Source organism: Pseudomonas arcuscaelestis, from assembly GCF_016881005.1.
Classification (GTDB): Bacteria; Pseudomonadota; Gammaproteobacteria; order Pseudomonadales; family Pseudomonadaceae; genus Aquipseudomonas; species Aquipseudomonas arcuscaelestis.
Window position 1 is genome coordinate 56,356 of the sequence record NZ_JACOPV010000006.1, and the last position, 54,539, is coordinate 110,894.

Sequence of the window (54,539 nt, forward strand, 5' to 3'; positions counted from 1 at the left end):
GCTCCACCTGCCCGCAGCACGTGTTGTTGCGCTTTGGCTGGTTGCTCGACGAAAGTATCGACGGCGTGCTCGGGCGCTTTTTGACCCGCGCCGAACAGCCTCAGGAGTTGCAGTTGGCCGATGACCGTCGAGGCAATCCGACCCCGGTGGACGATGCCGCGCGGGTTATCCTCTCGGTGCTCAAGCAACTCGACTGTGCAGCGCCGTTGTGGGGGACGTACCACTACGCCGGCAACGAAGCGACAACACCATTGGTGCTGGGCCAAGCTATTCTCTCCGAGGCAGCGCAACTGCACAAACTGGCCGTCACCGCACCCACGGCGCAGGCCCATGCGGCGCGCCCCGATGCCAGCGATGAGCCGCAGTACGCGGTGCTGGCCTGCAAGAAAATCCTGCATACTTTCGGCATCAAGCCTCGCGCCTGGCGCTCGGGTTTGCCGCCTTTACTGGATCGATTCTATCGAAATGGCTGATTCTCCAATTCTGATCACCGGTGGCGCGGGTTTCATCGGTTCTCACCTCAGTGATGCATTGCTGGAGCAAGGCTACGCGGTGCGCATCCTCGACGATTTGTCGACAGGCAAACCTGGCAACCTGCAAATGGACAACCCCAGGCTTGAGCTGATCGAAGGTGATGTCGCCGACGGCGAGTTGGTCAAGCGAGCGGCAGCGGGATGTCGGGCTGTGGTTCACCTGGCGGCAGTTGCCTCGGTGCAGGCCTCGGTGGATGACCCGGTTAAAACCCATCAAAGCAATTTCATCGGCACGCTGAATGTATGCGAGGCCATGCGCCTCAATGGCATCAAACGGGTGCTGTTTGCCTCAAGCGCAGCTGTCTACGGTAACAACGGCGAAGGTCTGGCTATTGAAGAAGACGCGCCCAAGGCACCGCTTACGCCTTATGCGGTAGACAAGCTGGCCAGCGAGCAATACCTGGATTTCTATCGTCGCCAGCATGGTCTGGAGCCGGTAGTGTTCCGCTTCTTCAATATTTTCGGACCGCGCCAGGACCCTTCCTCGCCGTATTCGGGCGTGATCAGTATTTTCTGCGAGCGGGCGCTCAGCGGCCAGCCAATCACGCTGTTCGGGGACGGCGAGCAGACCCGGGATTTTCTCTACGTCGGCGATCTGGTCAACGTAATGGTCCAGGCCCTGGAGCAGGCGCAGGTTGAGGACGGGGCGGTGAATATCGGTTTGAACCAGGCCACCTCGCTAAACCAGTTGCTGGCAGCGCTTAAATCGGTGGTGGGTGATCTGCCAAGCATCACTTATGGGCCGGCACGTTCTGGCGATATTCGCCATTCGCGCGCGAACAATCAGCGATTGCTGGCGCGCTTCAACTTTCCTGAGCCGACATCGATTGCCGAAGGGCTGGCACGACTGTTGGGGCGCTGAAGCCAGAATGCATCGCGGGGCAAGTCCGCTTCCACACCGATCTCCTGATCCTGTGGAAGCGGACTTGCCCCGCGATTTGTATCAGACGCTAAATCAGAACTTGTAACCTACACCTACCATGTAGACCCATGGATCGACATCTACGTCGACCTTGGTCTTGCCGACGCCCAAGGCGCTCGGACCGTCGATGGTTGCCTTGGTGTCGATGTCCACGTACCAGACTGCGGCGTTGACCAGGAAGTGCTCGTTGATCATGTAGTCCATGCCCAGCTGACCTGCGAGGCCCACCGAGTCTTTCAGCTTCAGGTTGCTGAAGCCTTGAGCCTTGCGGTTGCTGCTCAGGTCTTCGTCAAAGAACATGGTGTAGTTCAGGCCGATACCCGCGTAAGGCTGGAACTTGGAAGAGGGTTCCATCGGGTAGTACTGCAGCGACAAGGTCGGTGGCAGTTGTTTGATGTCGCCCAGCTTGCCATCCAGGCCTGCGCCCAGACCTTTTACACCTACGGTGTGTTGAAACGGAGTGGCCGCCAACAGTTCCAGACCGATGTGGTCGGTCAGCATGTAGGCGAAGGCCAGGCCCAGTTGGGTGTCGCTGTCCAGCGTCGCTTTGGTGCCAGAGACCTTGGTGCCGTCGAGCTTGATGTCACCGCTGTTTTCGTTGGGAGCAGTAGTGATTGCGCCGGCACGCAGAATGAAGTCACCTGCCTGGTGGGCTTGGGCAACAGGGGCTGCGAGCGCCAGGGTAATGAGCGAGGCGCTGAGCAAGGTCTTGTTCATGGAAGCTCCCAAAGGACGTTTAGAATTAAGTACGACCAATGGTAAAGAGACGCCAGACTGGCAATTTGACCCAGCTCAATGAAAGCGTGGAAGCCGAAGTTGCTGGGTAATCATTGCAGTTCGTAGGCGTAGATTTTTTCTGCCTCCATTTGATACCCGGCATCGGCCAGCTCGCTGCTGGTGTTTTTCACCTGCATACGGCCTTCGATCCAGTAAGGCTGATAGAGGTCTTCGATCCTTACGCCCATTTCACTGACGATGTGCACGATCTGGTTTGAGGGTGGTGGTGGAACATGGATGCAGGCACCGTAGTAGGGCACCAATAGAAACTCGGTGGTACGACCTTCCTCGCTGACTTCCAACGGCACGATATAGCCTGGCAACTTCACGAACTGGCCATCGAGCGCCTTGACCACTGGGGCGTTGGGCGCTTGCTGAAGGGCGGCTGGCGCTGACTCGGCGGCCAGCGCATCACTCAACTGCGACAGGTCGTGAAGTGGCGCCATTTGCGGTTGGATGATCGGTGCACCCGCTGGAATCAGTTGCGGCCATTCCAGGGTGCGAGGCTCATCGGCCCACAGCGGAGTCGTCACCAGCAGCAGTATCAAAAGCAGAACGCGTGACATCAAGACTCTCACAGGTGAATGGACAGGCCATCGGCCAGGGACTGCCGATAGGCTCGCCAGGCTGGGACGCTGCCCATCAGTAAGGCGGCGCCGAGGATCAGCGCCAGCAGGTTCCATTCATGCGCACTTGGCCAGGCCAATGGCAGAAACAGGCCATAGTTGGCTTGAACATAGCCCTGGGCCAGCGCTATACCGAGATACAGCAAGCCTAGCCCCGCGGCAATACCAACCACTGCCAATGCCATTGCTTCAAGCACCAGCAGGCCCGCAATGTGCCAAGGGCGGGCACCAACCGAGCGCAGGATGGCCATCTCCCGGCGACGTTCGTTGAGGCTGGTAAGGATGGCGGTGAGCATGCCGATCAGCCCGGTCAGTACCACAAACAGAGACACCACGAACAAGGCCTGCTCGGCGGTGCCCATCAGGCTCCATAGCTCTTGCAGGGCCACACCCGGCAAAATCGCCAGCAGTGGCTCGGTGCGGTATTCATTGATTTCACGTTGCAGGCTGAAGGTGGAAATCTTGTTGTTCAGACCGAGCATGACTGCGGTTATCGCGGCGGGCGTCAGGTCCATGTTGCGCGCCTGGTCGGCGCTGATGCGGCCAGCGCCACGGGCGGGTACGCCGTTGTGCCAGTCGATGTGCATCGCCTCCATGCCGCCGAGGCTGATGTGCAGCGTGCGGTCTACCGGGGTGCCGGTACGTTTGAGTACGCCCACGACGGTGAAGGGTTTGTCGTCATGCTTGACCAGGCTGATGGCGGCTACACCGTGGGCCAGCACCAATTTGTCACCCAGCGAATAGTGCAGGGCCTGCGCCACCTCGGCTCCCAGGACCACTTCAAAGGGGTCGCTGGCGAAGGCGCGACCTTGAGCCAGTTGCAGGTTCTGCTTGCGGCCGTATTGATAATGTTCGAAGTAGCTGGCGGTGGTGCCCATCACACGGTAACCGCGGTGGGAGTCACCGAGCGAAATTGGAATCGCCCATTTCACGCGTTTATCGCTGGCGTAGTGCCCGTAGCTGTCCCAGCGAATATTGTTGGTGGCATTGCCGATGCGAAACACTGAATACAGCAGCAGATTCACCGACCCGGAACGAGCACCGACAATCAGGTCGGTGCCACTGATGGTGCTGGCGAAACTGGCACGGGCTTCGGTGCGCACCCGCTCCACCGCCAGCAGCAGGCACACCGACAAGGCGATCGCAAACGCGGTGAGAAAAGCGGTGAAGCGTCGATTGGCGAGGCTCGCCAGGGCAAGACGAAGCAGGTACATCAGACCTCCAGGTCGGTGGCTGGTTGAGCCGCGCGGTTGAGGTCGGCCAGTGATACCTGACGATCGAACAGGGCTGCCAGGCTCTGGTCATGGCTGACGAACAGCAAGCTGGAGCCTGCATCGCGGCATTCGGCAAACAGCAAGCGGATGAAGGCTTCGCGGGTATCAGCGTCGAGCGCCGAGGTCGGTTCGTCGGCGATTACCAGTTCCGGCTGGCCGATCAAGGCGCGGGCCGCCGCAACCCGTTGTTGCTGGCCGATGGACAGGCTGTCGGCGCGCCGTGCGAGCAAGCCCGGGTCTTTGAGACCCAGATGTGCAAGCAGGCTGGCAGCGGCCTGATTGACACTGCCATGACGCGATGCGGCGCGTTGAGCGCGGTTGCGTGAAAAGCGGCAAGGCAGTTCGACGTTTTCGCGCACCGAAAGAAATGGCAGCAAGTTGAACTGCTGGAAAATGTAGCCGGTGTGGTCGACTCGAAAGCGGTCGCGGGCGGCCATACTCAGCTCGCTCAAGTCCTGGCCGAGCAGACGAACGCTGCCACGATCAGGTTGCTGTACACCGCCAAGCAGACCGAGCAGGGTGGTTTTGCCACTGCCGCTGGGGCCTTTGAGAAACAAGGATTCACCCGCCTCAAGGCGCAAGGTGGGGATATCCAACAGTGGGGCTTGGCCCGGCCAGGCAAAGCCCAGGTCGGTCAGTTCAATCAATGCCTGGCTCATAGCAAAGGGGCTTTTACAAAGGAATTGAGGCGTTGGCTGCAGTGGCTTCGATGCCCTGCTGGCCATTGGGTCCGATCAGTTGTACCTGAATTTTCTGGGTGGCGGGGAACGCCTTGAACAGTGGGCTCAGGTCCAGCTTGCCGAGCTGCTCGGGTTTGGCGCAATCGAACCTGTAGTGAGCGTGGATCTCGCTGTGGTCATGGTCATCTTTCGCAGCCTCCGGCGCGTCACCAAACAATGGGCTTTGCAGATCCAGGGCCGATTCGCTGCAGTTGGCGGCTTTATCCACAGTGAACAACACAAGTGGTTTTTCCAGTTGTGCGCGTACGGCGGCAACCTTGGCTTTGTCGCTGTCGCTGCTGGCAGCATGCTCGAAGCCGACCAGATTCATGGCCGGGCTCTCCAGTTCCAGCTCCAGCGACTTGCCATCGAGTGCAATATTGAGACGGGCAACACCGTGCTCATGGGCACTCAGGCTGGCATGGGCGTGGTCATGATCATGGTCGTGATCCTCATGGGCTTGAGCAACGGCCAAAGGCAACAAGGCGAACGGCAACGCAAGGAACAGGCGACGCATGGGCAAGACTCCGCGAGGGCACAGGGGTTGATATGGTTATGTTATAACAACTTATTGCAGCGTTACCAGCCTGCTTGGCGATAGATCTTTGGCATGGGAGCATGGTGCCCATCACTGAGCAGAGGAGACGACCGTGCGAATTCGTGGACATATCGGCGACTGGCCGGTGGATTTGACCCTGGAGCTGGACCCTGCGGAGTGGGCGCAACTGGCTGGGCATCTCACGCCAGCAGCACCGCAAGCGGGGGCGGCGACAGCGTCTACGGCGCCAAGCAGCAGACCGGATGACGCCCTCTGGCAAGCTGCCCGGGAAGTGCTGCGTAATGCAGGGCAGCTCAATGGGCCGCAGTTGCTTGAGCGCCTGGAGGGTTTGGCGGGCAATACCGCAGCAGGCAAGCGCTTACTGGTGCGCCTGCGCCACAGCGCCGAGGTGAAAGTTGAAAGCGGGGTGGATGCGCCAATTTATCACTGGCTGGGATGACTCAAAAGACCGTGAACACAGCCAGCGGGAGCAGACGTCACACGACACCTGCCCCCGCCAGTCGCTGAGTGACTAGTACAACGCCGCGAACAACTTGCGACGGTAGGTACCCACCAGCGGATGATCATTGCCCAGTAGATCGAATACCTGCAGCAGCGTCTTGTGCGGGAGGCCGCCTTCATAGCCGCGGTTACGCATGAACAACTTGAGCATGCCATCCAGAGCGGCTTCGTACTGCTGGCGCGACAACTGCTGGATGCACAGTTGATAGGCCGCCTCGTCGTCTTCACCGTTTTGCGCCAGGCGCGCTTTGAGGTCGGCGACTTCGGGCAGGTTTGCAGCCTGGCGCAGGAAGGTCAGTTGCGCCTTGGCACCGGCCAACGCCGCTTTGTGCTCGTCGCTTTTGACTGCATCGAGCACAGTCTGGGCTTCATCCAATTCGCCGCGCTCTGCCAGGCAGCGGGCGTACAGAATCAACGCACCGGCATTGCTGTTATCTTCGCTCAGCAACGCCTTGAGGGTGGCTTCGGCCTCGCTGAAGCGACCTTCGCCAAACTGTACCTGAGCAAGTTCCAGAGGATCAGCCGCCGTCGGCGCTGGCATTTGCACATGAGGCTCAAGCAGGGCGCGTATTGCTGATTCTGGCTGGGCACCGGCAAAACCATCGACCGGCTGGCCATCTTTGAACAGCACCACGGTTGGCAGGCTGCGAATACCGAAGCGGGCGACGATGTCTTGCTCGATATCGCAATTGACCTTGGCCAGCAACAGTTCGCCTTGGTAGCTCTCGGTAATTTGCGCGAGCAGTGGCATCAGCGCTTTGCAGGGAGCGCACCACTCGGCCCAGAAATCGACCAGCACCGGTTTGTGATGGGAGTTGGCGATTACCAGCTGATCGAAATCGGCAGCGCTGGTGTCGAAAACATAAGGGGTGTCTTGGCTCATCGCGACTCTCGAAAATCCGTGAATGACATCACTATAAAGGCTGGCGGCTGGCGTGGTACAGGCTGACCCTACGGAATTCGTGGGGCTCGGCAAGGTCCGGCAAGGTCAGCGCCTCAAGCACGCCCAAAGGTTGGTACAGCGGGTGGCTGAAGTCTCGTACACGCGAGTCAGCAACCAGGGCTTGTTGGCCTCGACTGAGAAAACTGTCCAGCAACGGCAGGTTGGCCCGGTCATAGAGCACATCGGCGACCAGAATCAGATCAAAGCGATCCTTCTCCTGAAAGAAATCCCCCGAATAGTTCAGCTCCACGCCATTGAGTTTCGCGTTGGCCCGGCAGGCCTGCAGCGCCAGTGGGTCGAGGTCGCAAGCCACCACCTCGAGGGCGCCCGCCCGCGCGGCAGCGATGCCGGCAATGCCGGAACCTGCACCAAAATCCAGCACACGCTTGCCATGTACCCAGTGCCGGTACTCATCCAGATAGCGCGCCATGGCCAGGCCACTGGCCCAGCAGAAGCTCCAGTAGGGTGGCTCGTGGAGGATGCGCTGGGTTTCCTCGGAGCTGAACTCACGGTCCATGTTCTCGGCGTCAATCAGCCAGAGCTTGAGTGAGCACTCCGGCAGGTCACTTACCACCAGCCGAGCGTCCCCGAGTAGTTCACCCAGGGCCTGCTGCAGGGGCGCCGGGGCCATCATGGCGCCTTTTCGAAGCGCAGCGGGCCGGTTGCCTGGCTTTGCGCCTGGGCAATCCGCACGGGCGGCAGGTGCAGAATCAATTGGCCGGACTTGCTGGCGCGACCGCGTAGCTCAACGCGGGCACCTGCTGGAAAGGCCTGCGGGTTAAACCGCAGTTGATACGGCAGATCGAGACCGTTACCACTTAAGGTGCTGCTGGCCAGCAGGTTCTGGGGGCGACCGCGTTCATCAATAACCAACAGGGCGAGCTCGACTTCGGCCCCTGCGGGAATATTGAGCAGGGTTCCGCTCAATTCACGTTGGTAGGCTGGCAGCGGGCCGAGACCTTTCGGCGTTTTACTGGCGACCGGTGCCTTGGGCGCCGGTGCAGACGCGAGTTGATCACTGCTGCAGGCGGTTAACAAGGCGGCAAAACTGAGCACAACGAGCGCTCGAAATGGCATGGGGAATTCCTTCGCGGCATATTTCCTCAGTGGATGGTAACCCCTTTGGCTTGTCTTGCCAGTGGGATGCGCTACCATGGCCCTCCCTTTTTTTGTTGCCTGCCACCATGCACTGTCCCTTCTGCGGTGCCAACGACACCAAGGTCATCGACTCGCGACTTGTAGCCGAGGGCGAGCAAGTGCGCCGTCGACGCGAATGCGTTGCCTGCGGCGAACGTTTCACCACCTTCGAAACAGCCGAGCTGGTTCTGCCCCGCCTGATCAAGCAGGACGGCAGTCGCCAACCCTTCGACGAAGAAAAACTGCGTGCTGGCATGCAGCGCGCCCTGGAAAAACGACCGGTAAGCGTTGAGCGCCTGGAAGCGGCGTTGGCGCATATCAAGCACAAGCTGCGAGCGACCGGCGAGCGCGAGGTCAAATCCCTGGTAGTCGGTGAACTGGTGATGAACGAGCTGCAAAAGCTCGATGAAGTCGCCTACATCCGGTTCGCTTCGGTTTATCGGCGCTTCCAGGATCTCAACGAGTTTCGTGAAGAAATCGATCGCCTGGCACGTGAGCCGGCTAAAGAGTAGGCATGGCAAACGAACGCGCAGTACTCGACGCTCATTACATGGCCCGTGCCCTGGAACTGGCTCGCAAGGGCTTGTATTCAACCCATCCCAACCCGCGCGTCGGGTGTGTGATCGTGCGCGATGGCCAGATTGTCGGCGAAGGCTGGCATGTAAGAGCGGGTGAGCCTCACGCCGAAGTACACGCGTTGCGTGAAGCGGGCGAACTGGCGCGTGGCGGCTGCGCTTATGTCACCCTTGAACCGTGCAGCCACCACGGGCGGACACCGCCTTGTGCCGAGGCGCTAGTCAAGGCGGGCGTAGCGCGTGTGGTCGCGGCCATGCAGGACCCCAACCCACAAGTGGCGGGGCAGGGGCTCAAACGCTTGGCCGACGTTGGTATCGATGTTGCCAGCGGTGTGCTCGAAGCCGAGGCGCGTACACTCAACCCAGGTTTTCTCAAGCGCATGGAGTGCGGCCTGCCGTTTGTACGGGCAAAACTTGCCATGAGCCTGGATGGCCGCACGGCCATGGCCAACGGCGAGAGCCAGTGGATAACAGGCCCCGCCGCGCGCTCAGCGGTACAGCGTCTGCGTGCCCGCTCCAGCGTGGTACTGACCAGTGCCGAAAGTGTGCTGGCCGACAATGCGCGAATGACCGTGCGTGGTAACGAGCTGGGCCTTGATCCGCAAACCACAGCCCTTGCTCTTGAGCGCCCTCCCTTGCGTGTGCTGGTTGATGGCCGCTTGCGCTTACCCCTCGACGCGCCGTTTTTCAAGGCCGGGCCGGCATTGGTGGTTACCGCAGCGGCTGTTGATCCAGCCTATGCCGAAGCCGGCCATGAACTACTGCACCTGCCGGGTGCCAACGGTCAAGTGGATCTGTCTGCGCTGCTGCGCGAGTTGGCGGCGCGCGGAAGCAGTGAAGTGTTGCTCGAAGCTGGAGCCCGCCTGGTGGGCGCTTTTGCCCAGCTTGGTTTGATCGACGAATATCAGATATTCATTGCCGGCAAGTTCCTGGGCTCCAACGCCCGGCCTTTGCTGGATTTGCCGCTGAACCACATGCGTGAGGCGGTGCAGTTGAAAATTACTGAAATGCGCGCAGTAGGCGATGACTGGCGAGTCACTGCAGTCCCTGTGCCGACACCCGGCGTATAATTCCAGGCTAGCTACGCGCAGCCCTGTTCTCGAGGAGGACTCATGTTCACCGGCATCATCGAATCCATCGGCAGTATCCGCACCCTGACCCCCAAAGGCGGAGACGTACGGGTATATGTCGAAACCGGCAAGCTCGACCTGGGCGACGTCAAACTGGGCGACAGTATCGCCGTCAACGGTGTCTGCCTGACGGCGGTCGAGCTGCCTGGCGATGGCTTCTGGGCCGACGTCAGTCGCGAAACCCTGGACTGCACCGCCTTTAATGAGCTCAAGAGCGGCAGTCGGGTCAATCTGGAAAAAGCGCTGACGCCAACCACCCGCCTGGGCGGCCATCTGGTCAGCGGCCATGTCGACGGTGTTGGCGAAGTGGTCTCGCGCAGCGATAACGCCCGAGCCATCCAGTTCCGCATTCGTGCGCCCAAGGAGCTGGCCAAGTACATTGCCCACAAAGGCTCGATCACTGTCGATGGCACCAGTCTGACGGTGAACGTTGTCGATGGCGCCGAGTTCGAGCTGACCATCGTTCCGCATACCCTGGCCGAAACCATCATGGCCGACTACCGTCCAGGTCGTCGGGTCAACCTTGAGGTCGACCTGCTGGCGCGTTACCTGGAGCGTTTGCTGCTGGGTGACAAAGCTGCAGAGCCGAGCAACGGCAGCGGCATTACCGAAAGTTTCCTGGCCGCCAACGGCTACCTGAAATCCTGATTTGAAAGGGGGTGCCGCGTGGCGCTCAACAGCATCGAAGAACTGGTTGAAGACATCCGCCAAGGCAAAATGGTCATTCTGATGGATGACGAAGACCGCGAGAACGAAGGCGATGTGATCATGGCGGCCGAGTGCTGCCAGGCCGAGCACATCAACTTCATGGCCAAGCATGCCCGTGGTCTGATCTGCATGCCGATGTCGCGTGAACGCTGCGAAACGCTCAAGCTGCCACTGATGGCGCCGCGCAACGGTTCCGGCTTTGGCACCAAATTCACCGTCTCGATCGAAGCCGCAACCGGCGTCACCACCGGTATATCCGCTGCTGATCGCGCCCGCACTGTGCAGGCTGCCGCCGCTCGTGATGCCAAGGCCGAAGACATCGTCAGCCCGGGGCACATCTTTCCGCTGATGGCGCAACCTGGCGGAACCCTGGCCCGTGCCGGCCATACCGAAGCGGCTTGCGATCTGGCGCGCATGGCTGGTTTCGAGCCAAGCGGTGTGATCTGTGAAGTGATGAACGATGACGGCACCATGTCCCGTCGCCCGGAGCTGGAGGCATTTGCCGCCGAGCACGGCATCAAGATCGGCACCATTGCCGACCTGATTCACTACCGCATGATCCACGAACGTACCGTTCAGCGGATTTCCGAGCAGCCGTTGGACAGCGAACTGGGCAGCTTCAACCTGGTGACTTACCGCGATTCGGTTGAAGGCGATGTGCACATGGCCCTGACCCTGGGCAACATCTGTGCAGAAGAACCGACCCTGGTGCGGGTACACAACATGGATCCGCTGCGCGACCTGTTGATGGTCAAGCAGCCAGGTCGCTGGAGCCTGCGCGCCGCCATGAGCGCGGTCGCCGAGGCCGGCAGCGGTGTGGTGTTACTGCTTGGCCACCCGCTGGAAGGCGATGTACTGCTGGCGCATATCCGTGAAAGTGCTGATGCGTCTCCAGCGAAAACGCCGACCACTTACAGCACCGTCGGTGCCGGTTCGCAGATTCTGCGTGACCTGGGCGTACGCAAAATGCGCCTGATGAGCTCACCAATGAAGTTCAATGCGATATCCGGATTCGATCTGGAAGTTGTAGAATACGTGCCCTCCGAATAAAGCAGGGGCTATTCCCACTGTTGATTCGGAACAAAACTCCCACAGGCCGCACCGTTGCGGCCTGGCTCTTTAAGATGAGAACCCCGCAATGTCCCTGAAGACCATCGAAGGTACCTTCATTGCCCCCAAAGGTCGCTATGCTTTGGTGGTTGGCCGCTTTAACAGCTTCGTAGTCGAAAGCCTGGTAAGCGGTGCTGTTGATGCCCTGGTTCGCCATGGCGTGAGCGAAAGCGACATCACCATCATTCGTGCCCCGGGTGCGTTCGAGATCCCGCTGGTTGCACAGAAAGTCGCCCAACAAAGCGAATATGCCGCAATCATCGCCCTGGGCGCAGTGATTCGTGGCGGTACCCCGCACTTTGAATACGTGGCGGGCGAATGCACCAAGGGCCTGGCCCAGGTGTCCATGGAGTTCGGCGTACCGGTGGCATTCGGTGTCCTGACTGTCGACTCGATTGAACAGGCCATTGAACGTTCTGGCACCAAAGCCGGCAACAAGGGTGCCGAAGCTGCTCTGTCCGCCCTGGAAATGGTCAGCCTGCTGGCGCAGTTGGAGGCCAAGTGATTAGCGACGAAAGCGATCGTTTCAACCCGCGCGATCCAAAACCTGCGGATGCTGGCAAACCATCGAAAAGCGCCAAGCGTCGCGAAGCTCGTCAGCTTGCGACTCAAGCGCTGTACCAATGGCACATGGCCAAGCACTCGCTGAACGAGATCGAAGCGCAGTTCCGGGTCGATAACGATTTCACCGATGTCGATGGTGCTTATTTCCGTGAAATCCTGCATGGGGTTCCGGCAATCAAGGAAGAAATCGACAAGGCCCTGGTCCCTTGCCTGGATCTGGCCCTTGAAGAACTTGACCCGGTTGAGCTGGCGGTTCTGCGCCTGTCTACCTGGGAGTTCATCAAGCGCGTTGACGTGCCATACCGTGTAGTCATCAACGAAGGTGTCGAGTTGGCTAAGGTCTACGGCGCCACCGACGGCCACAAGTTCGTCAACGGTGTGCTCGACAAATTGGCACCACGGCTGCGTGAAGCCGAAGTAAAGGCGTTCAAGCGCTGATTTCGGCGCTGATTGCCAATGGGTGAGTTCGAGCTGATTCGCCATTTCTTCGCCGCCGCGCCTTGCGCGCAGGGCGGCGAAGCGGTAGCGCTGGGCATTGGCGACGATTGCGCCTTGCTCAGCCTGGCGCCGGGTGAACAGGTGGCGATCTCCACCGATACGCTGGTGGCCGGGGTGCATTTCCCGGCTGTCTGCGACCCTTTTTTGCTCGGTCAGCGTTCGCTGGCCGTTGCCGCCAGTGATTTGGCTGCCATGGGCGCCAGGCCCATTGGCTTTACCCTTGCCCTGACCCTGCCAGAAGTGCGTGCCGACTGGCTGCAGGCCTATGCCCATGGCCTGAACCAGATGGCGCAAGCCTGCCAGCTCAGCCTTATTGGTGGTGATACCACCCGTGGCCCGCTGAGCTTGACCATGACCGTGTTCGGGCGGGTGCCCGCTGGCCTGGCCCTGACCCGCAGCGGCGCCCGTGCTGGAGACTTGCTGTGCGTGGGCGGCGAACTTGGCAATGCTGCAGGTGCCTTGCCGCTGGTGCTTGGCGAGCAGCAGGCTGACTCGGCGTTGGCTGACCCGTTGCTGGCCCATTACTGGTCGCCCCAGCCGCAATTTGCTCTGGGGCAGGCGCTACGCGGCAAGGCCACTTCGGCGTTGGATATTTCCGATGGGCTATTGGCCGATTGCGGGCATATCGCCAAGGCTTCGCAGGTGTCTGTGCAGGTGCAACTGAGCAGACTGCCCATCTCGGCAGCGCTGCAAACGTTCCTCGGGCATCAAGGGGCTCTGCAAGCCGCATTGACTGGTGGTGACGATTACGTATTGGCGTTCACCTTGCCTGAGGTGGAGGTTGCCCCTCTGCTGGAGGCCGGTTGGCCGATCCATGTGGTGGGGCGTGTAGGCACTGGCACAGGCGTTTCCCTGGTCGATGACCAGGGCAAGGACATCACCCCGACAACCCGGGGTTATCAACATTTTAGGGAGCAACCGTGACCGATCACCCCAATCAGGTGCCTGCGGAGAACGTTCCGCCTTCGGTCTGGCGCAATCCGTGGCACTTTCTCGCATTCGGCTTCGGCTCCGGGACCTTGCCCAAGGCGCCGGGAACCTGGGGCTCGCTGGTAGCGTTGCCCTTCATCCCGTTGTGGCAAATGCTGCCCGACTGGGGTTACTGGTTGATGCTGGGCCTGACCATGCTGTTCGGCTTCTGGCTGTGCGGCAAAGTTGCCGATGACTTGCGTGTTCACGACCACGAAGGCATTGTCTGGGACGAAATGGTCGGCATGTGGATCACCCTCTGGCTGGTTCCGGAAGGTTGGCAATGGCTACTGGCGGGCTTTTTGATGTTCCGTTTCTTCGACATCCTCAAGCCCTGGCCGATTCGCTGGATTGACCGTCATGTGCATGGCGGCGTCGGAATCATGCTTGACGATGTGCTAGCTGGCGTCTTCGCTTGGTTGGGTATGCAAGTGCTTGTATGGAGTGTCACTTAAGGGAGTGGTGCAATGCGTGGATGGCGAGTAATCCTGTTGATCCTGGCGCTGGTTGCCAGCGGTGTTCATGCCAGCGAGACAATCACAGTTCCCAAGCAGGTGCGACTGGCCAGCGAGATCTGGGAGGACTACACCAACGCCGACGGTAGCGGCATTGCCTGGGATATTCTGCGCAAGGTATTCGAGCCGGCTGGGGTCAAGGTCAAGAGCGTCAGTGTCCCGTACAGCAGGGCAATTGGCCTGGTCAAACGCGGCGAAGCCGATGCCTGGGTGGGTTCCTATTATGAAGAAAGCGCGGACAACCTCTATCCGCGCTGGCATTTCGATACCGACCATATTTACGCCCTGAGCCTTGCCAGCAAGCCACTGCCTACCTTGGATAACCTCAGCCAGTTCAAGCTTTCCTGGGTTCGCGGCTACGACTATCAGAGTTACCTGCCAAAGGTTGGCGAATACCGTGAGGTGCAGCGGCGCGAAGGGATCCTGCCGATGCTCGAGCGTGGGCGGGTGGATTTCTATATCGATGCGCAAACTGAAGTCGATTACGTGCTGAATCAGGCTAGCGAGAATGAGCGTGACAAATTCCGCAGCGTTCACATTGCCGAATTGCCGATGTACCTGGCGTTTGGCAACACCGAAGAGGGGCGGGCGCTCAAGGAATTGTTCGATCAGCGCATGGATGTACTGGTCGCCAGTGGTGAGTTGCGGGCGATCTTCAGTCATTGGTCCCAGCCCTATCCCTTCGACAAGGTGAAGGGCCAGAAGTAGCTCAAATCGTACCTGTCGATGGGTTTGAGCAAACATTCGACCTGAGCAGCCTGCTCACATGCTGGTACAATCGGCCCACTTCAAGCTTTCAATTCAGGAGCACAAAGTGCCCGTCGTCTTTGTTGCCGCTTCCAAGCTGCCTACCCCGTTTGCGACTTTCACCATGCATGGCTTTCTTGATGAGGCCACGGGCCGCGAGCACGTTGTGCTCAGTCTGGGTGATATAGCGGATGGGCAACCGGTGTTGGGGCGCCTGCATTCCGAATGCCTTACCGGCGATGCGCTGTTCAGTCAGCGTTGCGACTGTGGCTCGCAGCTTGAAGCTGCGTTGCAGGCCATTGCGCGCGAGGGTCGCGGTGTATTGCTGTACCTGCGTCAGGAAGGTCGTGGCATTGGCTTGCTGAACAAGATTCGCGCCTACGAATTGCAAGACGGCGGCGCCGATACCGTCGAGGCCAACGAGCGCCTCGGTTTCGCGGCTGATCAACGCGACTACGGCATGTGCCAACCGATGCTTGAGCACCTGGGCGTCAAGTCGCTGCGGCTGATGACCAACAACCCGCGTAAGGTCAAGGCTTTGACCAGCATGGGTATCCCGGTGGCTGAGCGCGTGCCGTTGCATACCGGTCACAATCCGCACAACAAACACTACCTGGCCACCAAGGCTGGCAAGCTTGGCCACATGATGGGCAACGAGCACCAGAGCGAGGCCGGCCAGGCGTGACCCGGGCTCAGGTTCGCCGCCGTTTGCAACTGTCGTGGTGGCAATATCTTGCTGTCGCATTGGCGCCTTTGCTGGTGTTTAGCTGGGCCTTTGCTGACGGCCAGGACTTGATTCCGGTCCTGGCCATGCCGATGTTCATTGCCGGCGTGGCGTCGATGTTCCTCAGCCTGTCGCGCTTCGGCGCCTACAAGCATGCGCTGATTGCCACCCAAAAGTCCCTCGACAGCGACGCCGAGCCTGCAGCCTGGATCGAGCTGGCGCGAGTGCTGCGCAAGGGCATGCTGTTCGCCTGCCTGCCAGCTTGGATCTCCGCCTTGTCGGTGTTCGTGGGCCTGGAAGGTGTGCCGCGGATACTCCTGGCTGTTTCCAGTCTGGTACTGCTCTACCTTTATCGTATTCCGCGTCAGTTGGGCTGATGCGCGGCATTCTGCTGCTGGTATTGCTGATACTGGCCGCACCGCTCGCTGCAGCCCAGCGGGTGGTCAGCCTGGCGCCTTCGCTATCGGAAATCGTTGTCGAACTGCAGGCTACTGACCTGCTGGTGGGTATGCTCGATGGTGGCGAGCGTCCGACTGCGTTGGCCCACGTGCCTTCAATAGGGCGTTATGGCCAGATCGATATGGAGCGTCTGCTCAGCCTCAAGCCGGATTTGTTGTTGCTCTGGCCGGGGAGTGTACCGGCAGCCCAACGCGACCAGCTGCGGCGGCTGGGTATCGCCACCTACACGGCTGAACCTCATGGTATCGACGAACTGATCGAGCAGATCGAAGCTATCGGCGCGCAACTGGGGCGAGCCGAGCAAGGGCGCGAGCGGGCGCAGCAACTGCGTGTGCAGTTGCAGGGGCTGCGAGCGCGTTATCACCGCGAGCAGCCGCTGCGGGTGTTCTACCAAGTCTGGGACAAACCCTTGTACACCGTGGGCGGCGGGCAAATTGTCAGCGATGCCCTGGCGGTGTGTGGCGCACGCAATGTGTTTGCCGAACTAACGATACCGGCGCCGCAGGTCAACCTGGAGTCAGTGCTATTGAGGGATCCGCAGGTGATCATCGCCAGTGATCAGGCCCAGCTCGACGCCTGGAAGGCTTGGCCGCAGGTGGATGCCGTACGCCATGATCGCTTGCTGCAGGTACCGGACAAAGGCCTGGAGCGGCCCAGCGGGCAGATGATCGAGGCTACGGCGCGGTTGTGTGAGTTGCTGGAGACTAAAGCGCCGGTGTCCAAGTGATGCCTAGAAGCCAGGTGCGGCCTTCTTCGCGGTAATCGGCGAAGCCTGAGCGATAGTCGTACTGAGCTCGGCTGTAGGTTTTATCCAGCAGATTATCTGCCTTCAGTTCCAGGCGCAGTTCGTTGCTGAGGTTCCAACTGCTGCGCAAACCGAACAGACCGTAGCCGCTCAGTGTCCTGGTGTTGTCTGCGTCGGCATAGCTACTGCTGACCGCTTGCCAGCTAGCGCCCAGCCCCAGGCGATCAAACTGACGGTCCACATCCAGGCTGAGCGTGCGGCGTGCGCGACGCTCCAGGGTGTGCCCGGAATCGCGGTCGCGAGGATCGATCAGCGACAGTCCCAGGCTGCTTTGCCAGCCGAACCACTCCTGATGCAGACTGGCCTCAAACCCATTGACCCGGGCCGAACCCACGTTGTGCGGGATGAAGCTGCTGCCATAGACAATCGCGTTGCGAAGGTCCGTGCGATACAACGACGTTTCCAAGCGAGTGCTCTCGCTCAGCTGGCTGCGCCATTGCAACTCGTAGCTTTTCGAGCGTTCGGGCTTAAGGTTGGGGTCGCTGAAATCCGGGTAGTAAAGGTCGTTGAAGTTAGGCGCCCGGAAACCTTCGCTGTAGGACAGCAGAACGTCGTTATTCGCGTTCAGCGGCAGACTCAAGCTGGCGCTCCAGCTGTTTTGGCTACCAAACTGCTGGTTCTGATCGCGGCGCATGCCAACCTCGGTAGAAAAGCTGTCGCCCTTGTACCGATGTTGAATGAAGGCTGCGCGGTTCCAGCGACTGTCCTCGTTGAGCGGCGAGCTGGTATGCAATCGGTCCTGGTACCAATCACCGCCCAGTAACAGGTTATTGCGCTCATCCAGGCTGAAATCGTTCTGCCAATTGATTGAGTCGCGATAGGTATTGAATTCGCTACCGCCGGGCTGCAACGAATCGCGCTTGGTGTCGCGGTTCTCGCTGTGGCCCAGCTCCAGTCGCGAATGCCAGGCGTCGCTGAGCTGCGCGTCGGCGTAGGTGCCGATGCTGCTGACGTTGAAATCGGTATAAGGCTGGCTGGCGTCGATGAAAAGATTGTCGTATTCGCTACGGCCCCAGCTGTCGAGCAGGTTCAAGCCCAGTTCCAGGGACTCGCTGGCAACATGACTGAGGCTCAAGCTTACGCTTTTGTTGCGATACGCATCGTGATCGGCGTTGGCTGGATAAGACTCGCGGGTTGCGTTGATGCCGGCGCTTTCTTCAAGGCCAGCAGCAAGGTTGAAGCGGGTGCGTTCATCTCCCCCCGATAGGCCGATATCACGTTGCCAGGTTTGGTTGCTCCCTGCGCCCAAGTGCAGGCGAGGCTGCAATCCGGGTTTGTTGGCGCGGCGCGTAAATATCTGAATCACGCCGCCAATAGCGTCGCTGCCGTAGATCGCCGAGCGCGAACCGCGAAGCACCTCGACACGTTCAACCTGGTCGATGTTCAGAAACTGCAGACCGCTGTCGCCGGAGGACGTATTGGCGATGCGAACGCCATCAACCAGAACCAGGCTCTGCGCTGACTTGGTGCCGCGAATATAAATACCCGGCAGGCTGCCGCGTCCGCCCGTTCGCGACACTTGCACACCCGGCACACGGGTTAGCAGGTCAGTGACGCTGGAAGGCTGCAAGCGGTCGATATCATCGCGTGTGAACACTGTGTTGGCGGCACTGGTTTGCGTGCGGTCTTCCACCTGGCGATTGGCGCTGATCAGGGTGTTGGGCAGCTTCAGGGCGCTGTCGCGATCAATGGGGTCGGCAAGTAGCGAGGTGGGCAGGCACAGCAGGAGCGGGGTCAGGCGCGAGAGTTTCATGGCAGTTCCGTGGCAATCGCGGGTCAAGCTCGCTCCCACGGTGGAAGCGAGCTGCCCCGCAATCAGGCATCAAAGACCGAGCAGTTGCATCCTCTGACGCACCGAGGTTTCGATTCCGGCTGCGTCCAGGCCACACTCGGCCAGCATCTGGGCAGGCTTTGCATGTTCTACATAGACGTCTGGCAAGCCCAGATGCAGTACCGGTTTGAGTATGGCTTCGCGGGCAAGAAACTCGCTTACCGCCGCACCGGCACCACCCATGATGGCGTTTTCTTCAATGGTCACCAGCAGCTCATGGCTGGCGGCCATTTCACGTACCAAGGCTTCGTCCATTGGTTTGACAAAACGCATGTCGACCACGGTTGCGTCGAGGCTTTCGGCGACCTTCAAGGCCTCGGCAAGCTGCACGCCGAACACCAGCATGGCGACCTTGCTGCCTTGGCGACGAACTACGCCCTTGCCGATTTCCAGCGGCTCCAGGCTGCTGTCGATGGTTGCATTCGGGCCGTTGCCACGCGGGTAGCGAACGGCCGCTGGGCCGTTGTACAGGTGACCGGTGCTGAGCATTTTGCGCAGTTCGTTCTCGTCGCTAGGCGTCATCACCAGCATGCCGGGGATGCAACGCAAGAACGATAGATCGTAACTGCCCGCGTGAGTCGGGCCGTCTTCGCCAACCAGACCTGCACGGTCGATGGCGAACAACACGTCGAGGTTCTGCACCGCAACGTCGTGAATCAGCTGATCGTAGGCGCGCTGCAGGAACGTCGAATAAATCGCCACCACCGGTTTTGCACCTTCGCAGGCCATTCCGGCCGCCAGGGTAACCGCGTGCTGTTCGGCAATCGCCACGTCGAAGTAGCGCTCTGGGTAACGTTCGCTGAACGCCACCAGATCAGAGCCTTCCTTCATGGCTGGGGTAATGCCGACCAAGCGCTGATCAGCAGCAGCCATGTCGCAAAGCCACTGGCCAAAGACTGCCGAATACTTCGGTCCGCCCGCTTTTTTAGGGGCGGCAGCCGGTGCATCGACGGGCTCGAGCTTGGTGATGGCGTGGTAGCCAATCGGGTCGACCTCTGCCGGGGCGAAGCCTTTGCCTTTTTTGGTGACTACATGCAGGAACTGCGGGCCTTTGAGGTCACGCATGTTGCGCAGGGTAGTGATCAGCGTTGGCAGGTCGTGACCGTCAATGGGGCCGATGTAGTTCCAGCCCAGCTCTTCGAACAGGGTGCCAGGCACCAGCATGCCCTTGGCATACTCTTCGGTGCGGCGGGCAATTTCCCAGGCGCCGGGCAGTCGCGAAAGTACCTTCTTGCTGCCTTCACGCATGCTCGAATAGGTGCGGCTCGAGAGAATCTTGGCCAAATAGTTGGACAAGCCACCCACGTTGCGCGAAATCGACATGTCGTTGTCGTTGAGGATCACCAGCATGTCGGCATCGACTTCCTGGGCGTGGTTCAACGCCTCGAATGCCATGCCGGCAGTCAGCGCGCCGTCGCCGATCACGGCAATCGACTTGCGCGGATCATTTTGCAGGCGGGCGGCAATGGCCATGCCCAGCGCTGCGCTGATCGAGGTGCTGGAGTGACCGACGCCAAAGGTGTCGTACTCGCTCTCGGCGCGTCGCGGGAAGGCGGCCAGGCCGTCCTTCTGGCGCAGGGTGTTCATGCGCTGGCGGCGACCGGTGAGGATCTTGTGCGGATAGGCCTGATGACCCACGTCCCACACCAACCGGTCGTCCGGGGTGTCGAAAACGTAGTGCAGGGCAATCGTAAGCTCGATTACGCCCAGGCCGGCACCGAAATGCCCGCCGGTTTGACCAACGGTATAGAGCAATTCCTGGCGCAGTTCGTCAGCCAGGTTCTCCAGGTCGGCTTCAGCCAGCCGACGCAAGCCGGCAGGCGTATCGGCACGGTCGAGCAGCGGCGTGACCGGGCGTTCGCGGGGGATCTCTTGAAACGTCGTGGGCATCAGGCGAATCGTTATAGATATGAAGTGGCGGCAGTTTACCTTATTGCGGTAATAGCTGCCCATTTGCGCTAATCGCGGGGCAAGTCTACTCCCTTAAATACAGTAGGAGCGGGCTTGTTCCGCGATGCAGTCGGTGCTTAGTTACGACGCTCTACGATATAGCGCGCCAGTTCACGCAACGGTTCGGCCGCTGCGTCGAATGGCCGCAGGGCGTTCAGGGCCTGGTCGCGCAGCTCAATGGCATAAGCCTTGGCGGCTTGAAGCCCGAGCAACGCCGGGTAGGTCGGTTTATCCCGGGCAATATCGGCACCCTGGCGTTTGCCCAGGGTTTCGGTGTCGCTCTCGACATCAAGAATGTCGTCCTGCACCTGGAACGCCAGGCCAATGGCCTGGGCGTAGGTCTGCAGGGCCTTGAGCTGTGCTTCGTCGGCACGCGCACTGGCCAGGGCGCCCAGTCGGACACTGGCTTCAATCAGGGCGCCGGTTTTGTGCCGGTGCATGAACTCAAGGGCTGTCTGGTCAAGCTTGAGCCCAACCGAGCCGAGGTCGATGGCCTGACCGCCGACCATACCGGCTGGGCCTGCAGCCGAAGCCAGGGTGCGCACCATCGCCAGGCGGGTTGCGTCAGCCTGCGGGCTCAACGCGGGATCGAGCAGGGCGTTGAACGCCAGGCTCTGCAGCCCGTCGCCAGCAAGAATCGCACAGGCTTCGTCAAACGCCTTGTGAGTAGTGGGCTGGCCACGGCGCAGATCGTCGTCGTCCATGGCTGGCAAATCGTCATGCACCAGCGAATAGGCATGGATCAGTTCGACCGCGCAGGCGGCGCCATTGGCTTGCTCAGGTGCGGCGCCAAGCGCTTCGCAAGCGGCATAGGCGAGCAACGGTCGCACACGCTTGCCGCCGTTCATCACGCTGTAGCGCATGGCGGCGTACAAGCGGGTCAGCTCTACCGAAGGAGGAACAAACAACTGCTCGAGGGCCGCATCGACCCGTACCTGGCAACTGGCCTGATAAGTGGTGATCATTCGGCCTGTTCCGCGTCGAAAGGTTCGGCTTTCAGTTCGCCGTCGCGCTCCAGTAAAACCTGGACCTTCTGCTCGGCCTGGACAAGCGCGCTCTGACAATCACGGGTCAGGCTGATGCCTTGTTCGAACGCGGTCAGTGAGTCTTCCAGCGACAGCTCACCGTTCTCCAGGCGCTCGACCAGCGCTTGCAAGTCGGCGAGGGATTGCTCGAAATCAATAGAGGCTTTTTTTCGGGCCATGGCGGCTGTCTCGGTGGCGGTATAAACGGCGCGACACTAGCAGAGCGGGGCGGGGGGAGCAAATCGGTAGGGCGGATCTTTCGTCGCATTCTGTTGCATAAAGACCGACGGCCAATACTTGATTTTACTCAAGGGCTCGCGTTGTGGGTGCTTGCAGCTCTCTGCCATAATCGCGACCGCTTTATCTCGCGGCATTCGCGCAGGTGGGCCTCCTCTATCTGACGTCACGTAATGGACTACGTTGTGAGCTTCCTTTCTATCGAGTTCGGCCTTAGCTTCACCCTGTTTTTTGTCATTTACTGGAGTTTGTGCTGGAGCGTTCGCCTTCAGAACCTACTACTGCTAGGGGCAAGCTACGCGCTGGTCGCCAGTTTCAGCCTCAATTCCCTGTACGTATTGCTCGGTTACAGTGCCCTGGTCTACCTCTTGGGCCTGGTGGGCGAGCGTTATCCGGGGCGGCGCTTCAGTTACTTACTGGTGCTGCTGTTGGTGCTGGGCTGCTTTTATCTGTTCAAGTATCAAGAGTTCTTCGTCGCCAGTGTGCAGGGCGCGTTGCTCAGTGCCGGTATTGATGTGTCGTTACCGGTGCTGGAGCTGTTGGTACCGATTGGCTTGTCGTTTTATACCTTTCACTCGGTCAGCTACCTGGTGTCGATCAATCGGCGCGAAATGCCCAGCGCGAGCCCGCAGGATCTGGCCCTGTACCTGGCGTTTTTCCCCAGCCTGATCGCCGGCCCGGTCAACCGCGCTGCGCATATGCTGCCGCAGATCCGCCCGCAGGGCATGCGCCAGGTACTGGAGCCTCAGCGCGCGCTCGGGCTGATCGCTCTGGCGGTGGTCAAGCTGTTCTTCTGCAGTGCCTGGCTGGCGAGCCAATGGGTCGATCCGGTGTTTGAAACCCCAGGCAGTTACACGGCAGAGCAGATACTCCTGAGTGTGTATGGCTACAGCTTTCTGATCTATTTCAACTTCAGTGGCTACACCAACCTGGTAACCGGCATCGCGCTGCTACTGGGCTTTCGTTTGCCCGATAACTTCAATGCCCCCTATGCCGCTCACAACCTCAAGGAGTTCTGGGCACGCTGGCATATCAGCCTGTCGCTGTTCATTCGTGATTACGTGTACATCCCCCTGGGTGGCAATCGTCGCGGCGTATGGCGCGGCAATCTGAACATGCTCCTGGCCATGCTGATTTCCGGCCTGTGGCACGGGGCGAGCCTCAACTTCGTCATTTGGGGCGCGTTGCACGGTGTGGGCCTGGCGCTCTATAAAGCATCGACCTACTTCCTGCCGCAACCGATGCGTTGGCCGGGAGCGGGGGTGGCAGCGCGTTTGCTGACATTCCACTACGTGGCCTTTGCCTGGATCTTTTTCCGCAGCGCGAGCCTGGATGAGGCCATGGACATGCTGTCTGGCATTGCCGGCATGAGCGTGGACGGCGTGTTCTCGTCGACCGGTCTGCTGCTGTTGGCCAGCGTTGCATATGTGGCGGTGTATCCGCAGTTGCTAGTGTTGCTGCGCCAGTTCTTTGCGGCAACCACCCGTTTACCCTGGCAGTTGTACCCGGTGCCCCTGGGGATCTTCGTGTCACTGGTTATCTTCGCTTCGCAGTCAGGCGTGCCGGGGTTTATCTATGCAAGTTTCTAGTTCTGGCCAGCTGTTGCGCGTGCAACTGGATGCGGCCAAAGCCTTCTACGCAATTGTCCTGACCACGCTGCTGCTGTTCTGGTTGAACCAGGACTCGATCAGCCTCTATTGCCAGCAGAAACACCATCAGAGCTGCGAGCTGCCAGTGCTTGGACAAAGTCCGGCATGGCGCCTGGGCGGCAACCTGACCCAAGCGCTGGGTGCGGCGCGCGACAGCTTTGTGGCCAGCCTGGAAAAAAGCCTAGAGCCTGGCCCCACGGCGGTGGTTGAAGTGAAAACCGTCGAGCTGCCTGCGCCGATGCCGGTGGTATCGGTCAACCTCATCGCTGTGCATCAGCCGGCACCGGCACCGGCACCGGTGAGCAAGCCTGTGGCCGTCAAAGTGACCACGCCAGCGGTCACTGTGGCGCCGGTCAAACCGGCAGCGTCCGTTGCTGCCAGCGTATTGCCGTCGGCCACAGTCGTGTCACTGGCGGCAGGTGATGAGGTTTTTCTTGTTGGTGACTCGCTGATGCAAGGCGTTGCGCCGCATCTGGCCAACAGCCTGCGCAAGCGCCACCAGATCAAAAGCGTCAACCTCAGTCGGCAGAGTACCGGGCTGGCATATCCAGGGTTTTTCAACTGGCCGCGCACCGTGGCGCAAACCCTCGACAGCTCTCCCAATATTCGCTTGATGGTCATTTTTCTCGGGCCTAATGACCCGTGGGACATGCCGCAGGGCAAGGGCAAACCGTTCCTGCGCTTCAAGTCGCCGGATTGGGAAACCGCCTATCGCCAGCGCATCGATACGATTTTGCAGGAGGCGCGTGAACATCAGGTCCAGGTGATCTGGGTAGGGCCGCCAAACATGCAAAAACCCAAGCTCTCCACCGCCATGGCCTACCTCAGCAACTTGTATCGAGAGCAGACCGGGCTGTATCAACAGCACTACCTCTCTGCCAACCCTGTGCTGGGTTACCAGGATGAAGCGTTCTCCTATACCTTGCAGAACAGTCAAGGCAAACGGGTCAAGACACGTGTCGATGACGGCATTCATTTCACCATTACCGGGCAGAAGCTGATCGCCGAACAGATACTGTCGATGATCGCCTTCCCGGGGCTCACTGTAACGGGACACTGATGCGTCGACTGCATAACATTCTGGGGTTGGCCCTGCTGATCTGTGCGTTGCCGGGCTGCAGCCCGGTGGCGGCAGTCAGCGGCTCGACGCCGGCGGGCAATGCTGCGGCCAGACCGCAGGCAAGCCAGGGCAACAGCAACCTGATGGTGCTGGCCAACAAGTTCAAGGGCGCGAATCGTGCGCCGGTTACTATCGTCCAATTCGGCGACTCGCACACGGCGGCCGATCTCTTCACCGGTGAAATGCGCCGCTTGCTTCAAGGGCAATATGGCGATGGCGGGATCGGTCTGATTTCTGCAACCCCAGTGCCTGGCACCCGCTATGAGCAGGTCATTCTCAAAACTGCCAAGCGGCAATGGGAGCTGGTGTCGGCGCGCAACCAGCAGAGCTCGCAGTTTCCGCTTGGCGGCTACTTGTCGGTGCCCTTGGTGGCGAAACCCAGCGTGCGTATCGAAGCGCGTACACCCAGCGCCCAGCGTTACCGGGTTTCGGCGCTGTACCAGGCGCAAACGAGCACCAGCCTACTATTGCGCGACAATCGCGGCCAGAACCGTCGGCTGCTGGCGGCCACCGGTGGACAATGGCGATTCGGCCCGGTGGTGAACAATGTTGGTTTGCCGCTGGACCTGACCCTCGACACGCGCCCAGGTACGGTTTTGGGCGGCTGGTACCTACAGAACCAGAAAAATGCCGGTGTCATCTTCTCGGCCCTGGGTATTAACGGCGCCCGCCTTGAAGTCCAAGACAAATGGCAGCCCGGCTGGCAAGACACCCTCAAGTCGTTGCGCCCCGATCTGGTTATTCTCGCCTATGGCACCAACGAGGCCTTCGACGACACCCTTGACCTCAACCTGTACCAAGCGCAGCTCAAGCAGACCCTTGAGCGTCTGCGTCGTGACCTGCCGCGAGCAGTGGTGCTAATCGTCGGGCCACCGGATTCGATCAAGCAACGCAAGGCCCACGGCTGCGCCGCGCGTCAGCCGCAAAAGTTGGCAGCGATCATTGCCATCCAGCGCCAGGCTGCCCAGCAAGCCAATGCCCTGTTCTGGGATTGGCAGGCGTACATGGGCGGGCAGTGTTCGGTTGTCGCCTGGCAGGCACAAGGTTTGGCGCGCGGGGATCTGGTACACCTGACAGCCGATGGCTATCGCAAGAGCGCAACCGGCTTGTATGACTACCTGCGCACGCAGTTGAAGCTGAAGTAAGACAGGGAAAAGGAGAGGCGGGGACGACTTCGGGGTGGCTTGCGGCGTCCCATGAAGTCGTCGACCCGGCCCTCAAAAAGAAGAGGCCAATCCAGATGCCCGAGAGCACCTGCTCAGCAAGTGCCGACTGGCATCCGGCCAGTCGTGATTCGGTCCTCTGAAATACACCTTAGTTGCTGTCTGGTGTACTGTAAAATTTTCCGAACGCATTATGTGTCTAGTTGTAAGTACACGTGCGTATATCCAGGGGGTGACATGAACCTGCTTGAAGTGGCCGGTGGCAAACCGATCAAACTCTGGACCCAGGGCGTACCGGTAGAAGACGAGGCACGCAAGCAACTGATCAACACCGCGAAGATGCCGTTTATCTTCAAGCATCTCGCGGTCATGCCGGATGTGCACCTGGGCAAGGGCTCGACCATCGGCAGCGTGATCCCCACCCTTGGCGCGATAATTCCCGCAGCAGTAGGTGTGGATATTGGCTGCGGCATGATCGCTGCCAGCACCTCGCTGGTAGCCAGCGACCTACCCGAAAACCTCCATCGCCTGCGCAGCGCCATCGAAAAAGCCGTACCCCATGGCAAAACCTTCGGCCGTCACGATCAGGGCGCCTGGGACCAGGTGCCGGCGCAGGCCGACCACGCCTGGAAGGCCTTGGCAGGGCGCTTCAACGTGATCACCGGCAAGTACCCGCGACTGGAGAAAACCAATAACCGTCAGCACCTGGGCACGCTGGGTGGCGGCAACCACTTCATCGAAGTCTGTCTGGATGAAGCCGACCGCGTCTGGTTCATGCTGCACAGTGGCTCACGCGGGGTCGGCAACGCCATTGGCAACCTGTTCATCGAACTGGCCCAGGCCGACATGCGCCAACATCTGGCCAACTTGCCAGACAAGGACCTGGCCTACTTCGAAGAAGGTAGTCGTCACTTTGCCGATTATGTCGAGGCGGTTGAGTGGGCCCAGGACTTCGCCCGACAAAACCGCGCATTGATGATGCAGGCGGTGATTGCTGCCGCTCGCCAGGTGCTGAAAAAGCCATTCGAGGCCAACCTTGAAGCGGTCAACTGCCACCATAACTACGTGCAACGCGAACGCCACTTCGGCGAGGACATCCTGGTTACGCGCAAAGGCGCGGTGTCGGCGCAGAAAGGCCAATTAGGCATCATTCCAGGCTCCATGGGCGCCAAGAGCTTCATCGTTCGTGGCTTGGGCAATGAAGAGTCGTTCTGCTCATGCAGCCACGGTGCTGGGCGCACGATGAGCCGCACCCAGGCAAAAAAACAGTTCACCCTCAACGATCAGGTGCGCGCCACCGCGCATGTCGAATGCCGCAAGGACAAAGACGTCATCGATGAAATCCCCATGGCCTACAAGAACATCGATGCGGTAATGCAGGCTCAGCGGGAACTGGTAGAAGTGGTGCACACCTTGCGGCAAGTGGTTTGCGTGAAGGGCTGAACATTCAGGCTGTGCTTAAACAACAAGGGCAGCTGTTGAGCTGCCCTTGTTGGTAGTGTGCCAAGCGTTCGTCGATTAGGGGCGTTTGCCTTCGGCGCACCAGGATTCCCACTCGCCGATCTGCTCACTGTTGATCAGGGCATCTTCGCCAACTTCTGCACGATACGCGTTCATCCACGCGTCTTCGCAGCTTTCGGTAGAGGTTGTTGCAACGACGGGCACAAGGTTGCCCGGATAGTCACTTTCAAAGTCTTCATCTTCTGCTTGCGGCGTGCGCACCAGTTGAACTTCCTCAAGCAACGCACCGTCTAGCAGGTCGAATTTGCGAACCCAGCCTGAAACGGCAACACCGTTGTCATAGATAAGTTCCGACTCTTGCAGCACGATGTCGGTGTGCAGGATGTTCTTGTACTTTTTCTGCACACCATCGAGCTTGCCGTCTTTGTAGTTTTCTTCGGCGCCGACGAAATTCTTAAGGCTACCGGCGAAGTAATCGAACGTGATCTGCGGGCCGTGCAGTTGGCCGTTTGCGTAGTTGTGCTTGCCGTTGGAGTCGGTCTCAAAACCGCTGAACTTAGTGCCATTGCTCCACACCAGTTGCGTGATCACTTTACTGCCATCGGCATTCCAGCGAGTTTCCTGGGCATCCGGCTTGCCCTCCTTGAACGTCTGCTGATGAGTCAGCACGCCATTCTGGTACTCCTCGGTTACACCGTCCTGACGACCGTTCTTCCAGTTCTTCACCGAAATCGTGGTGCCTGACTTGGCGTCGAACACCGTCTCGGTGCCGTTCTTGCTGCCGGCGGCGTATTCAACTTCGTAGACTTTTTTAGCGTCGTAGAAACATTCGCCCTTGCCGCTGAAGCGGCCCTTTTCCACTTGCGTGTTACACAGCGCTGTAAGGCCTGGCAGACCGATTGGCAAATTAACGATGCGACCGGTGAAAGGATCGGAATCTCCGCTCTTGTACATCAGGCCATTTTTAGTCACGACTTGCGCGTTGTCGATTTCGGCGCTGCAGCCAGTAAGCAAGACGGCGGCCAGAGCGACTGCAAGTAGATTTCTCATGTTGCGTTCCATATCGATGAGCATTCTGGAGAGTGGAAAGGCGGGGAGTCTCGATGCTTGGTGAAGTGATGTCAATGTAGTGGCGTCAGCGGAGCGAGTACTTTTATTCAGGTGGGCGCCAGGGACCCACGCTGCAACGCTTGTGTGGTGTCGATGACGAAACTGCGTAGCCAGCGATTGTGTGCGTCGTCGTTGTGCTCCACATCCCAGACCATGAATACGCGAAAGGCCGGAACGAAAATTGGCACGGGGCTTACGGTCAAGCGCGCAATGCGGGCATAAGACAGCGCTGCAAAAGTGGGCAACGTGGCGATGACATCGCTGTGCACCAAGGTCGCCAGGGCGCCACTGAAGTGGGTGAAAGAGGCGGACACCCGGCGGGCGACACCTTCGCTTTCCAGCAGGTCGTCAACAAACCCTCGACGGCCATCGAAGGAAATCCTTACATGCTCATGCATCAGGTATTCGTCGCGGGTAAGCGGGCTTTTCAGGTTGAGTCGCGGGCCGTCGTACAAGCATGAGTAAGACGAAGAGAACAGTACTTGCGAGCTGTAGTGCGAAGTCAGCTCTTTGGGTTCGGAGCACAAGACCAGGTCAATGTCGGGGTCAGCCAACGACGTTTTCCACAGCGAGCTATTGCTCTGGTGAAAGGCAAACTTCACTGAGAGACCGCGTGCCTTCGCCTCGTTGACCAGTTTTGGCGAAATGTAACTCTCGATATCGTCCGATAGCGCAATGTTGAACACCCGATTAGAAGACTCGGCAGAAAATTGCGGGCGTTTTTCCACGATGGTGGCGACGGCTGTCAGGGCCTCGGTGATTTTCGGCGCGATCTCCAGCGCCCGCCGGGTTGGCACCATGCCGGTGCCGGTGCGGATGAACAGTTCGTCTTGAAACTGTTCACGAAGGCGCTTGAGTGAAGAACTGACTGCCCCTTGAGTTACATGTAAGACCGCAGCTGCGCGGGTCACGCTGCGCTCATTCATCAGGCATTGAAAAACAATGAGTAGGTTGAGATCGATCCTGCTGATATTAGCAACGCTAATCATGGCTATCTCTTATATTCGTTTGATTAATTTGCCCTGACATTCTTAATCTCGACCTGCACAAACACAACAATAAACGGGTGGCTGGGGATGCAAGAATCAATAGTGCAAACGCAACAGAGTGAGCACGTAGCCTCACCAAACGATGCGGCAGAGCTGCGCAAACGCGCTATTGCCGTCGGTATCGGCAACTTCATGGAATGGTTCGATTTCGCGATCTACGGCTACTTCGCCGCCGTTATCGGGCAACTGTTCTTTCCTTCCACAGCCCCTGGCGTTTCGCTGCTGTCTTCCCTGGCGGTGTTTGCGGTGGGCTTTCTTTCAAGGCCGCTTGGCGCTGTAGTACTTGGGCCGATTGGCGACAAGCTGGGGCGGCGCGCAGTACTGATCATTACCGTGTTCGGTATGGGGCTGGCCACAACGCTGATCGGTTTGTTGCCCGGTTACGCCGCCATCGGAATCGCCGCACCGATCCTGTTGGTTGCACTGCGTTTTCTGCAGGGCATGATGGTTGGGGGGGAGTGGTCCAGCGCCGGTATCTACATCGTCGAAAGTGCTCCGGCCAACCGTCGGGCCACTGCAGCCAGTGTTATTACGGGTACCGCGGGGGCTGCGTTTCTGTGTGGTACGGCCATCGCGGCCATTATCACCGCGACACTTTCTGACGAAGACCTGATGCAATGGGGCTGGCGTGTGCCATTCGTTGCCTCGATCGTCATGGCCGGTGTTGCCATGTACATCCGTCGCAAACTGGGCGATACACCGGTTTACGAAGCGCTACAGCACAAGCGCGCTAGCAATGCTTTGGAGCCGGTGTCACGGGGGGCCAAACAACGTGCCTTTGTGATTTCGTTTGCGTTCTCGGCCCTGTTCGGCGTGTCGCTGTACTACTTCATCACCTACGCCAACACGCACTTGACCCAAACGGTTGGGCTGAGCAAATCGACGGCCTTGGTGCTCTGTAGTCTTGCCCTGGTGCTCTACACCCTGTTCAACCCGTTGGTTGGACGTCTGAGCGATCGCTACGGTCGCCGTCCTTTTGTGTTGGCCGCGGCTGCGGGCCTGACCCTGCTGGCGTACCCAGTGTTCTTGCTGATGAACACCGGCAGCTTTGCCGCGATCATGCTGGGGTTGGTGATTATGGCCGTATTGGTGGCAATCACCGCGGTGATGGATGTGGTGCTGCTAGTCGAAGTGTTTCCTGCGTCGATTCGTTCCACAGGTGCCGCTGTTGGTCACAACGTCGCCTTGGCGCTGCTGGCCGGACCAGGTCCCTTCATTGCCGTGGCACTGATCCAGGCCACCCACAACCCGAACATTCCCGCTGCCTACCTGGCGGCAGTGTCGCTGATCTGTTTCATCGTTTTGTGGTTCCTGCTTCCGGAAACCAAGGACCGGGACATCACGCGCGGTTAAGACGCTCTTCAATATTCATCAAGGGAAGGCTCATGATCAAGGTAGCGGTAGTTCAAGCTTCATCCATTCCATTCGAACCTCAGCTCAGCGCCGAGAAAGCGGTAGGGCTGATTCGCGAGGCTGCGGGGCAAGGCAGTGAACTTGCAGTGTTTCCCGAAGCGTTTCTTGGCGGTTATCCCAAAGGTGCTGCATTCGGCACAGTGGTAGGCAGCCGCAGCGACGTTGGCCGCGCTCAATACCTGCGCTATGTACAAGGCTCTGTCAGCCTGGAGGGGCCCGAACTGGCCCGGCTTTGCGAAGCGGTCAACGAAACCGGTGTCCATGTGGTCATGGGTATTATCGAGCGCCTGGGTCGCACCCTGTACTGCACCGCCGTGACACTGGCGCCGGGCCAGGGAGTGGCCGGTTATCACCGAAAGCTCATGCCGACGGGTCAAGAACGCATCATTTGGGGCTTTGGTGATGGTTCGACCATCGCACCCGTTGATACACCTTTTGGCCGACTGGGCACCGTAATCTGCTGGGAGAACTACATGCCGGCGCTGCGTCAGGCAATGTATGCACAGGGTACGGAAATCTACTGTGCGCCTACGGCTGATGACCGTCCGACCTGGGCGGCGACTATGGTCCACATTGCTTTGGAAGGGCGGGTGCCGGTGCTTTCGGCGTGCCAGGCGATTACCCTCAGCGAATACCCGGCAGCCTACCGGGAAGACTTTGGCCTGGACGCTGCGGAAGGGGACTACATCATGCACGGCGGCAGCATGATCGTCAGTGCGACCGGGCAGGTGCTTGCCGGACCGGTGTTCGATCAGGAGACGATTTTGTATGCCGAGATCGACTTGACTGTAGGGCAGGCCAGTAACCTCGATTTCGACGTCTGCGGGCATTACGCGCGGCCGGATGTGTTCAGCCTTAAGGTCAACACGGCGGCGATGAAACCGGTGGTGTTTGACGGGGAGTGACATCCCTTGATGTGGGAGTCAGCCTTGCAGGCGATGCCCGGCAAAGCCGGGCAAGAGGTATTAATCGTCTCAGTCATATAACCAAGGCTTAAGCGCCGCCAGGTTTTTCACCACAATCTGCTGGGCCTCAGGTTTGGGGTCCATGTTTTTGTGGTCGATCTGATAACGCTGCAGCACATATTTCACCAGCGCACGCCGGCTTGGAATTTGCATCTGGCCGTCGACCATGCCGAAGTCGGTCTGAATGATCGCCTTCTGCGCGGTATTCAGGCGTTGATCTGGCTGAATAATCACTGACACCTCAGTGTTCCACACTTCATCCAGCGCAATCCCATGCTCAGTCTTGTCGAGTAGATCCGGTACCCCGCGAAAGCGACTAAGTACAAAATCGCGATACTCACGGTTCTTTTCGCAATAGGCGCGCACATGCCAGCGCATCCCTGTGTTTACCAGGGTATGTGGGGCAATCAGGCGAACTTCTGGCTCAGGATTTTTCAGCGAAACATACTCGGTTTCCAGTCTGAGCCCCTCACGGCATGCCTTGAGCAACGGCCGCAATACCTCTGGGCGAATCGAACGGTCTGGAACCTCCAACACTTGCGTGTGGGCATAGGCGAGTTTCAGCCCTTCGATATGTTCGGCGCGTTCATTGTTTTGAAACAACAATTGCAAATAGGCGCTGGCGCTGTCGTCGATAAAGCGTGGCTTGAAGGCTTTCGCCGGCACGTAGCCCTTGAGCTGTTTGTCATATGTCAAGTTTCGGGGCGCATGATCGGTTATGTAGGTGTTGATGTCCTTCGACGCCTGCTGCCGACTGATGCCGAAGCTCTGCATCAAGTGCCCCGTGGTCAGTCGACCCTCCCACCAGGCTACTGTTTCAATCAAACGATAGCGAAGTGCCAGGTCCCAGCGAACCTGGGCAATGGATTGTGTGCGTTTCATGACCCCTCCATATGACCCATAACTTTACCTGTATAAGTCTACAATCTAGATCTGTAATTAAACTCTACATATCGTGTGGCTGACATCAGGGCGAAATTGACCATGCGAGGAGCTATAGGAGATGGGCATGAATGAATGGATTGCGGCAGGAGCGCTGGGGCTGATCGGAGTGATTCTGTTGGTGCTGCTGTTGCAATACCTGCGCCTTCGAGTGATTTGGCAGGGGCTCAGTAACTGTCGTGAAGCATTGCGCTGGGCACGGATTTGGGAGAGCGAGAATCGGGAACTGAAGCGTAGTCTGCGGGCTGAGCAAAAGCGCCGGGTAGAGCTTGAGGAAGCGTTGAGCGACTTACAGGACAGCACGGTGTGAGCTCGCGCAAAGACTCATCCGGCCAAGAATAGATCGGATCGAAAGTGATACTGGCAAAATGCGATTGAGTACTAAGGAAAAATGGAACCTAGGCGATAACCTTTCCTGAGTGTTCACCCGCAGCCCCGCCATCTACAGCTTGTTTTACCGGAGCCTCTACATGCACCTTCCGCGACTGAATCCAGGACGATTCGTCACCTTCATCAGCGTGTGGATGATTTTTTCACCCGCCCATGCCAGCACCCCTCCGATCGAACAGGCGCAAAGCGATGTGCGCAGTTACATGCAGTGTGTGCAGGACGCTTACAACGCCGACCGCTGGCACAGCCGAACGATTGATGAATGCCGAACACAGTTCCCGGCAGTTCAATCCCTACGCCAAGGTGATTACGTTGCCGTGACTTTTACCGGCGAACAGAACCGTCTCTATGAGCAAGCACGCCAGCGTTGGATTGATTTCGACAAAGCGGTTCGTGTGCAGATCTTGTCAAAAGGGTTGGCCGAACAGTTCGCTTCAGCCAACGTTACGACCGCTTATTCCTTCGACAAATTGTCGCGGGCGCTGGATGCACGTTTCAGCGAACTTGAAGCTGCGCCCTTCAGTTGGTACCCCGCGAAAAAAGCACCGTATCGAACCGCTCAGGGGCTAACCCTGGAGCAGGTACAGCAAAAAGAGAAGCAGCAATTTATTACCTGCCTGGAAAAGGTGGTCAACGCACCTGGCAGCCTGAGCATTACCAAAACGAACTTCGACAACCAGGCACGTCAATGCCTTCAGGAGATCTCCCGTTTCAACCTTGACGGCTCAAACGCGATTTTCCAGCCTGAGACGTTCCAGGCAATAACTGCCCAAGGTTGGCAAGTGATTGCTGCGCAGCAAAGCAAGGCCGAAGAAGCCGAGCGGGTTCGCCTGGCGAAGGAAGAGGCCGAATCCTGGCCTAGTTTGATCAAGGCGCTGCTGGGCAAGATAGTGGTTGCCCTGTTGGCAATCGGTGGTCTTTACGCGCTTTGGCGGGCATTTCTCAATGCGCCTGCATCCAGCACCGGGTCTTCACGAGACAACTACGGTCACAGTACCGGGGGTGGTTACAGCTACAGCCCTACATCCGACCAGCGAGACCCGCCTAGTCAAAGCACAGAGCGTATTAGCAGATCAAAGCCTGTGGACCTGGGCACGTTTACGCTCAAACATCGCAAAGTCGGCCCACTGACGACGCAACATCGCTGCGCCAGCTGCACCCATTGGCGCGGTGAGCGCACGCCCCATCCGGTGACGCGGGAGTGGTATGTGAAACACGATACCAAGGGCCCCTGTGGCCACAAACATCCCGGCTCGCCGCATGGCGTAAAGCGAGACATGGAGGGGTTTTATTGCAAGGACTTTCAGGAGGGTGGATTCTGAGGGGAGCTGTCAGGTATAGGCGGACTTGTTGAAGTAGCTAGAGCTTGTTGCACTTGGCAAAGTCCAGGCTGACAAGCCTTTACCTGTTCACCTAGTCATTCTTGCAGCCACAATCGTCGGCGCGTAGGCATTAAAAAGCCGGCTTGTGGCCGGCTCCTAGGGGACGGTCTTGGCTAATTTATGGTAAGCCGCAACCGCCTTAAAATCGTTGCTCCGGCGCTGGGGCCGGGAGTTGGCTGCGGGCAGTGTGTGCCGCGCCAGGCCCGCTGGCGTGCTGAGCAGCCGGGGCTAAATGTGCGGCGTAGCATACTGAGTATCGCTGCCGTTGCCCAGCAAAAAATCACCTGCAACCGCTCAAGTCGGGCGGCTGTCGCGCAGGCTTGACCACCAGAATACCCAGCCAAGGATGATCAGCCGCTGATTTTTCAGTTGAGTCTGGCTGTAGGTCTCTGTGGGGTGTTCGTCGCTGTCGTGGCTGTGCAAGCGCAGGGTGCCGTTAGCGCGTTGGCTGATGCTGTGGATGCGCAGGCGGCCGTTGTGCAGGAGGGCGTAGAGTTCACCTTCGACGATGTCGGTCATGCCCTTGTCGATGGCCAGGGTGCTGCCGCGTGGCAGCAAGGGGCTCATGTTGCTGGCGGGCATGGTGACGCATATCGCTTGGGCGGGGTCGACGCCAACGGCACTCAGCGCACGTACGGGCAGGCGCAGGTAGCGGCTGGTAATGGGCCGTAGTTGCTTGGATTGGACGCTGTAGAACGGTAGGTGGATGTCTTCTGCGGTGTTAGCGGCAAGCAGGCTTGGGTCTGTCGGTTCGGTGCCCGGTTTGCGCAGCGCGGCATTGTTGCGCGGTAAGGGGGTTGGATGTTTGGGGCCTTCGCCGCTACGTAGCCACTTGCTGCAAACGCACAGTAGGTCGGCAATTTCATCGAGACGCGCCAAGGGCACGCCTCGTTTGAACCAGTTGTTGACGTGCTGCGGAGTTACCTGGCGCTGCGCCGCGAAGTCGGAAGGCGACAGGCTGCACTCGTGCAGAAGGTTTTTGAGTCGATCACCGGATGTATTCATGAGGCCTGAGTCTAAAGGCCTTCAAAGGGTGGGGCTATAAACGCGAGGTTCATTTTTTAGCCTGCAAATGGGCCGGGTTTACAGGCATTGCCGTGGGTGGCGTAGGAGTTTTCTTTGTAAAAATATTCAACTTGGATTGCGTTCGGATCTATCCTACGTCCGCTGCCGCCTTTTCGCTGTTGTTAGGACAGTGCATCAGGGCTAATTTCCTCGGGTCGTCTTTTTGGATGGCCGGGCGTGAGAACCCGTTGATGAATATAGCGGCGAGCATGTTATGGCGGCCGTGCGCGGGCAGACTTCGGTCTGGCCGAGTTTTCCTATGTTCCCTCGGTTTCTCACCCTGCGTACGGCTGCCACCCTTAAATCCCGTGAGAAGGATTGAGGTGGTGGCTCCTTAATGGAACGAGGAGTTACGCCATGAAAAAAATAGTCCCAGATCCACCTGCCTCCCTCATCACCACCCCCTATTTTTCCATCCACAGCGACCTTATCCCGCCTGACTCCCTGGCTTTCGCCAGCGAACTGCTGCGCGGCATCCACGAAACTACCGACCAATTCTGCCGAGCCCACGCCAATGAACCGGACCAAGGCATGCTGATGAGCGTGCTGCATTCGGCCGAGATGGCCAGAGCGTTGGTCGAGCACGCGCTGAGCACCCTGCAAGCCATGGACGCGAGGGGAGAGCCATGAGCACGCAGACGGGTGAAACAGTAGGCGTTGTTAATTTCATCTGCAGCGAGCAAGTACCTATGGGGCTGTTTCGCATCCGCCCGGGGGTGCCCTGTGACTACGCGCTGGAGCAGGCTTCAACCGTGCTTGGATGCGTGCATAAGCTGATTCAGGCAGGGCTGCTGGATGAAGACGGCGAGATGATGTGGGCCGCTTATTTTCTGAGCGAATTCGCCAAGGCGCTTGTTGATGATGTGGGGTTGGGGATTAACCAGGCTTGAACTCGCGTCAACCGAGACCAGCGGCCAACAAAAAGCCCCGCATTGGCGGGGCTCTTTGATAAGTGGGTTGCTTAGCCTTTGTAGGCAGCGACCGACTTGGTGATTGCGGCGCGGGCGGCGTCAGCGCCTTCCCAGCCTTCGATCTTGACCCACTTGCCTTTTTCGAGGTCTTTGTAGTTCTCGAAGAAGTGCTTGATTTGCTCCAGCAGCAGGGCTGGCAGGTCGGTGTATTCTTTGATGTCGACGTACAGCTGCGACAGTTTGTCGTGCGGTACAGCGATAACTTTGGCGTCGCCGCCGCCGTCGTCGGTCATGTTCAGGATGCCGACCGGACGGGCACGGATAACCGAACCTGGGGCTACTGGGTACGGGGTAACAACCAGCACGTCGAGGGGATCACCGTCGTCAGCCAGGGTGTTCGGGATGTAACCGTAGTTGGCCGGGTAGAACATCGGGGTGGCCATGAAACGGTCAACGAACAGGCAGTCGCTGTCCTTGTCGATCTCGTACTTGATCGGGGCGTGGTTGGCTGGAATCTCGATGGCGACGTAGATGTCGTTCGGCAGGTCTTTGCCAGCCGGAATCTTGCTGTAGCTCATTGGGCAGTGCCCCCATGTTTGGCCAAAAATTGGTCGCGATTATAGGCACATTCCGCCGTGCTTGCCACGTCCGCCCTGATGTCCGGCAGTGTCAGTCTTGGCGCTGCTGGTAGTGAGGGTGGTTGTGCTGCAATTGCTGCAGGCGCGCCAGTGGGTCTTGGCGGTAAAAACCGCGCAGCTGTTGGTACACCGCGGGGTAGGCAGCATCGAGCAGGTCGGGGGCGCTGAAGAAGTATTCGCTGGTGACGGCGAAGAACTCCGCAGGGTTTTCCGCCGCGTACGGGTCGATGGCGGTCTCGGCGTCGGGGTTGCGGTCCAGTTGGTGGTTGAGGTCGTCAAACGCGTCTTGCATGGCCTTGGCCCAGTCGCTTACGCGCATGTCGTTGTGCAGCGGCGGCAGGCCGTTGGCGTCGCCGTTGAGCATGTCGAGCTTGTGCGCCAATTCGTGGATGACCAGGTTGTAGCCTTCCCAGCCGCCGCTGGAAAGCACCCCCGGCCAGGCCAGGATGACCGGGCCCTGTTGCCAGGCTTCACCGCTGTGCTCGCCGTTCCACTCATGCTCAACGCCGCTGGCATCGCGATGGCGCTGTGGGCTGATGAAGTCGTCGGGGTAGAGCACTATTTCGTGAAAGCCCTGGTACCAGTTCAGTTCACCCAGGTGCAGCAACGGCAGTTGGGCCTGGGCAGCCAGAAACAACCGCTGTTCGCCGTCCAGTTCTACACCGGGTAGGGCGCTCAGGTGCTTTTCATGCAGAAACAGTACGCAGGCTTCACGCAGCCAGTGGTCTTCGTCGGCTGTCAGGCCGTCGAGCATCGGCAAGCGCTCACGAACCCGCTGCCAGCGCTGCGGGTCGATGGGATGGCGTGCCAGGGTGCGGCGACGGCGCCAGGCGCTCAAAGACCACATGGCCAGGGCTTAGTTGACCTTGGCGGGGCGGTGCATGCGGCTGCGCACGATGCCAATGATCATCGGCACCAGGGAAAGCAGGATGATGGCGACGATCATCAACGACAGGTTCTGTTTGATGAACGGGACGTTGCCAAAGAAGTAGCCGAGGGTTACCAGGCCGCCAACCCAGAGCACGGTGCCAGCAACGCTAAACCCAAGGAAGCGTGGGTAATGCATTTTCGCGATACCCGCCACGAAGGGGGCAAAGGTACGCAGAATTGGCAGGAACCGCGCCAGGGTTACGGTTTTGCCGCCATGGCGGTCGTAGAAATCGTGCGTTTGCTGCAGGTAGTCGCGGCGGAAGATTTTCGAGTTGGGATTACGGAACAATCGTTCCCCGGCTGTTCGGCCGATGACGTAGTTGGTGCTGTCGCCAAGAATTGCCGCCACCATCAGCAAGCCGCCTAGCAGTACCGGGTCCATGCCGCCGCCAGCAGCCACTGCACCGGCAATGAACAGCAGGGAATCACCGGGCAGGAATGGCATAACTACCAGGCCGGTTTCGCAGAAAATAACCAGGAACAGAATCGCGTAGATCCATGGGCCATAGTTGTTGACCAGTAAATCGAGGTAGGCGTCGAGATGCAGAATGAGGTCTAGCGGGTTGAAATCCATGTACAGCACCTGTGTTCTTTGAACCCGGTCGAGGGCTTGCGATGGCTGGCAGTGCGGATGCGATCAGCCGCTACCCGAGTGATGGGTAAAGTTTCACACATTTAAGAGGGCGCATTATACGGAGGCGACAAGATTGTGCCTGGGCAGTTTGTAGCGGCGGGTTACCAAGATGGGAAGGTAGTGACACAAATTCTGTTGGAGCGGGCTTGCCCCGCGATTGCAACATGACTGACACCTGCAATCGCGGGGCAAGCCCACTGCCTACTGAGTCAGTCTGAGCTGATCGGCAGAATGTAGCTTTTGAATTCCTGATCTTCGCGAAAACCGATGGATTCGTAGGTTTTCATCGCAACATCGTTGTCGCGGCTGGTGGAGGCCCGCAGGCGTACGGCGTTGGTTTCTTTTGCCAGCTTTTTTGCTGCGCGCATCAGGTTGTCGGCCACCAACATGCGGCGGGAGTCTTCAGCAACGTAGATGTCGTTGAGAATCCACACGCGCTTGAGCGACAGTGAAGAGAAGCTTGGGTAGAGCTGGCAGAAACCCATCAGTTTGTTGTCGTCATCGTCGGGCAGGGCCAGGTAGATGATCGATTCGCCCCGGTCCAGGCGTTTTTCCAGAAACGAACGGGAAGAGTCCGGGTAGGGCAACTGACCGTAAAATTCGCGGTATTTGACGAACAGCGGGGCGAGCAGGTCCAGATGTTCCAGGGTTGCTTTGATAATCCGCATTAGCAGGCCTCAGGGTCCATGGGAATTCGCGGCTAATCGCCGGCCGCCTCGGCAGATGCTGCCTGAAGATAATTAGAAAGTGCAATCTACGAAACGTTTGCCTCTCAAGGTTTACTTAGCAGGAAGTTTCCTTGCTTTGGCGTGTCGGTGTCTGACTCAAGGGTATGCACCTGTGCTTCGTCCTTCAGGTTAACCCCAGACAGTTGCCGCCGACAGGCTTCGCGCATCAGGTACAACAGGCGGTGCGCGGCCATGCCGTAGCTGAGCCCTTCCAGGCGCACGTTGGAAATGCAGTTGCGATAGGCGTCGGTCAGACCTACTTTGGGGTTGTAGGTGAAATACAGGCCGAGGCTGTCAGGGGAACTCAAACCCGGGCGTTCGCCGATCAAAATCACGGTCATTTTGGCCCCGAGCAGTTCACCCACTTCGTCGGCCACCGCCACTCGACCTTGTTCCACCAGAATCACTGGCGCCAGCGACCAGCCATCGGCAGTGGACTGTTCTTCGAAACGGGCGAGAAACGGCAGGGTGTGACGATGTACCGCCAAGGCCGACAAACCATCGGCGACGACGATCGCTAGATCGACACCCCCCGGGTTGGCCTCGGCGTATTCGCGCAGCTGCTGGGCCGAGTCTGGATGCAGGCGTCGACCCAGGTCGGGTCGTTGCAAGTAGCTGTGGCGGTCAGCCGCGGCGCTGTGCAATAGCAGGCTGTCGCGCTGGCGCTCACTCAACTGTGAGCGCAACCCTTGATGATCGAACGCCAGGTGCACGGCGTCGCGGGCTTGGGCGTGGGCAAATTGAAAGTCCAATTGGGCGCCGGTCGGCAGGCTGGTGCCGGTGCGACCGAGGGCAATGCGCGCCGGGGTCAGTCGGCGCAGTTCCAACCAGGGATTGCTGCTGTTGTCCTGTGGGGTGTTGGCCATGATCGCCTCGCTTATCCCAATTGTGCCAAGGCCTGGCGGAAGGCCGGCGGCAGGTTGTCGCCAAATCGCACGCGGCCATCGGCTTGGGTGAAGATGCCCATGCGTGCCAGCCAGCTTTCGAATTCCGGCGCCGGTTTAAGGCCCAGGGTTTGGCGGGCATAGAGCGCATCGTGGAACGAGGTGGTTTGGTAGTTGAGCATGATGTCATCGGAGCCTGGGATGCCCATGATGAAGTTGATCCCGGCAACGCCCAGCAGGGTGAGTAGCGTGTCCATGTCGTCCTGATCGGCTTCGGCATGGTTGGTGTAGCAGATATCGCAGCCCATGGGCACGCCAAGCAGCTTGCCGCAGAAGTGGTCTTCAAGGCCGGCGCGGATGATCTGCTTGCCGTTGTACAGGTATTCCGGGCCAATGAAGCCCACCACGGTATTGACCAGAAATGGCTTGAAATGCCGGGCCACGGCATAGGCGCGGGTTTCACAGGTTTGTTGGTCGACGCCATGGTGGGCGTTGGCCGACAGTGCGCTGCCCTGGCCGGTTTCGAAGTACATCAAGTTCTGCCCCAGGGTACCGCGATTGAGGCTCAGCCCGGCTTCGTAGCCTTCCTTCAACACATTGAGGTTGATGCCAAAGCTGGCGTTGGCTGCTTCGGTGCCAGCAATCGATTGGAACACCAGGTCTAGCGGTACGCCACGGTTGATCGCCTCGATCGAGGTGGTTACGTGGGTCAGTACGCAGGCTTGGGTGGGGATGTCGTAGCGCTGGATGATCGCGTCGAGCATTTCCAGCATGGCGCAGATGGACGCGATGCTGTCGGTGGCCGGGTTAATGCCGATCATGGCATCGCCGTTGCCGTACAGCAGACCGTCGAGGATGCTTGCGGCAATCCCGGCCGGCTCATCGGTGGGGTGGTTGGGTTGCAGGCGGGTGGACAGGCGTCCGCGCAGACCCATGGTGCCGCGAAAACGGGTGACCACGCGGATTTTCTGCGCCACCAGCACCAGGTCCTGCACGCGCATGATTTTGGATACAGCGGCGGCCATTTCCGGCGTCAGCCCAGGGGCCAGGGCGCGCAGGCTGTGTTCATCGGCTTGATCACTCAGTAGCCAATCGCGCAGGCCACCCACAGTCAGATGGCTGACCACGGCAAAGGCGTTGGCATCATGGGTGTCGATGATCAGCCGGGTGACTTCATCTTCTTCGTAGGGAATCAGCGCTTCGCTGAGAAAGTGTTTGAGCGGTATGTCGGCCAGTGCCATCTGTGCCGCCACCCGTTCACCATCGTTGCTGGCGGCGACCCCAGCGAGAAAATCACCCGAACGTGCCGGGCTGGCCTTGGCCATGACTTCTTTCAGGCTTTCAAAACGGTAAGTCTGTTGACCTGCCGTGTGTACAAAACTTGCCATACAGAATCTCCAGAACGCCGCAGGTCTGGCCTGCGGCGCGGGTGGCGTTGATCAGTGCAAGGCCTCTTCGGCCTTTTGGATCGCGGCGAACTCTTCTTCCGGTGTTCCGGCTACCAGGTGGTGCCGGCTGTAAAACGCAAAGTACGCAATCAGTACGCCATAGATGACAGCGGCGCCAATCACAACCCGAGGATCAACCAGGAAGCCGGCGACTACGGCGATGCAAGCCAGCACCAGCGCCACGCCTGAAGTGAAGATCCCGCCCGGTGTGCGATACGGGCGCTCCATTTTAGGGCGTTTGATGCGCAGGGTGATGTGTGCAGCCATCATCAGTACATAAGACAGCGTAGCGCCGAACACGGCAACCAGGATCAGCAGGTCTCCCTGGCCGGTCAGCGACAGGCCGAAACCGATGATGCCGGGAATTACCAGGGCCAGTACCGGCGCCTTGCTCTTGTTGGTTTGCGAGAGTTTGCGTGGCAGGTAGCCGGCGCGGGACAGGGCGAAAATCTGCCGCGAGTAGGCGTAGATGATCGAGAAGAAGCTGGCGATAAGACCGGCCAGGCCCACCAGGTTGACGAAGCTGCCCATCCAGGTCGAGCCGCCGTAGGCTTTGGCCAGTGCTTCGACCAGCGGGTTGCCCGAGCTTTTCAGGGCTTCGGCACCCGCACCGCCAGGGCCCACCACCAGAATCAACAAGGCGAACGCCAGCAGCACCAGCATGGCGCCGATCAGCCCGCGTGGCAGGTCGCGCTTGGGGTTCTTGGTTTCTTCCGCGGCCAGTGGTACGCCCTCTACCGCAAGGAAAAACCAGATCGCATAGGGGATTGCTGCCCATACGCCGACATAGCCGAACGGCAGGAAGCTGCTGGCACCAACGGCATCGGTCTGGGCAATGTCGAACAGGTTGTTCACATCAAAGTGCGGCACCATGGCGACCAGGAACACCCCCAGAGCAATGGCCGCTACGGCGGTGATGATGAACATCAGCTTCAGCGCTTCACCGACTCCGAAGATGTGGATGCCGATAAAGATGATGTAAAAGGCCAGATAGATCATCCAGCCGCCGATGCCGAACAGTGACTGGCAATAGGCGCCGATGAACACAGCAATGGCCGCGGGAGCGATGGCGTATTCAATCAGGATCGCCGTGCCGGTCAAAAAGCCACCCCAGGGGCCGAATGCGCTGCGGGCAAAGCCGTAGCCGCCGCCGGCGGTGGGAATCATCGAAGACAATTCGGCCAGCGAAAAGCACATGCACAGGTACATGGTGGCCATCAGCAGGGTGGCGAGAAACATCCCGCCCCAGCCGCCCTGGGCCAAGCCAAAGTTCCAGCCGGCGTAGTCGCCGGAAATCACGTAGGCAACGCCGAGGCCCACCAGCAGTACCCAGCCTGCCGCGCCTTTTTTCAGTTCACGTTGTTGGAAGTAGTCGGTGCCGACCTTTTCGAAGTCGACAGAAGAACCAGCCGGCACGCTGCCGGAGTGATCGCTTGGCATAGGATTCACCTGTTTTTTTTATCGTCACCGGCGGATGCCGGTTTCTATGGTGATGGTCTTGCATGAAGCGAGCCAGAGCGGTTCCGGGGTGAAACCGCTCTGTTTTTTCGGGTTAGAAGAAGCCCAGAGGATTGATGTCGTAGCTCACCAGCAGGTTTTTGGTTTGCTGGTAATGGTCGAGCATCATTTTGTGCGTTTCCCGACCGACGCCGGACTTCTTGTAGCCACCGAACGCGGCGTGTGCCGGGTACAGGTGGTAGCAGTTGGTCCAGACACGGCCAGCCTTTATGCCGCGGCCCATGCGGTAGGCGCGGTTGATATCGCGGGTCCAAACCCCAGCACCCAGGCCGAACTCGGTGTCGTTGGCGATTGCCAGGGCTTCGGCTTCGTCCTTGAAGGTGGTGACGCTCACTACCGGGCCAAAGATTTCTTCCTGGAACACACGCATCTCGTTGGTGCCTTTGAGCAGGGTTGGCTGGATGTAGTAACCCGTCGCCAGGCTGCCTTCGAGTTTTTCTACCTTGCCGCCGGTCAGCAGTTCGGCGCCTTCCTTCTCGGCAATTTCCAGGTACGAGAGAATCTTGTCGAACTGCTGCTCGGAGGCCTGGGCGCCGACCATGGTGTCGGTATCCAGCGGGTCACCGCGCTTGATCTGTTTGATCTTCTTCATTACCTCCTGCATGAACGCCGGGTAGATGGACTCTTGAACCAGTGCGCGTGACGGGCAGGTGCACACTTCACCCTGGTTGAAGAACGCCAGCACCAGGCCTTCGGCAGCTTTTTCGATAAAGGAAGGCTCGGCCTGCATGATGTCTTCGAAGAAGATGTTCGGCGATTTGCCGCCCAGCTCGACAGTGGAAGGAATGATGTTCTCGGCGGCACATTTCATGATGTGCGAGCCAACCGGGGTAGAGCCGGTAAACGCGATCTTGGCGATGCGCTTGCTGGTGGCCAGGGCTTCACCGGCTTCACGGCCATAGCCTTGCACCACGTTGAGCACGCCGGCTGGCAGCAGGTCGCCGATCACTTCCATCAGCACGCTGATGCCCAGCGGGGTTTGCTCGGCGGGCTTGAGCACGACGCAGTTACCGGCCGCCAGGGCAGGGGCGAGCTTCCAGGCCGCCATCAGGATGGGGAAGTTCCATGGAATGATCTGCCCGACTACGCCCAGTGGTTCGTGCAGGTGGTAGGCAACGGTGTTGCCGTCGATTTCTGCGGCGCCGCCTTCCTGGGCGCGCAGGCAGCCAGCGAAGTAACGGAAGTGGTCGGCGGCCAGGGGAATGTCGGCGTTGAGGGTTTCGCGAATGGCTTTGCCGTTGTCCCAGGTTTCGGTAATAGCCAGCAGTTCGAGGTTCTGCTCGATGCGGTCGGCGATTTTCAGCAGGATCAGCGAGCGCGCCTGGACCGAGGTGGTGCCCCAGGCGTCAGCAGCAGCGTGGGCTGCGTCCAGTGCCTTTTCAACGTCTTCGGCAGTGGAGCGGGGGAATTCAGCAATCAGCTGGCCGTTTACTGGCGAGATGTTTTCGAAGTACTGCCCTTTGACCGGAGCAACGAACTCGCCACCGATGTAGTTCCCATAACGGCTCTTGAAGGAAACCTTGGAACCTTCGGTACCGGGATGTGCATAACGCATGGTGTGTCTCCTGGCTATTGTGTTTGTTGGGAGGATACATAGAGCATAGAGCAAGGCTTGGGCCAGTGTTTTCAGGCCTAGTAAAATCAAGGGGTTGCGTGCTTTTTTATGACGGCTCAGGTTGTTGCTGTAGCAGGGCCGGTACAGGCTGAGTGACAGTTTGTACCGCTTATGGCACAGGCGCTGACCTGGTGGTCACCCCAACATTGCAATGCGCGGGCGGGTGGAGGATGCTGGGTCAATCTCGTCTGCGGAGAACAATAAAAAGTGCAGAACAATCATCTCAGCCGGCACGCCCGGCAAGTGCTTACGGTGACGCAGGGCAAGGCTCAGACCCAAGGCCCAGGCAGTGATCCTTCTATTGCCCGTTCGTGGTTGCGTTGCGTTGAGGACTACCATCTCGATCCAGCCCTAAGCGTTGCGCCGACCGTTCTTGAGCATGGCCGCGTGCTCGAAAGTCGCGAGCGCTTGCAACAGGTGTTGCAGATCGCGGGCACCGAGATGAGCAGTTTGCATCAGCAGTTGTCCGGAGCTGGGCATGCGGTGTTGCTCACCGACGCCCGTGGGGTGATCCTCAATTGCGTCACCGCCCCCACCGAGCGACGTATCTTTGAGCGTGCCGGACTATGGCTTGGCGCTGACTGGAGCGAGGCTTGCGAAGGTACCAACGGTATTGGCACGTGCCTGGTGGAGCGCCAGGCCCTGACCATCCATCAGGACGAACATTTTCGCGGTCGTCACACCGGCCTCACGTGCTCGGCCAGCCCGGTGTTCGACCCTCATGGCGAACTCCTGGCGGTGTTGGATGTTTCATCGGCTCGCCCGGATGTATCGCGCCAAAGCCAGTTCCATACCATGGCCTTGGTCAATCTCTCGGCGAAGATGATCGAGAGTTGTTACTTCCTGCGTTACTTCGAAAACCAGTGGCTGCTGCGCTTTCATCTGCAGGCCGAGTCGGTAGGCTTGTTCAGCGAGGGTTTGCTGGCCTTCGATGGTGACGGACGTATCTGTGCCGTCAACCAGAGTGCATTGAATCTGCTTGGGGCCATTCGTGGCGGTGTGCTGGGCAAGCCGGTAGAAATGTTTTTCGATTGCGCCCTGGATGAACTGTTCAGCCGTGCCACGGCGCAGGCGAGCACCAGTTGGCCGCTGCGTACCCGTGATGGTCGTCTGTTGTTCGCCAGTTTGCGTGGGCAGGTGCGTGCCCCGGCGCGGCCGTTGGTGCCGACGCCGTTGCCGGGAAAAAAGGTAGAAAAAGCTGAGAGCATCTGCTTGCTCGACCCGTTGCTGCAAACCGAGTTTCGTCGAGCGATACGGGTGTTCGAGCGCGATGTGCCGCTGCTGATCAATGGTGAAACCGGTAGCGGCAAGGAAGCCTTTGCCAAAGCGGTGCATCAAGCCAGTGAGCGCCGCGACCAGGCGTTTGTCGCCCTGAACTGCGCCTCCATTCCAGAAAGCCTGATCGAGAGCGAGCTGTTTGGTTATCGCGGTGGCAGTTTTACCGGTGCGCGCAAGGAGGGCATGCGCGGCAAACTCCAGCAGGCGGACGGCGGCACCTTGTTGCTCGATGAGATTGGCGACATGCCTTTGGCCCTGCAAACCCGGTTATTGCGGGTGCTGGAGGACCGCATGGTGGTGCCGCTTGGGGGCGAACCCCAGGCCGTCAACGTGCGCATTATCAGCGCCACTCACCGCAACCTGCTGGAGCGGGTTGCGGATGGCAGTTTTCGCGAAGACCTTTACTACCGCCTCAATGGCCTGGAGATCGCGCTGCCGGCATTGCGTGAGCGCAGTGACAAGTCGCAATTGCTGGATTTCATTCTGGTCCAGGAAGCGGGTGAGCAGGCGGTTAGCCTGGCATCAGACGCACGGCGCGCGTTGCTGGCGTTTGCCTGGCCGGGAAACGTGCGTCAGTTGCGTACTGTTCTACGAACGTTGGTGGCGCTTTGTGATGATGGTTGCATCGAGTACGAGCAGCTTCCGGCCGTTGTTCGAGCGCAAGGAGGCCTTCGCGGGGCTAGCCCGGTCCCTCAGGGTGTAGGGGCGGGTGCGCCGTTGGAGGATGCCGAGCGCGGGGCTTTGTTGGCGGCGCTGGAACAACAGCGCTGGCACATGACGCATGTGGCGGCGCAGTTGGGTGTTAGTCGCAATACCTTGTATCGAAAACTTCGCAAGCACGGCATCGCCAGGCGCCTTTGAGCGAAACACAGGATGCGAATTCCTGCGCCCTGGGCTACCCTGCCTCGACGTTTTGCGAGGTCGATAATGCACATTCATATTCTTGGTATCTGCGGCACTTTCATGGGTTCTCTGGCAGTGCTGGCCAAAGAACTGGGGCATCGGGTTACGGGCTCCGACGCCAATGTCTATCCACCCATGAGCACTCAGCTTCAAGCCCAGGGCATCGAACTGACCCAGGGTTATGACGCCGCCCAACTGGACCCGGCACCAGACCTGGTGGTAATCGGCAATGCCCTCTCACGCGGCAACCCTGCGGTTGAGTATGTGCTCAACAAGGGCCTGCCTTATGTGTCGGGCCCGCAGTGGCTGGCTGATCACGTTTTGCAGGGGCGTTGGGTGTTGGCAGTGGCCGGTACTCACGGCAAAACCACCACCAGCAGCATGCTGGCCTGGGTGCTGGAGCATGCGGGCATGAGCCCCGGCTTCTTGATCGGTGGTGTGCCACAGAATTTCTCGGTGTCTGCGCGGTTGGGCGGTACGCCGTTTTTCGTGGTCGAGGCCGATGAATACGACAGCGCCTTCTTCGACAAGCGCTCAAAATTTGTTCACTACCGCCCGCGTACCGCGATCCTCAATAACCTTGAGTTTGATCATGCGGACATTTTCCCAGACCTGGCTTCCATCGAGCGACAGTTCCACCATTTGGTGCGGACTATCCCGAGTGAAGGCCTGGTCATTCATCCAACTACCGAACCTGCCCTCGATCGCGTGATCAAGATGGGTTGCTGGACCCCGGTGCATACCACCGGTGAAGGCGGGCAGTGGCAGGTCAAGTTGCTCAGCGCAGACGGCTCGCGTTTCGAAGTCAGCTTTGACGGCGAGCCGCAGGGTGTTGTCGAGTGGGAGTTGACCGGTCAGCACAACGTGGCCAACGCTTTGGCCACCCTGGCGGCAGCCCGTCATGTTGGCGTAGTGCCAGCCATGGGTATTGCTGCGCTCAGCGCTTTCAAAAGCGTGAAGCGGCGCATGGAGAAAGTCGCCGAAGTGCAAGGCGTTACTATCTATGACGACTTTGCCCATCACCCTACGGCCATTGCCACCACCCTCGACGGTTTGCGCAAGCGCATTGGCGATGCCCCGCTGATTGCGGTGATCGAGCCGCGCTCCAACTCGATGAAGCTGGGTGCGCACCGCGATGGTTTGCCAGAAAGCGTCAACGACGCCGATCAGGTGATCTGGTACGCGCCGCCGAACCTGGGTTGGGATTTGGCCGCCACTGCCGCGCAGTGCAAGGTGCCTGCCGTGGTTGCCGACAGCCTGGAAGCGATCATCGAGCGGGTCAAGAGCCAGGCCAAGCCCGGCACCCAAGTGGTGATCATGAGCAACGGTGGCTTTGGCGGCCTGCACGGCAAGTTGGCCGAGGCGCTGAAATGAGCGGGCCGGAACGCATCACCCTGGCGATGACCGGGGCGTCGGGGGCGCAGTATGGTCTGCGCCTGCTCGATTGCCTGGTGCGCGAAGACCGAGAGGTGCATTTTTTGATCTCCAAGGCGGCGCAACTGGTGATGTCCACCGAGACCGATGTGGTGCTTCCGGCCAAGCCTCAGGCGATACAGGCGTTTCTTACTGAGTACACCGGCGCTGCCGATGGGCAGATCCGGGTGTATGGCAAAGAAGACTGGATGTCTCCGGTGGCTTCCGGCTCCGGGGCGCCGGCAGCGATGGTGGTGGTGCCGTGCTCTACCGGTACGTTGTCGGCAATTGCCACTGGCGCCTGCAACAACCTGATCGAGCGTGCTGCCGACGTCACCCTCAAGGAGCGTCGGCAATTGATTCTGGTGCCGCGTGAGGCGCCATTTTCGACCATCCACCTCGAGAACATGCTCAAGTTGTCGAACATGGGGGCGGTGATCCTGCCAGCGGCGCCTGGGTTCTATCACCAGCCGCAGACGATCGATGACCTGATCGACTTTGTGGTGGCCAGAATTCTCAACCTGCTGAACATTCCCCAGGACATGCTGCCACGTTGGGGCGAGTATCACCTCGGCGCAGATGAATGAGGCGACTGCTGGTTGTAGCGTTGCTGGGCTTGCTGGTTAGCGGCTGCGCTACCGTGCGTACGCTGGATGCGGCCAAACCGGGCGCGCCGCTGGTGTACAGCGGCACGCGGCTGGACTTGTACGCGATGCAGGGTGGTTGTTGTGCCATGGACCGCTTTGGCGCCGAGGCCCCGAGTTATCCGGGGCTGGATCTGCCAGGTAGCGCCTTGCTTGATACCTTGTTGTTGCCGTTGTCGGTTTTGACCGCGTTGGGCGTGGGGTTTCAGGCGACTGGAGGGTTGTAGCGGGTGGTTGTAACGCGGGGCAAGCCCCGCAATTATTTCCCGAGCTTACGCAGCTCGTCCGATTCGACAACGCGAATTCCATCTTGCTCTTCCAACGCCAGGCGCCACAGCGCCCGGGCCAGTTGGCAGGCTTCGATGCCGCGGTATTTGCCGGGAATCAGTTTTGACAACGGGCCGGCCACGCGCTCGGCCAGGCGTGGTTCTACCCGGTCGCCAAGCAGCAACGAAGGTCGGGCAATGGTCAGTTGTGGCCAGTCCTGCGCTTTCAGGGCTTCTTCCATCTCACCCTTGACCCGGTTGTAGAACACCGAGGATTTCGAGTCAGCACCCAGCGCGCTCACCACCAGCAGATGACGGGCGCCCATTTCGCGAGCACGTTTGCCGAAGGCGACCACCATGTCCAGGTCGACCGCACGGAAGGCCGGTTCCGAACCTGCCTGCTTGATCGTGGTTCCCAGGCAGCAAAAGGCGATATCGACGCGACCGGCCAGCTGCGGCAAGAAAATGGCAGGATCGCCGACCGGGTTTTCCAGGTGCGGGTGTTCGGCCAGGGGGCGCCGTGTAGGGGCCAGCACGCGGCTGACGGTAGGCTCGTTGAGCAACCGGTCGAGTAAATGTTCACCGGTAAGTCCGGTGGCTCCGGCAAGCAGAATGTGCTGAGGCGTCAAGTACATGATGTCTCTCCCTTGATACAGTCAGCTTAGTGGTTGCTGACACTTTTTGCATGCACTGTCTCTTTGCCTGCATTGCTTTGCAACGCCTTGCGCGCCTGTTGCTGGCGCAGCCGTTGCCAGTGTTCGAGCACCTCGCTGGGCGCCCAGATTTGCGGTTCGGAAGGGTCAAAACCTTCCGCTGCCTCACGTTCGGCAACGCTGGCCTTGGCCAGTTCAAAGGCCTGGCGCAGATCGTCTGTCTGGTTCAGGGCCTGGGCGAACAGCGCGTCGCCGAAATAGGTGAAGTCGGCTTCTTCAGAACAGCCAAAGGACACGCGGTCGGCGCGCGATGCCGTCATGATCAGCGTCTTGCTATCTTTGAGCGAATCGATGTATCCACCGGAGTAGCAGGCGGAGATCACGATGATCTTGTCGCGATCCTTCAGTGGCGCCAGCGAATTGGCGAGCGCGTCGGCCGGCAGGTCGGCCAATTGCAGACGTGGGATGTCGAGTACCAGTTCGTGGTCAGGGCTGCCATGGCTGGTCAGGTAGATAAATACCAGGTCTTCAGGGCCGGTTCGCTCGGCCAGCGTGCGTGCCGCTCGGGCAAGATTCTCACGGGTAGCCAGCGGCTTGTCATCGAGATGATCGCGGTGGTTGAGCAGGTTTATCTGGCCCACTGCGCCAAAACGGCTTTTCAGCAGCGCGCTGACATAATTGGCTTCTCGCAGAAACACGCTTTGCTTGCCGTCACCGGCCAAAGCCAGGCTGTACAGCTCGATCTCAGGCGTCGAGGCGGGCACCTTGGTCAGTGCCTGTTCCAGCAAGTGACCTTGATTGAGTAACGCCAGCTCCAGTGGGTCGGGAAGCAGCCGGCCCTGTTCGTCACGTACGCGTTGGCCGTTGATCCAGTAGCCACTTTGGCTGCTGCCATCGGCTGAGGTCAGGCGGCCATGACCGTGATAAGTATCGTTTTCGAAAGCCCCGACATACTGGCTACCGTCGGCCAGTTGCAAGCGTCCCTGGCCCGAGAAGCGCCAGTCGTCGAAGCCGCCCTTGTAATGGCTGCCGTCGGCGCCGATCAACTCGCCCTTGCCATTGAGGGTACCGTCCTTGAACTGGCCGATCCAGACGTCACCGTCAGTACTTTCATAACGGCCACGTCCTTCCAGGTGGTTGTCGCGAAAGGCCCCGATGTACTGGTCGCCTTCGGCGCTATTGAAGGTTCCGCTGCCTTCGAGCAGGCCGTCCTTGAAGTGACCGCTGAACTGGTTGCCGCTGATGTCGCTGCGAATGCCCTCGCCATTGGGTTTGCCGTGGGCGAACAGGCCCTGGTACTGGCTGCCGTCGGCCAGCTCAAGCTGTCCGGCGCCATTGTATTGATCGTCCTTGAATTGGCCGCGATACAGCAGGCCGTTTTCTTTGAGGGTGCCTTCGCCATCGCGACGCCCCATCTTGAAACCGCCGGTGTAGCTGCTTCCCGTGGTTTTCAGAGTGCCTTGGCCGTGGAACAGACCTTGCTGGAACTGGCCGCGGTAAACCTCGCCATTGCTGCCGTGCCACTCACCCTGGCCATGCCATTGGCCAGCCTTGAAATTACCCGCATACCAACTGCCGTTGGGGTAATCGATGCGGCCCTCGCCCTGAAGCAGGCCATCGACCATTTGCCCGCGATAGCGCCCGCCATCGGGCAACCGGGCGTCGGGTGGGAGCAGCGGCTCGCCTTCGCCACAGGCAGTGAGCAATAGGATCAGGGCAAGCGGAACGAGTGGGCGCATGACGGGGTCCGGACGAGTAAGGCCCCGAGTATGCCGCACAATGTGCTGGCTGAAACAGCCACAGAGCTGTTTCAGCATAAGGCAGCTTCAGACGAAGCAGAGCGTCAACGGTTCGGCGATATAGGCGGGCTTTTCCTGGCCTTCGATTTCCAGGGTTGCGGTAATCTTCAGCAACCATTGGCCGGGCTTCTTTTCGATGGCCTCGGCCAGGTCGACCTTCAGCCTTACATTGCTGTTTACTTTCACGGGCTGGATGAAACGCACGCTGTCGAGGCCATAGTTGACCACCATTTTCAGGCCCTCAGGAAGCACAAGAATGCCTTCCATCAGTTTGGGGATCAGCGACAGGGTGAGAAAACCGTGGGCGATAGTGCTGCCAAATGGCGTTTTCGCTGCCTTCTCGGGGTCTACGTGGATGAACTGAAAGTCGCCGGTGGCTTCGGCGAACAGGTTGATGCGGTCTTGATCGATGGTCAGCCATTCGGAACGTCCCAGTTCCTTACCAACGTACTGCGAAAGCTCTGCAACAGGTACATGGGGCATCGTGACTCTCCAGATTGTTGTTGGTTTTCTTATGACTTTGGCAGATTCAAAAGTCTAAGATCATCACGCCTGAACATAGCGGTCAAGTCGCTATGTTTTGACGAATATCAGGACATAGGCAGCTCGTTAGCGTGCTTATAATGGCCGCCAGGCCCGAAGGAGAAAGTTATGCTGTTGCGTGGTTTGACCTGGCTGGTGCTGTTTCAGTTGGTGGGAACGGCGATCAACCATTTGTTTGTGCCCATTTTGCCTGGGCCGATCATCGGTCTTTTGCTGCTACTGGTGTTTCTGATGATGCGCGGTGAAGTTGGTGCGCCCCTGAGCGAGGCGGCCAACAGCTTGCTGCGCTACCTGCCATTGCTGCTGGTGCCGCCAGCGGTGGGCGTGATGGTGTATGCCGCGGACATCGCCGCGGACTTCTGGGCCATTGTCGGCGCACTGGTGCTGTCTGCCTTGATTACCCTGGCCTTTGTCGGCGTGCTGATGCAAAAGCTTATTGCCCGTCAGGGCAAGCGTGAGGGGCAGCCATGAGCCTGGACTGGAGCGGCGCCGTCAACGCTGTTATTCACCACCCACTGTTCGGCATCGGTATTACCCTCGGGGCGTACCAACTGGTGTTGGCAGCCTATGAGAAAACCCGCTGGATCTTCTTGCAGCCGGTGTTGGTCTCGATGCTTGTAGTCATTGGCGTACTGCTCGTTTGTGGCCTTTCTTACAATGAGTATCGAAAAAGTACCGAGATCATGAGCATTCTCCTCGGTCCTGCGACCGTTGCGCTGGCCGTGCCGCTGTATCTCAATCTGCGGCGGATTCGTCAGCTGTTCTGGCCTACCTTTACTACGCTGGTAATCGGAGGGGTGGTGGCCACGGGCGCTTGCGTTTTGCTCGGCTGGTGGTTTGGCGCCGAGCACATGATCCTGATGACCATGGCACCCAAGTCGGTCACCTCGCCAATTGCCATGCTGGTGGCTGAGCAGATCGGCGGCGTGGCGGCTTTGGCGGCGGTGTTCGTGCTGATTACCGGTGTTATCGGCGCTATCTTCGGCCCAGGCCTGTTGTCACGATGTGGCGTGCACAGTCCCGAAGCGCGGGGTATGGCGTTGGGTGTCACCGCTCATGCAGTGGGCACTTCGGTGGCCCTGCAGGAAAGTGATGAATGTGGTGCCTTTGCGGCACTGGCGATGAGCCTGATGGGGGTTGCCACCGCGGTGTTCCTGCCGTTGGCAGTCAGCCTGGTAGCTTGAGGACTTGCAATGACGTTACCCCTGTTTCCGCTAAATACCGTGCTGTTCCCGGGATGCTTCCTTGATTTACAGATCTTTGAAGCACGCTATCTCGACATGATCGGCCGCATCATGAAGCAGGGTGGCGGCTTCGGGGTGGTGTGCATTCTCGAGGGTCAGCAGGTTGGCACCGCGCCCACAGGCTTTTCGCAGGTCGGCTGTGAGGCGGTTATTCGCGATTTCCAGCAGCAGGACAACGGCTTGCTCGGCATTCGGGTCGAGGGCACCCGACGTTTTCGCGTGGGGCCGTTCGAGGTACAGAAGGACCAACTGTTGATGGCCGATGTGTCCTGGCTGCCAGAGCAGGAGGACAGTCCCCTGGAAGATGATCACCACGATCTGCTCGCACTGCTGCAAGCCTTGGGTGAGCACCCCATGGTCGAGGCCTTGGGCATGCCGGTGACGGTCGCCGGTCAGCAGGCATTGGCCAACCAGCTGGCCTATTTGCTGCCCTTTGTCGAGGAAGACAAACTCGAACTGCTCGAGATCGATTCCCCGCAGCAACGCCTGGACGCCATCCAGGCATTGCTTGATCGACTACAAGGTGAACTGTTCGCCTGATTCGTCAGTATTGGTAACGCAGCAGGGCATGTGGCAGCGAATGCAGACTGAAGAACGCCAGTAAGGCGACACACGCCGGCAGAATCAGCCACCAGACCTTCAGTGGCAGGGCGGTGAGGGGCTCGCGACGCTGGATCAGGGTCAGGCTGGTAGCGCAGATGCAGCAGGCAAGCATGGCGCCAGCGAGAATATCGGTTGGCCAATGCGCACCCAGATACACCCTCGAAAGCGCAATCGCCAATGCTGGCAGGCAGCCGAGCAAAATCCAGGTCAGGCGCATGCGCGCCGGTTGGCCGCGCCCTGCCAGTACCGCCAGTACCAGAAAGAATGCAAAGGCTGCCGAGCTGTGGCCACTGGGCATGCTGTAGGTTGTCAGCGGATCGCTCAGAACCTCTGGGCGGGC

At 59.3% G+C, this 54,539-nt stretch carries 60 protein-coding genes (2 of these 60 only partly in view); 32 read left to right on the top strand and 28 right to left on the bottom strand.

The genetic code is table 11. The features are described 5' to 3' along the window. A protein-coding gene (locus H8F21_RS10675; protein ID WP_203479724.1) for a sugar nucleotide-binding protein crosses the window boundary here: on the top strand, positions 1–473 show its 3' portion. Its footprint begins 412 nt before the window's first position; the window shows 473 of its 885 coding nt (coding positions 413–885); the start codon falls outside the window, past its left edge; it ends in the stop codon at positions 471–473. Further along, positions 466–1,395, top strand: coding sequence for an NAD-dependent epimerase/dehydratase family protein (locus tag H8F21_RS10680; RefSeq protein WP_203479725.1), 930 nt, complete (start codon positions 466–468; stop codon positions 1,393–1,395). The genes H8F21_RS10675 and H8F21_RS10680 overlap by 8 nt, the downstream gene beginning before the upstream one ends. A 93-nt stretch (positions 1,396–1,488) precedes the next feature. On the opposite strand, the gene H8F21_RS10685 is transcribed toward H8F21_RS10680, so the two are convergent. The 5 genes from H8F21_RS10685 to H8F21_RS10705 form a co-directional block, all read right to left on the bottom strand. Further along, positions 1,489–2,172 (bottom strand): OmpW/AlkL family protein, encoded by a 684-nt coding sequence (locus tag H8F21_RS10685; RefSeq protein WP_203584328.1) that lies wholly within the window; start codon positions 2,170–2,172, stop codon positions 1,489–1,491. Positions 2,173–2,282: 110 nt separating this feature from the next. Further along, positions 2,283–2,798 carry a DUF3299 domain-containing protein gene (locus H8F21_RS10690; protein ID WP_203479726.1) on the bottom strand — a complete coding sequence of 172 codons (516 nt, stop codon included), beginning with the start codon at positions 2,796–2,798 and terminating at the stop codon, positions 2,283–2,285. 8 nt (positions 2,799–2,806) lie between these two features. Beyond that, positions 2,807–4,072 (bottom strand): ABC transporter permease, encoded by a 1,266-nt coding sequence (locus H8F21_RS10695; RefSeq protein ID WP_203479727.1) that lies wholly within the window; start codon positions 4,070–4,072, stop codon positions 2,807–2,809. Then, positions 4,072–4,791, bottom strand: coding sequence for an ABC transporter ATP-binding protein (locus H8F21_RS10700; protein WP_203479728.1), 720 nt, complete (start codon positions 4,789–4,791; stop codon positions 4,072–4,074). Before H8F21_RS10700 ends, H8F21_RS10695 begins: the two co-directional genes overlap by 1 nt. Positions 4,792–4,804: 13 nt before the next feature. Further along, positions 4,805–5,368, bottom strand: coding sequence for a DUF2796 domain-containing protein (locus tag H8F21_RS10705; RefSeq protein WP_203479729.1), 564 nt, complete (start codon positions 5,366–5,368; stop codon positions 4,805–4,807). 133 nt (positions 5,369–5,501) lie between these two features. On the opposite strand from H8F21_RS10705, the gene H8F21_RS10710 reads away from it, so the two are divergent. Then, on the top strand, positions 5,502–5,849 hold the full coding sequence (locus tag H8F21_RS10710) for a hypothetical protein (RefSeq protein WP_203479730.1): 348 nt from the start codon (positions 5,502–5,504) through the stop codon (positions 5,847–5,849). Between the two features lie 72 nt (positions 5,850–5,921). Here H8F21_RS10710 and trxA read toward each other — a convergent pair whose 3' ends face one another. Genes trxA through H8F21_RS10725 form a run of 3 tightly spaced genes read right to left on the bottom strand, consistent with a single transcriptional unit; the run spans position 5,922 to position 7,931 of the window. After that, on the bottom strand, positions 5,922–6,794 hold the full coding sequence (trxA, locus tag H8F21_RS10715; protein WP_203479731.1) for a thioredoxin: 873 nt from the start codon (positions 6,792–6,794) through the stop codon (positions 5,922–5,924). Between the two features lie 31 nt (positions 6,795–6,825). Further along, complete coding sequence (locus H8F21_RS10720) at positions 6,826–7,485, bottom strand: class I SAM-dependent methyltransferase (protein WP_203479732.1); 660 nt, start codon at positions 7,483–7,485, stop codon at positions 6,826–6,828. Further along, positions 7,485–7,931 (bottom strand): YbaY family lipoprotein, encoded by a 447-nt coding sequence (locus tag H8F21_RS10725; RefSeq protein WP_203479733.1) that lies wholly within the window; start codon positions 7,929–7,931, stop codon positions 7,485–7,487. Before H8F21_RS10725 ends, H8F21_RS10720 begins: the two co-directional genes overlap by 1 nt. A 107-nt stretch (positions 7,932–8,038) precedes the next feature. Between H8F21_RS10725 and nrdR the strand changes: the two genes are divergently transcribed. From nrdR to H8F21_RS10785, 12 genes are all read left to right on the top strand, one after another. After that, positions 8,039–8,503: a transcriptional regulator NrdR gene (gene nrdR, locus H8F21_RS10730; RefSeq protein ID WP_038606259.1), complete on the top strand. Its 465-nt coding sequence runs from the start codon at positions 8,039–8,041 to the stop codon at positions 8,501–8,503. 2 nt (positions 8,504–8,505) lie between these two features. Continuing rightward, the gene (ribD, locus tag H8F21_RS10735; protein WP_203479734.1) at positions 8,506–9,636 is read left to right on the top strand and encodes a bifunctional diaminohydroxyphosphoribosylaminopyrimidine deaminase/5-amino-6-(5-phosphoribosylamino)uracil reductase RibD; all 1,131 of its coding nucleotides are present in this window, start codon (positions 8,506–8,508) and stop codon (positions 9,634–9,636) included. A 42-nt stretch (positions 9,637–9,678) separates the two neighbouring features. Further along, positions 9,679–10,344 carry a riboflavin synthase gene (locus tag H8F21_RS10740; protein WP_203479735.1) on the top strand — a complete coding sequence of 222 codons (666 nt, stop codon included), beginning with the start codon at positions 9,679–9,681 and terminating at the stop codon, positions 10,342–10,344. A gap of 18 nt (positions 10,345–10,362) precedes the next feature. After that, positions 10,363–11,454 (top strand): bifunctional 3,4-dihydroxy-2-butanone-4-phosphate synthase/GTP cyclohydrolase II, encoded by a 1,092-nt coding sequence (gene ribBA, locus H8F21_RS10745; protein ID WP_203479736.1) that lies wholly within the window; start codon positions 10,363–10,365, stop codon positions 11,452–11,454. 88 nt (positions 11,455–11,542) lie between these two features. Then, positions 11,543–12,019, top strand: a complete 477-nt coding sequence (gene ribH, locus H8F21_RS10750; protein WP_043861893.1) for a 6,7-dimethyl-8-ribityllumazine synthase — start codon at positions 11,543–11,545, stop codon at positions 12,017–12,019. Next, positions 12,016–12,516 carry a transcription antitermination factor NusB gene (gene nusB / locus H8F21_RS10755; protein WP_136474289.1) on the top strand — a complete coding sequence of 167 codons (501 nt, stop codon included), beginning with the start codon at positions 12,016–12,018 and terminating at the stop codon, positions 12,514–12,516. Before ribH ends, nusB begins: the two co-directional genes overlap by 4 nt. A gap of 18 nt (positions 12,517–12,534) precedes the next feature. Then, positions 12,535–13,500 carry a thiamine-phosphate kinase gene (thiL, locus tag H8F21_RS10760; protein WP_203479737.1) on the top strand — a complete coding sequence of 322 codons (966 nt, stop codon included), beginning with the start codon at positions 12,535–12,537 and terminating at the stop codon, positions 13,498–13,500. After that, positions 13,497–14,000, top strand: a complete 504-nt coding sequence (locus tag H8F21_RS10765; RefSeq protein WP_045182556.1) for a phosphatidylglycerophosphatase A family protein — start codon at positions 13,497–13,499, stop codon at positions 13,998–14,000. Before thiL ends, H8F21_RS10765 begins: the two co-directional genes overlap by 4 nt. Before the next feature lie 12 nt (positions 14,001–14,012). Beyond that, a complete protein-coding gene (locus H8F21_RS10770) occupies positions 14,013–14,768 on the top strand; it encodes a substrate-binding periplasmic protein (protein ID WP_203584329.1) in 756 nt (251 codons plus the stop codon). A 106-nt stretch (positions 14,769–14,874) separates the two neighbouring features. Next, a complete protein-coding gene (ribA, locus tag H8F21_RS10775; protein ID WP_168198425.1) occupies positions 14,875–15,492 on the top strand; it encodes a GTP cyclohydrolase II in 618 nt (205 codons plus the stop codon). Further along, entirely contained in the window at positions 15,489–15,908 is a 420-nt protein-coding gene (locus H8F21_RS10780) for an MFS transporter (protein WP_136474293.1), read from the top strand. The genes ribA and H8F21_RS10780 overlap by 4 nt, the downstream gene beginning before the upstream one ends. Then, positions 15,908–16,717: a cobalamin-binding protein gene (locus tag H8F21_RS10785; protein WP_203479739.1), complete on the top strand. Its 810-nt coding sequence runs from the start codon at positions 15,908–15,910 to the stop codon at positions 16,715–16,717. Before H8F21_RS10780 ends, H8F21_RS10785 begins: the two co-directional genes overlap by 1 nt. On the opposite strand, the gene H8F21_RS10790 is transcribed toward H8F21_RS10785, so the two are convergent. The 4 genes from H8F21_RS10790 to H8F21_RS10805 form a co-directional block, all read right to left on the bottom strand. Beyond that, entirely contained in the window at positions 16,695–18,548 is a 1,854-nt protein-coding gene (locus H8F21_RS10790; RefSeq protein WP_203479740.1) for a TonB-dependent receptor domain-containing protein, read from the bottom strand. The genes H8F21_RS10785 and H8F21_RS10790 overlap by 23 nt on opposite strands. Positions 18,549–18,617: 69 nt before the next feature. Further along, entirely contained in the window at positions 18,618–20,516 is a 1,899-nt protein-coding gene (dxs, locus tag H8F21_RS10795; protein WP_203479741.1) for a 1-deoxy-D-xylulose-5-phosphate synthase, read from the bottom strand. A gap of 137 nt (positions 20,517–20,653) precedes the next feature. Further along, on the bottom strand, positions 20,654–21,541 hold the full coding sequence (gene ispA / locus H8F21_RS10800; protein ID WP_203479742.1) for a (2E,6E)-farnesyl diphosphate synthase: 888 nt from the start codon (positions 21,539–21,541) through the stop codon (positions 20,654–20,656). Then, positions 21,538–21,780 (bottom strand): exodeoxyribonuclease VII small subunit, encoded by a 243-nt coding sequence (locus H8F21_RS10805; protein ID WP_045182568.1) that lies wholly within the window; start codon positions 21,778–21,780, stop codon positions 21,538–21,540. Before H8F21_RS10805 ends, ispA begins: the two co-directional genes overlap by 4 nt. 243 nt (positions 21,781–22,023) lie before the next feature. Here H8F21_RS10805 and H8F21_RS10810 point away from each other — a divergent pair, with 243 nt between their 5' ends. The 4 genes from H8F21_RS10810 to H8F21_RS10825 all read left to right on the top strand — a co-directional run bounded on the left by H8F21_RS10810 (position 22,024) and on the right by H8F21_RS10825 (position 27,213). Continuing rightward, positions 22,024–23,427: an MBOAT family O-acyltransferase gene (locus H8F21_RS10810; RefSeq protein ID WP_328824456.1), complete on the top strand. Its 1,404-nt coding sequence runs from the start codon at positions 22,024–22,026 to the stop codon at positions 23,425–23,427. Next, positions 23,414–24,547 carry a DUF459 domain-containing protein gene (locus H8F21_RS10815; RefSeq protein WP_203584330.1) on the top strand — a complete coding sequence of 378 codons (1,134 nt, stop codon included), beginning with the start codon at positions 23,414–23,416 and terminating at the stop codon, positions 24,545–24,547. Before H8F21_RS10810 ends, H8F21_RS10815 begins: the two co-directional genes overlap by 14 nt. Continuing rightward, the gene (locus tag H8F21_RS10820; protein WP_203479745.1) at positions 24,547–25,752 is read left to right on the top strand and encodes a GDSL-type esterase/lipase family protein; all 1,206 of its coding nucleotides are present in this window, start codon (positions 24,547–24,549) and stop codon (positions 25,750–25,752) included. The genes H8F21_RS10815 and H8F21_RS10820 overlap by 1 nt, the downstream gene beginning before the upstream one ends. A 255-nt stretch (positions 25,753–26,007) precedes the next feature. Then, a complete protein-coding gene (locus tag H8F21_RS10825) occupies positions 26,008–27,213 on the top strand; it encodes an RtcB family protein (RefSeq protein ID WP_203479746.1) in 1,206 nt (401 codons plus the stop codon). 75 nt (positions 27,214–27,288) lie between these two features. On the opposite strand, the gene H8F21_RS10830 is transcribed toward H8F21_RS10825, so the two are convergent. Further along, positions 27,289–28,281, bottom strand: coding sequence for a toxin-antitoxin system YwqK family antitoxin (locus H8F21_RS10830; protein ID WP_203479747.1), 993 nt, complete (start codon positions 28,279–28,281; stop codon positions 27,289–27,291). 107 nt (positions 28,282–28,388) lie between these two features. Beyond that, positions 28,389–29,330, bottom strand: a complete 942-nt coding sequence (locus H8F21_RS10835; protein WP_211202052.1) for a LysR family transcriptional regulator — start codon at positions 29,328–29,330, stop codon at positions 28,389–28,391. Between the two features lie 102 nt (positions 29,331–29,432). On the opposite strand from H8F21_RS10835, the gene H8F21_RS10840 reads away from it, so the two are divergent. Together H8F21_RS10840 and H8F21_RS10845 are read left to right on the top strand one after the other, a co-directional pair. Next, the gene (locus tag H8F21_RS10840; RefSeq protein ID WP_328824358.1) at positions 29,433–30,743 is read left to right on the top strand and encodes an MFS transporter; all 1,311 of its coding nucleotides are present in this window, start codon (positions 29,433–29,435) and stop codon (positions 30,741–30,743) included. Between the two features lie 32 nt (positions 30,744–30,775). Further along, the gene (locus tag H8F21_RS10845) at positions 30,776–31,708 is read left to right on the top strand and encodes a carbon-nitrogen hydrolase family protein (RefSeq protein ID WP_203479749.1); all 933 of its coding nucleotides are present in this window, start codon (positions 30,776–30,778) and stop codon (positions 31,706–31,708) included. A gap of 69 nt (positions 31,709–31,777) precedes the next feature. On the opposite strand, the gene H8F21_RS10850 is transcribed toward H8F21_RS10845, so the two are convergent. Further along, the gene (locus H8F21_RS10850; RefSeq protein WP_203479750.1) at positions 31,778–32,650 is read right to left on the bottom strand and encodes a WYL domain-containing protein; all 873 of its coding nucleotides are present in this window, start codon (positions 32,648–32,650) and stop codon (positions 31,778–31,780) included. Between the two features lie 127 nt (positions 32,651–32,777). Between H8F21_RS10850 and H8F21_RS10855 the strand changes: the two genes are divergently transcribed. Beyond that, positions 32,778–33,020 (top strand): hypothetical protein, encoded by a 243-nt coding sequence (locus H8F21_RS10855; RefSeq protein ID WP_236042975.1) that lies wholly within the window; start codon positions 32,778–32,780, stop codon positions 33,018–33,020. Positions 33,021–33,180: 160 nt separating this feature from the next. Beyond that, positions 33,181–34,422: a hypothetical protein gene (locus H8F21_RS10860; protein WP_203479752.1), complete on the top strand. Its 1,242-nt coding sequence runs from the start codon at positions 33,181–33,183 to the stop codon at positions 34,420–34,422. Between the two features lie 354 nt (positions 34,423–34,776). Here H8F21_RS10860 and H8F21_RS10865 read toward each other — a convergent pair whose 3' ends face one another. Beyond that, positions 34,777–35,487, bottom strand: coding sequence for a LexA family transcriptional regulator (locus H8F21_RS10865; RefSeq protein WP_203479767.1), 711 nt, complete (start codon positions 35,485–35,487; stop codon positions 34,777–34,779). 417 nt (positions 35,488–35,904) lie between these two features. Here H8F21_RS10865 and H8F21_RS10870 point away from each other — a divergent pair, with 417 nt between their 5' ends. Together H8F21_RS10870 and H8F21_RS10875 are read left to right on the top strand one after the other, a co-directional pair. Then, positions 35,905–36,177: a hypothetical protein gene (locus H8F21_RS10870; protein ID WP_203479768.1), complete on the top strand. Its 273-nt coding sequence runs from the start codon at positions 35,905–35,907 to the stop codon at positions 36,175–36,177. Continuing rightward, complete coding sequence (locus tag H8F21_RS10875; RefSeq protein WP_203479769.1) at positions 36,174–36,437, top strand: DUF3077 domain-containing protein; 264 nt, start codon at positions 36,174–36,176, stop codon at positions 36,435–36,437. Before H8F21_RS10870 ends, H8F21_RS10875 begins: the two co-directional genes overlap by 4 nt. Before the next feature lie 71 nt (positions 36,438–36,508). On the opposite strand, the gene ppa is transcribed toward H8F21_RS10875, so the two are convergent. The 8 genes from ppa to exaC form a co-directional block, all read right to left on the bottom strand. After that, positions 36,509–37,036, bottom strand: a complete 528-nt coding sequence (gene ppa / locus H8F21_RS10880; RefSeq protein WP_203479770.1) for an inorganic diphosphatase — start codon at positions 37,034–37,036, stop codon at positions 36,509–36,511. A 91-nt stretch (positions 37,037–37,127) separates the two neighbouring features. Further along, a complete protein-coding gene (locus H8F21_RS10885; RefSeq protein ID WP_203479771.1) occupies positions 37,128–37,943 on the bottom strand; it encodes a M90 family metallopeptidase in 816 nt (271 codons plus the stop codon). Between the two features lie 9 nt (positions 37,944–37,952). After that, complete coding sequence (locus H8F21_RS10890; RefSeq protein ID WP_203479772.1) at positions 37,953–38,600, bottom strand: DedA family protein; 648 nt, start codon at positions 38,598–38,600, stop codon at positions 37,953–37,955. A 269-nt stretch (positions 38,601–38,869) separates the two neighbouring features. Continuing rightward, entirely contained in the window at positions 38,870–39,328 is a 459-nt protein-coding gene (locus H8F21_RS10895; RefSeq protein WP_136474312.1) for a GNAT family N-acetyltransferase, read from the bottom strand. A gap of 104 nt (positions 39,329–39,432) precedes the next feature. After that, complete coding sequence (gene eutC, locus H8F21_RS10900; protein ID WP_203479773.1) at positions 39,433–40,254, bottom strand: ethanolamine ammonia-lyase subunit EutC; 822 nt, start codon at positions 40,252–40,254, stop codon at positions 39,433–39,435. Positions 40,255–40,265: 11 nt separating this feature from the next. Beyond that, positions 40,266–41,660 carry an ethanolamine ammonia-lyase subunit EutB gene (locus tag H8F21_RS10905; RefSeq protein WP_203479774.1) on the bottom strand — a complete coding sequence of 465 codons (1,395 nt, stop codon included), beginning with the start codon at positions 41,658–41,660 and terminating at the stop codon, positions 40,266–40,268. Between the two features lie 51 nt (positions 41,661–41,711). After that, positions 41,712–43,160 carry an ethanolamine permease gene (gene eat / locus H8F21_RS10910; RefSeq protein ID WP_136474315.1) on the bottom strand — a complete coding sequence of 483 codons (1,449 nt, stop codon included), beginning with the start codon at positions 43,158–43,160 and terminating at the stop codon, positions 41,712–41,714. 112 nt (positions 43,161–43,272) lie between these two features. Beyond that, positions 43,273–44,793, bottom strand: a complete 1,521-nt coding sequence (gene exaC / locus H8F21_RS10915) for an acetaldehyde dehydrogenase ExaC (RefSeq protein WP_203479775.1) — start codon at positions 44,791–44,793, stop codon at positions 43,273–43,275. A gap of 267 nt (positions 44,794–45,060) precedes the next feature. Here exaC and H8F21_RS10920 point away from each other — a divergent pair, with 267 nt between their 5' ends. From H8F21_RS10920 to H8F21_RS10935, 4 genes are all read left to right on the top strand, one after another. Beyond that, on the top strand, positions 45,061–46,992 hold the full coding sequence (locus H8F21_RS10920; protein ID WP_203479776.1) for a sigma-54-dependent Fis family transcriptional regulator: 1,932 nt from the start codon (positions 45,061–45,063) through the stop codon (positions 46,990–46,992). Positions 46,993–47,058: 66 nt separating this feature from the next. After that, positions 47,059–48,408: a UDP-N-acetylmuramate:L-alanyl-gamma-D-glutamyl-meso-diaminopimelate ligase gene (mpl, locus tag H8F21_RS10925; protein ID WP_203584331.1), complete on the top strand. Its 1,350-nt coding sequence runs from the start codon at positions 47,059–47,061 to the stop codon at positions 48,406–48,408. Continuing rightward, entirely contained in the window at positions 48,405–49,034 is a 630-nt protein-coding gene (gene ubiX, locus H8F21_RS10930; RefSeq protein WP_136474319.1) for a flavin prenyltransferase UbiX, read from the top strand. Before mpl ends, ubiX begins: the two co-directional genes overlap by 4 nt. After that, the gene (locus tag H8F21_RS10935) at positions 49,031–49,318 is read left to right on the top strand and encodes a YceK/YidQ family lipoprotein (protein ID WP_203479778.1); all 288 of its coding nucleotides are present in this window, start codon (positions 49,031–49,033) and stop codon (positions 49,316–49,318) included. The genes ubiX and H8F21_RS10935 overlap by 4 nt, the downstream gene beginning before the upstream one ends. A gap of 32 nt (positions 49,319–49,350) precedes the next feature. On the opposite strand, the gene H8F21_RS10940 is transcribed toward H8F21_RS10935, so the two are convergent. From H8F21_RS10940 to H8F21_RS10950, 3 genes are all read right to left on the bottom strand, one after another. Beyond that, complete coding sequence (locus H8F21_RS10940; RefSeq protein ID WP_203479779.1) at positions 49,351–49,992, bottom strand: oxidoreductase; 642 nt, start codon at positions 49,990–49,992, stop codon at positions 49,351–49,353. Between the two features lie 26 nt (positions 49,993–50,018). Continuing rightward, on the bottom strand, positions 50,019–51,749 hold the full coding sequence (locus H8F21_RS10945; RefSeq protein WP_203479780.1) for a C13 family peptidase: 1,731 nt from the start codon (positions 51,747–51,749) through the stop codon (positions 50,019–50,021). Between the two features lie 87 nt (positions 51,750–51,836). Then, complete coding sequence (locus H8F21_RS10950) at positions 51,837–52,292, bottom strand: MaoC family dehydratase (RefSeq protein ID WP_203479781.1); 456 nt, start codon at positions 52,290–52,292, stop codon at positions 51,837–51,839. Between the two features lie 168 nt (positions 52,293–52,460). Here H8F21_RS10950 and H8F21_RS10955 point away from each other — a divergent pair, with 168 nt between their 5' ends. From H8F21_RS10955 to H8F21_RS10965, 3 genes are read left to right on the top strand one after another with little or no spacing between them, the layout of a single operon-like run. Next, positions 52,461–52,823: a CidA/LrgA family protein gene (locus H8F21_RS10955; protein WP_136474324.1), complete on the top strand. Its 363-nt coding sequence runs from the start codon at positions 52,461–52,463 to the stop codon at positions 52,821–52,823. Continuing rightward, positions 52,820–53,536: an LrgB family protein gene (locus tag H8F21_RS10960; protein WP_408004471.1), complete on the top strand. Its 717-nt coding sequence runs from the start codon at positions 52,820–52,822 to the stop codon at positions 53,534–53,536. Before H8F21_RS10955 ends, H8F21_RS10960 begins: the two co-directional genes overlap by 4 nt. A 9-nt stretch (positions 53,537–53,545) precedes the next feature. Continuing rightward, a complete protein-coding gene (locus tag H8F21_RS10965) occupies positions 53,546–54,136 on the top strand; it encodes an LON peptidase substrate-binding domain-containing protein (protein ID WP_203479783.1) in 591 nt (196 codons plus the stop codon). Positions 54,137–54,140: 4 nt separating this feature from the next. Here the strand turns inward: H8F21_RS10965 and H8F21_RS10970 are convergent, their stop codons facing one another. Continuing rightward, positions 54,141–54,539 carry the final stretch of a bifunctional DedA family/phosphatase PAP2 family protein gene (locus H8F21_RS10970; RefSeq protein WP_203479784.1) on the bottom strand. The gene runs 918 nt beyond the window's last position, so the window shows 399 of its 1,317 coding nt (coding positions 919–1,317); its start codon lies off the right edge, out of view; its stop codon occupies positions 54,141–54,143.

Excerpts from the sequence above, each read along its gene's own strand:
- H8F21_RS10680 (WP_203479725.1), top strand. The coding sequence starts at position 466 with ATGGCTGATTCTCCAATTCTGATCACCGGTGGCGCGGGTTTCATCGGT.
- H8F21_RS10685 (WP_203584328.1), bottom strand. The coding sequence starts at position 2,172 with ATGAACAAGACCTTGCTCAGCGCCTCGCTCATTACCCTGGCGCTCGCA.
- H8F21_RS10690 (WP_203479726.1), bottom strand. The coding sequence starts at position 2,798 with ATGTCACGCGTTCTGCTTTTGATACTGCTGCTGGTGACGACTCCGCTG.
- H8F21_RS10695 (WP_203479727.1), bottom strand. The coding sequence starts at position 4,072 with ATGTACCTGCTTCGTCTTGCCCTGGCGAGCCTCGCCAATCGACGCTTC.
- H8F21_RS10700 (WP_203479728.1), bottom strand. The coding sequence starts at position 4,791 with ATGAGCCAGGCATTGATTGAACTGACCGACCTGGGCTTTGCCTGGCCG.
- H8F21_RS10705 (WP_203479729.1), bottom strand. The coding sequence starts at position 5,368 with ATGCGTCGCCTGTTCCTTGCGTTGCCGTTCGCCTTGTTGCCTTTGGCC.
- trxA (WP_203479731.1), bottom strand. The coding sequence starts at position 6,794 with ATGAGCCAAGACACCCCTTATGTTTTCGACACCAGCGCTGCCGATTTC.
- H8F21_RS10720 (WP_203479732.1), bottom strand. The coding sequence starts at position 7,485 with ATGGCCCCGGCGCCCCTGCAGCAGGCCCTGGGTGAACTACTCGGGGAC.
- H8F21_RS10725 (WP_203479733.1), bottom strand. The coding sequence starts at position 7,931 with ATGCCATTTCGAGCGCTCGTTGTGCTCAGTTTTGCCGCCTTGTTAACC.
- nrdR (WP_038606259.1), top strand. The coding sequence starts at position 8,039 with ATGCACTGTCCCTTCTGCGGTGCCAACGACACCAAGGTCATCGACTCG.
- ribD (WP_203479734.1), top strand. The coding sequence starts at position 8,506 with ATGGCAAACGAACGCGCAGTACTCGACGCTCATTACATGGCCCGTGCC.
- H8F21_RS10740 (WP_203479735.1), top strand. The coding sequence starts at position 9,679 with ATGTTCACCGGCATCATCGAATCCATCGGCAGTATCCGCACCCTGACC.
- ribH (WP_043861893.1), top strand. The coding sequence starts at position 11,543 with ATGTCCCTGAAGACCATCGAAGGTACCTTCATTGCCCCCAAAGGTCGC.
- thiL (WP_203479737.1), top strand. The coding sequence starts at position 12,535 with ATGGGTGAGTTCGAGCTGATTCGCCATTTCTTCGCCGCCGCGCCTTGC.
- H8F21_RS10770 (WP_203584329.1), top strand. The coding sequence starts at position 14,013 with ATGCGTGGATGGCGAGTAATCCTGTTGATCCTGGCGCTGGTTGCCAGC.
- H8F21_RS10785 (WP_203479739.1), top strand. The coding sequence starts at position 15,908 with ATGCGCGGCATTCTGCTGCTGGTATTGCTGATACTGGCCGCACCGCTC.
- H8F21_RS10790 (WP_203479740.1), bottom strand. The coding sequence starts at position 18,548 with ATGAAACTCTCGCGCCTGACCCCGCTCCTGCTGTGCCTGCCCACCTCG.
- dxs (WP_203479741.1), bottom strand. The coding sequence starts at position 20,516 with ATGCCCACGACGTTTCAAGAGATCCCCCGCGAACGCCCGGTCACGCCG.
- ispA (WP_203479742.1), bottom strand. The coding sequence starts at position 21,541 with ATGATCACCACTTATCAGGCCAGTTGCCAGGTACGGGTCGATGCGGCC.
- H8F21_RS10805 (WP_045182568.1), bottom strand. The coding sequence starts at position 21,780 with ATGGCCCGAAAAAAAGCCTCTATTGATTTCGAGCAATCCCTCGCCGAC.
- H8F21_RS10815 (WP_203584330.1), top strand. The coding sequence starts at position 23,414 with ATGCAAGTTTCTAGTTCTGGCCAGCTGTTGCGCGTGCAACTGGATGCG.
- H8F21_RS10820 (WP_203479745.1), top strand. The coding sequence starts at position 24,547 with ATGCGTCGACTGCATAACATTCTGGGGTTGGCCCTGCTGATCTGTGCG.
- H8F21_RS10825 (WP_203479746.1), top strand. The coding sequence starts at position 26,008 with ATGAACCTGCTTGAAGTGGCCGGTGGCAAACCGATCAAACTCTGGACC.
- H8F21_RS10830 (WP_203479747.1), bottom strand. The coding sequence starts at position 28,281 with ATGAGAAATCTACTTGCAGTCGCTCTGGCCGCCGTCTTGCTTACTGGC.
- H8F21_RS10835 (WP_211202052.1), bottom strand. The coding sequence starts at position 29,330 with ATGATTAGCGTTGCTAATATCAGCAGGATCGATCTCAACCTACTCATT.
- H8F21_RS10845 (WP_203479749.1), top strand. The coding sequence starts at position 30,776 with ATGATCAAGGTAGCGGTAGTTCAAGCTTCATCCATTCCATTCGAACCT.
- H8F21_RS10850 (WP_203479750.1), bottom strand. The coding sequence starts at position 32,650 with ATGAAACGCACACAATCCATTGCCCAGGTTCGCTGGGACCTGGCACTT.
- H8F21_RS10855 (WP_236042975.1), top strand. The coding sequence starts at position 32,778 with ATGAATGAATGGATTGCGGCAGGAGCGCTGGGGCTGATCGGAGTGATT.
- H8F21_RS10860 (WP_203479752.1), top strand. The coding sequence starts at position 33,181 with ATGCACCTTCCGCGACTGAATCCAGGACGATTCGTCACCTTCATCAGC.
- H8F21_RS10865 (WP_203479767.1), bottom strand. The coding sequence starts at position 35,487 with ATGAATACATCCGGTGATCGACTCAAAAACCTTCTGCACGAGTGCAGC.
- H8F21_RS10870 (WP_203479768.1), top strand. The coding sequence starts at position 35,905 with ATGAAAAAAATAGTCCCAGATCCACCTGCCTCCCTCATCACCACCCCC.
- H8F21_RS10875 (WP_203479769.1), top strand. The coding sequence starts at position 36,174 with ATGAGCACGCAGACGGGTGAAACAGTAGGCGTTGTTAATTTCATCTGC.
- ppa (WP_203479770.1), bottom strand. The coding sequence starts at position 37,036 with ATGAGCTACAGCAAGATTCCGGCTGGCAAAGACCTGCCGAACGACATC.
- H8F21_RS10885 (WP_203479771.1), bottom strand. The coding sequence starts at position 37,943 with ATGTGGTCTTTGAGCGCCTGGCGCCGTCGCCGCACCCTGGCACGCCAT.
- H8F21_RS10890 (WP_203479772.1), bottom strand. The coding sequence starts at position 38,600 with ATGGATTTCAACCCGCTAGACCTCATTCTGCATCTCGACGCCTACCTC.
- H8F21_RS10895 (WP_136474312.1), bottom strand. The coding sequence starts at position 39,328 with ATGCGGATTATCAAAGCAACCCTGGAACATCTGGACCTGCTCGCCCCG.
- eutC (WP_203479773.1), bottom strand. The coding sequence starts at position 40,254 with ATGGCCAACACCCCACAGGACAACAGCAGCAATCCCTGGTTGGAACTG.
- H8F21_RS10905 (WP_203479774.1), bottom strand. The coding sequence starts at position 41,660 with ATGGCAAGTTTTGTACACACGGCAGGTCAACAGACTTACCGTTTTGAA.
- eat (WP_136474315.1), bottom strand. The coding sequence starts at position 43,160 with ATGCCAAGCGATCACTCCGGCAGCGTGCCGGCTGGTTCTTCTGTCGAC.
- exaC (WP_203479775.1), bottom strand. The coding sequence starts at position 44,793 with ATGCGTTATGCACATCCCGGTACCGAAGGTTCCAAGGTTTCCTTCAAG.
- mpl (WP_203584331.1), top strand. The coding sequence starts at position 47,059 with ATGCACATTCATATTCTTGGTATCTGCGGCACTTTCATGGGTTCTCTG.
- ubiX (WP_136474319.1), top strand. The coding sequence starts at position 48,405 with ATGAGCGGGCCGGAACGCATCACCCTGGCGATGACCGGGGCGTCGGGG.
- H8F21_RS10935 (WP_203479778.1), top strand. The coding sequence starts at position 49,031 with ATGAGGCGACTGCTGGTTGTAGCGTTGCTGGGCTTGCTGGTTAGCGGC.
- H8F21_RS10940 (WP_203479779.1), bottom strand. The coding sequence starts at position 49,992 with ATGTACTTGACGCCTCAGCACATTCTGCTTGCCGGAGCCACCGGACTT.
- H8F21_RS10945 (WP_203479780.1), bottom strand. The coding sequence starts at position 51,749 with ATGCGCCCACTCGTTCCGCTTGCCCTGATCCTATTGCTCACTGCCTGT.
- H8F21_RS10950 (WP_203479781.1), bottom strand. The coding sequence starts at position 52,292 with ATGCCCCATGTACCTGTTGCAGAGCTTTCGCAGTACGTTGGTAAGGAA.
- H8F21_RS10955 (WP_136474324.1), top strand. The coding sequence starts at position 52,461 with ATGCTGTTGCGTGGTTTGACCTGGCTGGTGCTGTTTCAGTTGGTGGGA.
- H8F21_RS10960 (WP_408004471.1), top strand. The coding sequence starts at position 52,820 with ATGAGCCTGGACTGGAGCGGCGCCGTCAACGCTGTTATTCACCACCCA.
- H8F21_RS10965 (WP_203479783.1), top strand. The coding sequence starts at position 53,546 with ATGACGTTACCCCTGTTTCCGCTAAATACCGTGCTGTTCCCGGGATGC.